This is a genomic window from Rhodococcus sp. IEGM 1305, assembly GCF_030058635.1.
GTDB classification, from domain to species: Bacteria; Actinomycetota; Actinomycetes; order Mycobacteriales; family Mycobacteriaceae; genus Rhodococcus_F; species Rhodococcus_F opacus_D.
The window spans coordinates 1-57,671 of record NZ_JASHKX010000025.1 but is presented as its reverse complement, the minus strand read 5'-3'; the positions used below and the strand labels follow the sequence as shown (position 1 = coordinate 57,671).

21 protein-coding genes (1 of these 21 running past the window's edge) are annotated in these 57,671 nt (G+C 68.6%); 5 read left to right on the top strand and 16 right to left on the bottom strand.

Annotated features, from left to right (window positions below; translation table 11 throughout):
- The 3 genes in view from pabB to QM693_RS26610 are tightly spaced (each overlapping or abutting the next) and all read left to right on the top strand, a layout consistent with a single transcriptional unit that may run on beyond the window.
- Positions 1-1,958 carry the 3' portion of an aminodeoxychorismate synthase component I gene (gene pabB, locus QM693_RS26620; protein WP_283332963.1) on the top strand. It extends 115 nt beyond the left edge of the window, so only the last 1,958 of its 2,073 coding nucleotides appear in the window; the start codon falls outside the window, past its left edge; it ends in the stop codon at positions 1,956-1,958.
- Positions 1,955-2,887, top strand: a complete 933-nt coding sequence (locus QM693_RS26615) for a prephenate dehydrogenase/arogenate dehydrogenase family protein (protein WP_283353819.1) — start codon at positions 1,955-1,957, stop codon at positions 2,885-2,887. Before pabB ends, QM693_RS26615 begins: the two co-directional genes overlap by 4 nt.
- The gene (locus tag QM693_RS26610) at positions 2,884-3,843 is read left to right on the top strand and encodes an AurF N-oxygenase family protein (protein ID WP_283332961.1); all 960 of its coding nucleotides are present in this window, start codon (positions 2,884-2,886) and stop codon (positions 3,841-3,843) included. Before QM693_RS26615 ends, QM693_RS26610 begins: the two co-directional genes overlap by 4 nt.
- Positions 3,844-3,916: 73 nt before the next feature.
- Here QM693_RS26610 and QM693_RS26605 read toward each other — a convergent pair whose 3' ends face one another.
- The 7 genes from QM693_RS26605 to QM693_RS26575 form a co-directional block, all read right to left on the bottom strand.
- Positions 3,917-37,645, bottom strand: coding sequence for a non-ribosomal peptide synthase/polyketide synthase (locus QM693_RS26605; protein WP_502942677.1), 33,729 nt, complete (start codon positions 37,643-37,645; stop codon positions 3,917-3,919).
- A gap of 1,324 nt (positions 37,646-38,969) precedes the next feature.
- Positions 38,970-40,913: an acetoacetate--CoA ligase gene (locus tag QM693_RS26600; protein WP_283332959.1), complete on the bottom strand. Its 1,944-nt coding sequence runs from the start codon at positions 40,911-40,913 to the stop codon at positions 38,970-38,972.
- 48 nt (positions 40,914-40,961) lie between these two features.
- Positions 40,962-41,807 (bottom strand): HpcH/HpaI aldolase/citrate lyase family protein, encoded by an 846-nt coding sequence (locus tag QM693_RS26595; RefSeq protein WP_283332958.1) that lies wholly within the window; start codon positions 41,805-41,807, stop codon positions 40,962-40,964.
- Positions 41,804-42,289 (bottom strand): MaoC family dehydratase, encoded by a 486-nt coding sequence (locus QM693_RS26590; protein WP_105412677.1) that lies wholly within the window; start codon positions 42,287-42,289, stop codon positions 41,804-41,806. The genes QM693_RS26595 and QM693_RS26590 overlap by 4 nt, the downstream gene beginning before the upstream one ends.
- Positions 42,286-43,446, bottom strand: coding sequence for an acyl-CoA dehydrogenase family protein (locus tag QM693_RS26585; protein WP_105412678.1), 1,161 nt, complete (start codon positions 43,444-43,446; stop codon positions 42,286-42,288). Before QM693_RS26585 ends, QM693_RS26590 begins: the two co-directional genes overlap by 4 nt.
- Positions 43,443-45,452, bottom strand: coding sequence for an acetyl/propionyl/methylcrotonyl-CoA carboxylase subunit alpha (locus QM693_RS26580; RefSeq protein ID WP_283353831.1), 2,010 nt, complete (start codon positions 45,450-45,452; stop codon positions 43,443-43,445). Before QM693_RS26580 ends, QM693_RS26585 begins: the two co-directional genes overlap by 4 nt.
- A gap of 14 nt (positions 45,453-45,466) precedes the next feature.
- Positions 45,467-47,056 carry a carboxyl transferase domain-containing protein gene (locus tag QM693_RS26575; RefSeq protein ID WP_283332957.1) on the bottom strand — a complete coding sequence of 530 codons (1,590 nt, stop codon included), beginning with the start codon at positions 47,054-47,056 and terminating at the stop codon, positions 45,467-45,469.
- A gap of 116 nt (positions 47,057-47,172) precedes the next feature.
- On the opposite strand from QM693_RS26575, the gene QM693_RS26570 reads away from it, so the two are divergent.
- Positions 47,173-47,778, top strand: a complete 606-nt coding sequence (locus QM693_RS26570; RefSeq protein ID WP_029539478.1) for an SACE_7040 family transcriptional regulator — start codon at positions 47,173-47,175, stop codon at positions 47,776-47,778.
- A gap of 109 nt (positions 47,779-47,887) precedes the next feature.
- Here the strand turns inward: QM693_RS26570 and QM693_RS26565 are convergent, their stop codons facing one another.
- From QM693_RS26565 to QM693_RS26555, 3 genes are all read right to left on the bottom strand, one after another.
- Entirely contained in the window at positions 47,888-48,157 is a 270-nt protein-coding gene (locus QM693_RS26565; protein ID WP_105412681.1) for a GlsB/YeaQ/YmgE family stress response membrane protein, read from the bottom strand.
- A 148-nt stretch (positions 48,158-48,305) separates the two neighbouring features.
- Positions 48,306-48,932 (bottom strand): response regulator, encoded by a 627-nt coding sequence (locus QM693_RS26560; RefSeq protein ID WP_280783601.1) that lies wholly within the window; start codon positions 48,930-48,932, stop codon positions 48,306-48,308.
- Positions 48,929-50,131: a sensor histidine kinase gene (locus tag QM693_RS26555; protein ID WP_280783600.1), complete on the bottom strand. Its 1,203-nt coding sequence runs from the start codon at positions 50,129-50,131 to the stop codon at positions 48,929-48,931. Before QM693_RS26555 ends, QM693_RS26560 begins: the two co-directional genes overlap by 4 nt.
- 163 nt (positions 50,132-50,294) lie before the next feature.
- Here QM693_RS26555 and QM693_RS26550 point away from each other — a divergent pair, with 163 nt between their 5' ends.
- Complete coding sequence (locus QM693_RS26550; RefSeq protein WP_283332954.1) at positions 50,295-50,879, top strand: GlcG/HbpS family heme-binding protein; 585 nt, start codon at positions 50,295-50,297, stop codon at positions 50,877-50,879.
- Between the two features lie 85 nt (positions 50,880-50,964).
- Here QM693_RS26550 and QM693_RS26545 read toward each other — a convergent pair whose 3' ends face one another.
- From QM693_RS26545 to QM693_RS26520, 6 genes are all read right to left on the bottom strand, one after another.
- Positions 50,965-52,602 carry an AMP-binding protein gene (locus tag QM693_RS26545; RefSeq protein WP_283332953.1) on the bottom strand — a complete coding sequence of 546 codons (1,638 nt, stop codon included), beginning with the start codon at positions 52,600-52,602 and terminating at the stop codon, positions 50,965-50,967.
- A 161-nt stretch (positions 52,603-52,763) separates the two neighbouring features.
- Complete coding sequence (locus QM693_RS26540) at positions 52,764-54,104, bottom strand: MFS transporter (RefSeq protein ID WP_411194600.1); 1,341 nt, start codon at positions 54,102-54,104, stop codon at positions 52,764-52,766.
- A 122-nt stretch (positions 54,105-54,226) separates the two neighbouring features.
- Positions 54,227-54,772, bottom strand: a complete 546-nt coding sequence (locus QM693_RS26535) for a hypothetical protein (protein ID WP_105412686.1) — start codon at positions 54,770-54,772, stop codon at positions 54,227-54,229.
- A gap of 78 nt (positions 54,773-54,850) precedes the next feature.
- Positions 54,851-55,618, bottom strand: a complete 768-nt coding sequence (eutC, locus tag QM693_RS26530) for an ethanolamine ammonia-lyase subunit EutC (protein ID WP_283332952.1) — start codon at positions 55,616-55,618, stop codon at positions 54,851-54,853.
- The gene (locus tag QM693_RS26525; RefSeq protein WP_265147272.1) at positions 55,615-57,027 is read right to left on the bottom strand and encodes an ethanolamine ammonia-lyase subunit EutB; all 1,413 of its coding nucleotides are present in this window, start codon (positions 57,025-57,027) and stop codon (positions 55,615-55,617) included. Before QM693_RS26525 ends, eutC begins: the two co-directional genes overlap by 4 nt.
- A partial coding sequence (locus QM693_RS26520; protein ID WP_283353817.1) for an amino acid permease occupies positions 57,024-57,671 on the bottom strand: 648 nt, incomplete at its 5' end. The genes QM693_RS26520 and QM693_RS26525, both read right to left, overlap by 4 nt.

Genomic DNA, 57,671 nt, shown 5'->3' with positions numbered 1-57,671 from the left:
GGGATTCGATCCCCTGGTCCGACTTCGACAACATCGTCATCTCCCCCGGCCCCGGACGCCCGGAGCGGCAACGGGACTTCGGCATCAGTGCGCGCGTCATCACGGAGACCGCACTCCCCGTCCTCGGCGTGTGCCTCGGCCATCAGGGGCTGTGCCAGCTGTTCGGGGGCAGTGTGGTTCTCGCACCCGAACCGATGCACGGCCGGGTGTCCCTCGTCGAACACAACGGTTCCGAACTCTTCGCGGGCATTCCGTCACCGTTTCCGACGGTCCGCTACCACTCGCTGATCGTCGAGGATCTCCCCGACGACCTCGAGGTCACCGCCTGGACCGCCGACGGCCTGCTGATGGGTGTCCGTCACCGCACTCGTCCGCTGTGGGGCGTCCAGTTCCACCCCGAGTCGATCAGCACCGCCTTCGGTCACGAACTGCTCGCGAACTTCCGCGATCTCACGCAGACGCATTCCGGGACACCCACGCACGGTTCCATGCTCAGAATCCCGATTCCCCACGCGCCGTACGTGGTCCAGCAGGTGCGCGTCGACCACGAAGTCGATCCCCGCACCACATTCGAGGATCTCTTCGCGTCCGGGCCCAACGCGTTCTGGCTGGACGGGACGTCGGCATCGGAACCGAATTCGCGGTTCACCATCATGGGCAATTGCTCCGGCCCACGCGCCGAATACATCACGTACGACGTCAGCGAAGCGATCGTCCGGATCACTCGCGAGGGGTTGCCGGTCGAACAGGTACATGCACCGTTCTTCGACTACCTCGAGCGGCAACTGCAGGCCCGGTCGGTGCCCGGCCTCCCGGGTGTGCCGTTCGGCCTCGGCTACGTGGGGTACCTCGGCTACGAACTGAAGGCCGAGACCGGCGGCACGGCGGCCCACAAGTCGCCCACCCCGGACGCCGCGCTGGTGTTCGCGGACCGCGCCGTCGTCATCGACCATTCCGGCGAGCGCACCTACGCGCTGTGCCTGAGCGATCACCAGGACGATCCGGAGTTGCGCCGCTGGCTCGACGAGATGGAGGTGGCGCTGCATCGGCTGGCCGAGCCGGACAACCCGCCGACCGCAGTGTCGCCGATCCGGAAGCCGGAGTCCGCCGAGCTCGCCCTGCGCCACGAGCACGACAAGTACCTCGAACACATCGCGACCTCGCTCGGCGAGATCCGGACCGGCGAGTCCTACGAGGTGTGCCTGACCAACATGGCGACGGTGGACCAGTCGATCGATCCCCTGCACACGTTCGAGTTGCTGCGCTCCATCAGCCCCACCCCGTACAGCGCGTACCTCCAGTTCGCCGGACTGTCCGTTCTCAGCGCCTCCCCCGAACGGTTCCTCAGGATCGGCGCGGACCGGGTGGTGGAGTCCAAACCCATCAAGGGGACGCGGCCGCGCGGCGCGACCCCCGCCAAGGACGCGGCGCTGCGGCAGGACCTGCTCGACAGCGAGAAGGACCGCGCCGAGAACCTGATGATCGTCGATCTGACCCGCAACGATCTGGCCCGGGTGTGCGTTCCCGGATCGGTGCACGTTCCCAAGCTCTTCGACGTCGAGACGTACGCGGCCGTGCATCAACTCGTGTCGACCGTGCGCGGGACCCTCAGCGCGGATGCCTCCGTCGTCGAGTGCGTTCGCGCCGCCTTCCCGGGCGGATCGATGACGGGCGCCCCGAAGATCCGGACCATGGAGATCATCGACCGGCTCGAGTCCGGGCCGCGCGGTGTGTATTCCGGGTCGATCGGCTACTTCTCACTGACGGGGACGGCCGACCTGTCGATCGTCATCCGCACGATCGTCGCCACGGACACCGAGGTGACGTTCGGCATCGGCGGCGCGATCACCGCCCTCTCCGACCCGGAGGAGGAATTCGACGAGGCGATGGTCAAGGCCGCCACCATGTTGCGAGCACTGACCGTGACGGCAGACCGGCCGAACGAGATCGGGCCGTGAACGTCCCGGCCGCATCCACCCGGACCGTCGCGCTGATCGGCGGCTCCGGCGATGTCGGCCGGATGATGGCGGCTCGGCTGCGTGCCGACGGAAACACGGTGCGCACCATCGACATCCGCTTCACCGACCGGTCCGACCCGGATCAGGCGAAGGGGGACGTCACCGACCCGTCGCCGGAGCTGCGGGCGGTGGTGCACGCCGCCGATGCGGTGATCCTCGCGATCCCCGAAAGCGTCGCGCTGGAGGCGATTCCGTTCGTCGTCGCGGAGCTACCCGAACACGCCCTGCTGGTCGACACACTGTCCGTGAAGTCCCGATTCGACGCCGCCCTGCGTGACAGCGCGTTGCGCAACGGCGCGGTGGGCATCAACCCGATGTTCGCGCCTTCCCTCGGACCGGAGGGCCGCCCCGTCGCGGCGGTGACCTACCGGGACAGCGATGAGGTCGAATGGTTCCTGTCGGTGCTGTCCGGCTGGGGGTCGTCGGTGGTCCGCCTGGACGCCGAACACCACGACCGGCTCACGGCAGCGACCCAGGCACTGACCCACGCCGGCGTCCTCGCGTTCGGCCTCGCGCTCGCGGACCTCGGTGTCGACGGCGCCGAACTCACCGCGGTGGGGACCCCTCCCCATCTCGTGTCGCTCGCACTCCTCGCGCGGGTCGGCGGAGGTGTCCCGGAGGTCTACCGGGACATCCAGGCGGGCAATCCGTTTGCGGGCGAGGCCCGCCGCGCGCTCGCCGCGGCGCTGACCACTCTCACGGAAACCGTCGAGCGGGGCTCGGAGGACGATTTCGCTTCACTCATGTCCCGCTCGACGTCGGCGCTCGGCGACCGGAGCGAACCCCTCGCCCGGCTGTGCGCCGACCTCTTCACCGATCTCGTTCGCAGGCAGCCGCAGTCGTGGGACAGGAACGGAGATTCGCCATGACGCCCCAGAAGACTCCCTCGCTCCCGGAGTACGACCCGGCGGATCCGGTGGAGAGCGCCGTCGTGTCCCGGCTCGCCCGGAACTGGGGACAGCGGGCGACCGTGAAGAAGCCGGAACCGGACCTCGACGCGCTGTTCGATCTCGACAAGCAGGACTACCCGAACGAGTTGCTGCCCTTCGCCGATCACGATCGGTTCCTCGGCATGCGCGAGGAGCAACGGAACCAGCTTCGGGCCTGGGCCTGGATCGCTTTCAACAAGAACGTCATGGACATCGAGCAGTACGTGGTCAATCCTGGGTTCGACCTCGTCGCGCACGATGCCCTGGACACCGGGCTCGGGGACACGTTCGCCGTGGCCGTCCACCAGGCGATGGTCGACGAGCAGTACCACACCCTCATGCACCTGAACGCGAGCGCGGTCACGCGCAGGCAACGCGGTTGGGCGATGCCGAACAACGCCCTTCCCGACGTCCTGACGTTGCGCCGTCAACGCGCGGCGACTGCCGATGCCGCCGACCCGAGGAAGCGGGCGATCACCACGTTCGCCTTCATGACGGTGGCGGAGATCTCGATCAGCTCCTACCTCGACCTGATCTCCGAGAACGACGTCATCCAGCCGGTCAACCGGGCGACGGTCCGCCTCCACAACCGCGACGAGTACTGTCACGCCTCGATCGCCGACGACATCGCGGTCGTCGTCTACGACACGCTGAGCCCCGACGACCGCCACCACTTCCTGGACGGGCTCGTCGACGCGATGACGGCATTCAGCAGCAACGACTACTCGACGTGGCACACCATCGTCGACATCCTGGAGCTGGGCGGCGGACAGGCGATGATCGACGACGCCGAACACGACACCCGCCGATCCGCACTGGTCCAGGATTTCGGTGGCATCCACAAGCTGTGCAAGCACCTCGGCGTCGCGGGCGAGATGTCCTTCGAGTGGGCCTGACTCCGCGGCGACGGGAACCGACGGGGCCACGTGGTGGGAAGGCTCGGGGCCTTCCCACCACGGGCCGCGGAGATCAGCGCCCGGATCGCTCCTCGGCCTGAGCCACGAGCGCGGCGAGCGCGGCCACCCAGAACTCCCCGAAACGGTCCACCTCCGGCGTCGAGAGGACGCCGGGCGGGAAGGACATGAACGCCGACAACTGCAGGCCCTCTGCGGTTTCCGAGATCACCGACTGGATGTCGAGAACGGCCTGGGCGGGCATCGCGCTCTTCTCGAATCCACCCGTGACGGGCGATTCGAAATCGGGCAGCCAGTCGAGTCCGCGTACCGCCTCGGGAACCTCGGCCGCGCTGACGCGTCCGATGTAGTTGAACACGATCTGCGGTTCCGACCAGTTCCTCATGACCGCCGACGTGTCGGGGTTCAGGTACCGGAGCAGCCCGTACCCGATTCCCCGGTCCGGGATCGCGCTCAGCTGATCCCGCACCGCGTGTACGGCGTCCGCCGCGCTCGCGCCACCCTGGAGGGCATCGGCGATGTCGACCCCGGCGAGGTCGAGACGTGCCGGGTACATCGTGGTGAACCAGCCGACCGTCCGCGACAGATCCGCGCCCGGCACCGTGGACTCTTCACGTCCGTGGCCCTCGAGGGTGACGACCGTCGACGAAGCCTCGACTCCGCGGTCGCGCCGCCATGCGGCCACCGCCAACGCGAGCGCTGCCGCGAGGACGTCGCCGATCTCACCATCGAGCGCACCCGGCGTGCCACCCAGCAATGCCTCGGTGACCGGTGCCGGAACATCCACCCGGGTTCGTTCCAGCGTGCTGACCAGATCGGTTCCCAGGTCCAGCTCACGCGATCCGAGCAGCGGATCCGGGCCGGTCAGCATGTGTTCCCACACCTCGAGTTCGGCCACCCGCTCCGGCTTGACCGCCGCCTCGAGCAGACCGTCGGTCCAGCGCCGCAGCGACGTTCCGACCGGCTCGAGTGACGGCGACGTGCCGGCGGCGATCTGCGCGCCCGCGGTCGCGAAGTCCGGCACCAGGATCCGCCACGACACGGAGTCGATGACGAGGTGGTGCGGCACCACGAGGAGCCGTCCGCGCCGATCCGACTCGGCGGGGTCGAGCCAGACGAACTGGAGCATCGACCCGGTGCGCGGATCGAGGCGATCCAGCGCCGCGTCGAAGGCCGCACTCGCCACCGCGTCGAACTCCGGCGAACCGGGCTCGTCGCCGGCCGCGATTTCCACCCGCTGCACGGTGGCGTCGATGTCGACGCTGCCCGCGGGTGCGATCTCGAGCGCGTCCTCTACACCGGACGTGACCAGAGTCGATCGCAGCACGTCGTGCTTGTCGACCACGGCGGCGATCGTCGCGGTCACCTGCTCGCGTTCGATCCCGGCGGGCAACGTCAGCATCAAGGGCATGACGAACCGGTCGAAGTCGCCGCCGCGCTCCACCATCTTGCGGGCGACCGGGGTGAGCGGCACAGTTCCGACGCCACCACCCTCGTACTCCTGCAGTGCGGCCGCCGCGGACTCGCCCGAATCGGCCACCGCGGCCAGCTCGGCAACGGTGCGCCGCTCGAACACATCTCGCGCGGTGAAGTGGATACCGGCCGAACGTGCCCGCGCCACCAGCTGGATGGACACGATGCTGTCGCCGCCGAGCTCGAAGAAGGAATCGTCGATTCCGACGCCCTCCCGGCCGAGCAATTCGCCGAACACGGTCGCGAGTGCACGCTCGGTGTCGGTGCGCGGCGCCCGGAAGTCGGCCGCCGACGCGAAGTCCGGCACCGGCAGCGCGCGCCGGTCGAGCTTGCCGCTGGTTCCCAGCGGAAGTTCGGCGAGAATCATCACGGAATCCGGAATCATGTACTCGGGCAGCGATTCCGCGACGAACCCGTTCAGTGCCGCCGGGTCGAGAACCGCGTCCGGCTTCGGCACGACGTAGGCGACGAGCCGCGCACCCACCTCGCTGTTGTGGACGATCACGGCGGCCTGCGCCACGTCGCGATACCGGACGAACGCCTCCTCGACCTCGCCGAGCTCGATACGCAGCCCGCGCACCTTCACCTGGAAGTCGGTGCGGCCCACGAACTCGAGGACGCCGTTCTCGTTCCACCGGACGAGGTCGCCGGTGCGGTACATTCGCGCACCCGAATCGCCGAACGGGTTCGCGACGAACCGTTCCGCGCTCAACGCGGAACTGTTGACGTATCCGCGAGCGAGTTGCGCGCCGTCGAGGTACAGCTCAGCGGGAACACCGATCGGCGCCGGGTTCAGATGAGCGTCGAGCACGTAGGCCCGCGTGTTCCAGGCCGGCGAACCGATCGGTGCGATCGTCGTCGTTCCCGACGGCTCCACCACGTGGGCCGTCGAGTTGATGGTCACCTCGGTCGGGCCGTACAGGTTCACCAATTTCGCGGAACCGAGACCGGCGACCCGCTCGGCCGCCGACTGCGGCAGCGGCTCACCGCCCGCGAAGACCAGGCGCAGCGAACCGCACCGGTCGGCCGTCGCGGCATCGAGGAACATGCTCAGCACCGACGGGACGAACTGGATCACCGTCACCGCTTCCGTGCCCACGGTCGCTGCCATGTAGTCGGGGTCGCGGTGACCGTCCGGCGACGCGATCACGAGAGTGCCACCGACCACCAACGGCAGGAACAGCTCCCACACAGAGGCGTCGAACGTGAACGGTGTCTTCTGCAGCACCACGTCCTGCGCGCCGATGCCGTAGACGTCCCGCATCCACGCCAGCTGGTTGGCCAGCGCCGAATGCGGAATCGCCACGCCCTTCGGACGTCCCGTCGAACCCGACGTGTACAGCGCGTAGGCCAGGTTGTCCGGGCGCAACTCGGCGAGCCGCTCGGAATCGTCGACCGGGCCGTCCGCGTACTCGGACAGGTCGAAGTCCTCGACCAGGTACACCGGCACGTCCACGTCGAGATTCGCGATGTCGTCGGCCAGGCTCAGCACACACGTCGGCATGGCACTGTCCACCACGTACGAGGTGCGGTCCGCCGGGTGCTCCGGGTCGATCGGCACGTACGCGCCGCCCGCCGCGTGGACGGCGTAGAGGCTGATCACCATGTCGAGCGAGCGTCGCATCGCGATGCCCACCACCGAGTCCGGCCCCACCCCGATCGACATCAGGTGCCGCGCCAGACGATTCACCCGCGCGTCGAACTCCGCGTAGGTGAGGCGCACATGGTCCGCCACCACCGCCGTTCGATTCGGTGTGCGGGCGACCTGGGCGCCGAACATCGACACCACGGATTCGTCGGTGACGTCGTGCCCCGAGTCGTTCCACCCGGACAGGACGAGTTCGCGTTCGTCGCCGGTCAGCAGATCGAGATCGCCCACCAGCGTGGAACTGCCTGCCGCGATGGTCTGCAGGATCCGGTTCAGCCGGGACCCGAGCCGCTCGACGGTGTCGGCGCCGAACACGTCCGGGAGGTACTTCAGGACCAGTTGCACCTCGCTGTCCGACTGGGCCAGCAGGCTCAGCGGGTAGTGCGAGGCGTCGCTGATCTGCACTCCGGCGACCCGGAGCCCGTCGATGTCGCTGTCCTCGGTGAGACCTGCGCGGTCCACCGGGTACGACTCGAACACCGTCAACGTGTCGAACAGCCCACCGATTCCGGCGATCTGCTGGATCTCGGGAAGACCGATGTGATGGTGGTCGAACAGCGTCGACTGTTCCGCCTGCAGTCGCTCGAGCAGTCCGAGGAGCGACTCACGGGGATCGATGCGCACGCGAATCGGGATGGTGTTGATGAACAGGCCCACCATCGACTCGATGCCGGCGACCTCCGGCGGGCGACCCGAGACGGTGGCGCCGAAGACGACGTCGTCCGAGGCCGTCATGCGGGCCAGCAGCAGACCCCATGCCGCCTGGACGATCGTGTTCATCGTCAGGCCGCGGTCCCGGGCGATGCGCGCCAGGTTCTCGCTGACCACCTCACCGAGGTGCAGCGCGAACTCGGCCGGCTCGGGTCGGTCCTCGCTGCTCGGCGCCGGGGCCAGCACGGTCGGACCGTCCAGTCCCGCCAGTGCGTGCGCCCACGCGCTGCGCGATGCGTCGGTGTCGCGTTCGGACAGCCAGCCGAGGAAGTCGCGGTAGCTGCGCACACGCGGCAGCACCGAACCGTCTCCGCGGGTCGCGTACAGCACCAGCAGGTCCTTCATCAGCAACGGCATCGACCATCCGTCGAGCAGGATGTGGTGGTTGCTGATGGAGAACCGGTAGCTGTTCTCACCCGTGCGGATCAGCAGGAACCGCATCAGGGGCGGACGACTCATGTCGAACCGTGCCGAACGATGTTCGCTCAGAACGGAACTCATCTGCTCCTCGCGTTCGGTCCCGGACAGACCGGAGAGGTCGAGCTCTTCCCAGGGCAGTGCGACGCGGTCGACGACCACCTGGACCGCGGTCCCCGAATCGTCGGGGACGAACGCCGTGCGCAGGTTCGCGTGACGTGCGATCAACGCCTCCGCCGCGCCGCGGAGCCGGCCGGTGTCGACGATGCCCTGGAAGTCCAGCACCACCTGAGCGGTGTAGACGTCGAACGCGTCCTCGGCGAGAACGGAATGGAAGAACATTCCGGACTGCAGCGGGGCGAGCGGCCACACGTCGGTGGCGTCGGGGTAGCGCCGCTCGAGCGCCTCGAGGTCGTCCTGCGTCACGGACACCAGCGGAACGTCGGATGGTGTCAGACCGCCGCCGTTCGGCCCGGAGGCGTGCTCGGCCAGCGCGGTCGCCGCGGCGTGCCACAGTTCGGCGAGCTCCCACACGTCCGCCTCGTCGAGAATCTCGGTGGCGAACGAGATCTTGGCTTCGATCTGGGGACCGGACGCCGTCTCCGACGTCACCGCGTTGATGCTGAGCACCGCGGGCGCCACCATGTCGTCGTCCATGGCACCGCCGAACTCACCCGAATCGCTGTCGGGGATCCAGCCGAGATCCCGGATCTCGGCGGGCAGATCCACCGAGCCCGCGCGACCGAGGTAGTTGAACCCGATCTGCGGAGTCGGCAACGATGCCAGCGCCGCAGCGGTCTCCTCGTTCAGGTAGCGAAGCAGGCCGTAGCCGATGCCCTTGTCGGGCACGGCAAGCAACTGTTCCTTGACCGCCTTCAGTGCCGCGCCTGTCGACGTCCCGCCGTCGAACGCGTCGTCGAGATCGGCCCGGGAGACGTCCAGCCGCACCGGGTACAGGCTCGTGAACCAGCCCACCGTGCGGGAGAGGTCGGCACCGGGCACGGTCGCCTCTTCCCTGCCGTGTCCCTCGAGGTTGATCAGCACCGAGCGATCCTCGGTCCCGTTGCGGAGTCCACGCCAGCGCGCGACCGCGAGAGCGAGAGCCGCGAGGAGGCCGTCGTTGACACCGCCGTTCACGGACTGCGGGATCGTGGTGAGCAGCGCCTGCGTCACCTGCGTCGAGAACGTCATGCTCAGGCGGTCGGTCCGGGCGATCACGTCGCGTGCGGGATCGAATGCACGCTTTCCGATCAGCGGATCCGTGCCCGCGAGCATCCCGCGCCAGAAGTCGAGTTCCGCCACGCGGTGCGGCGACTTCGCCTCCTCGACCAGGCCGTGCGCCCACGCACGGACCGAGGAGCCGACCGGTTCGAGCTGCGCCGGCTGTCCCGCCGTGATCTGCGAACCCGCGGTCGCGAAGTCCGGCAACAGCACTCGCCAGGACACACCGTCGACGACGAGGTGATGCGCGAGCACCAGCAGGCGGCCGCTCTGCCCCGGCAACGACGCCGCGGGAGCGAACCACACGAACTGCGTCATCCGGCCCGACGCCGGATCCAGCCGCTCCGCCGCACGGTCGAGAGCCGCGCGTGCCAGTCTCTCGAATCCGTCCGTTCCCGGCTTGTCGGTGAACTCGATCTGCTCGATCAGGTCGTCTGCACCGAACGCCTCTTCGGCGGGGAGAGCCTCGAACGCCCAGTCGTCCCCGGTCCGGGTGAGCCGGGATCGGAGAATGTCGTGGCGTTCCAGGACAGCATCCACCGTGGCCACCAGCTGATCCCGCGTGACCGCGGGCGGGGTGGTCAGCAGAACCGCCTGCGAGAACTTCTCGAAGGTCCCTGCCGTCTCCACCAACCAGTGCGCGATGGGCGTGAGCGGAATCGATCCGACGCCGCCGCCCGGCAGCTCCTCGAGCTTCACCGACTCGACGTCGGTGGCCCACGCGGCCACGTCGGCCAGCGCCGAGACGGTCTTGCGCTCGAAGACGTCCCGAGCCGTGAACAGCACCCCGGCGTTCTTCGCGCGGGTCGTCAGCTGAATGGACACGATGCTGTCGCCGCCGAGGGCGAAGAACGAGTCGTCGACGCTGACGCGGTCCACACCGAGCACCTGCGCGAAGACGTCGGCGATGGCCTTCTCCATCGGCGTCGACGGCGCGCAGTACTCACTGGCAGCCGACACGAACTGCGGCTCGGGAAGCGCCTTGCGGTCGAGCTTTCCGGCGGGCGTCAGCGGCACAGAGTCGATCGCCATGATCGACGACGGCACCATGTACCCGGGCAGGGTCTCGGACACGAACGCCGACAGTTCCGCGACGTCGATCGACGCGCCGACAGCGGGCATCACGTACGACACCAGCACGGTCTGACCGGTCTGCTCGCGGTGATGGCCCAGCGTGACCGCGAAGTCCACGCTCGGGTGGCTGCCGAGTTCGGCGTCGATCTCACCGAGTTCGATGCGGAACCCACGGACCTTCACCTGGAAGTCGGACCTGCCGACGTAGTCGAGGACGAGGTCGCCGGTCTCCCCGTCGTGCACCCAGCGGACGACGTCGCCGGTGCGGTAGAGCCGCTCACCGGGACCGCCGAACGGGTTCGCGACGAAACGCTCCGCCGTCAGGGCGAACCGGTTGTGATAGCCGCGTGCCACGCTCGGACCCGCCACGTACAGCTCACCCGCGACCCCCACCGGGACGGGCGTGAGCCGGGAGTCGAGCACGACCACGTCGACGCCCCGGGTGGGACCACCGATGGTGACGGGCAGATCCGCCTTCATCGGGTTGCTCGACGTGCTCCAGATCGTCGCCTCGGACGGCCCGTACAGGTTGAACATGCGCCGGCCCGGCGCCCACTTCTGCATGAGTTCCGGCGGGCAGGCCTCGCCGGCAACCGACAGCACCTCGATGCCGTCCAACCCGGCCGGGTCGACCGTGGTCAGAGCCGCGGGCGTGATGAATGCGTGCGTGACCTTCTGCTTCTTCAGCAACCGGGCGAGTTCGTCGCCGCCGTAGACGACGCCGGACGCGATGACCATCGTCGACGCGGCGGCCACGGCGTGCAGCAGTTCGAACACGGACGCGTCGAAGCTCGGCGAGGCGAAGTGCAGCACCCGCGACTGCGGAGTGAGGCGGAGTCGCTCGACCTGCTCGGTCGTGACGTTCGCCAGCCCGGTGTGGGTGACGACGACGCCCTTGGGCAGACCCGTCGACCCCGACGTGTAGATGACGTACGCCGCGTCGTCGACCCGGGTCGGACGGATGCGGTCGGCGTCGGTGACGGCCTCGGACGACACGGACGCACAGTCGCCGTCCATCTCGTCCTCACCGAGCACCAGCCAGCGCACGGTGTCGGGCAGCTCGCCGACGTGGGCGCCGGTGGTGAGACCGACCTCCACGCGGGAGTCCGTGACCATGTGCAGGATCCGGTCGAACGGGTAGCTCGGATCGACGGGCACGAATGCGGCGCCGGTCTTCGCGACCGCCCAGATGGAGAGGATCGATTCGACGGAACGCGTCAGCGCCAGTGCGACGAAGTCGTCGGCCCCGATGCCCCTGCCGATCAGGACGCGGGCGAGACGGTTCGAGCGCTGGTCCAGATCACGGTAGGTGACCTGTTCGTCGCCGCACACGACGGCGACGGCATCGGGGTCGACCGCTGCGGCGGTGGCCAGGATGCTCGACAGGAGCTCGGGTGCGGCGCTGTCGGCGCCGCGCACGGGTGCCAGCACCGCGTGCTCGTTCTCGCTCAGGACGTCGATGTCCCCGATCAGCACGGAGGCGTCGGCAGTAATCGCCTCGAGGATGCGCTGGAAACGGAACGCGAACGACGCGATCGTGCGTTCGTCGAACAGATCCGTCGCGTAGGTGAAGACGCCCCGCATCGGCGCGGCCCCGTCCGCGCCGGCTGCGTCCGCGAGCGTGAGCTGCAGATCGAACTTCGCGGCGCTGATCCCACCGTCGAGTCCCTCGACCGTCAGACCGGGCAGCTCCAGGTGCGCCTGCTCGATGTTCTGGAAAGCGAGTGCTACCTGGAAGAGCGGCGAGAACGCCGTGGAGCGTTCCGGCTGGAGGATCTCGACCAGCCGCTCGAACGGCACATCGGTGTGCGTGAACGCACCGAGGTCGTGCTGACGCACCTGCGCGAGGAGGTCGGCGAACGTCGCGTCGACGTCGACCTGGGCCCGCAACACCAGCGTGTTGACGAACATGCCCACGAGGTCGTCGAGCGCGGCCTCGCCACGACCCTCGATCGCCGTACCCACCGCGATGTCGTCCGTGGCGCTCAACCGAGCGAGCAGCACCGACAGTGCCGCGTGCGCGACCATGAACAGCGACGCGTTGTGCTCACGCGCCAGCGCCCCGAGCCGGTCGCGTAGTTCCGCGTCGATCTCGAAGTCGAAGTTCGCGCCGCGCATCGACTGCGCGGGCGGCCGCGGCCGGTCCGTCGGCAACGGCAGCACGTCCGGCAGACCGCTGAGCGTGGTCCGCCAGTAGTCGATCTGCTTGGTGGCCAGTGAATCCGACGCGTTCTCGTCGCCGAGCAACTCGTGCTGCCAGAGCGAGAAGTCCGCGTACTGGACGTCGAGAGGAGCCCAGGCAGGTTCGGACCCGGCGGCGCGCGCGCTGTAGGCGATCACCACGTCGCGCGCCAGCGGTGCCGTCGAGGCACCGTCGGAGGAGATGTGGTGGACCACGATGACCAGCACATGCTGCTCGGCGTCGATCCGCAGGAGACGCGCGCGGACCGGGACGGCCTTCGCGACGTCGAAACCAGCGGTGACGAGGGAGATCACGCGCTCACGCAGGGTGTTCTCGTCGGCGACATTCTCCACGTCCAGCGAGGTGAAGCTCCGGGTCCGCGACAACACGACCTGGCCCGGACCGTCTCCGGTGTCGGGATACGTCGTGCGCAGCGTCTCGTGCCGTTCGACGACGTCGCCGAGTGCCTGCTCGAGCGCCGAGACGTCGAGGTGGCCGGTCAGCCTGATCGCCAGCGGAATGTTGTAAGCCGCCGACGCCGTGTCGAACTGGTTGATGAACCACATGCGGGACTGCGCCGGGGACAGCGGAATCCGGGCCGGACGCGGTTGCGGCACCAGGGCCGGGCGGCTCGCGCCCGCCGAATCGGACTGCTCGGCGCGAGCCGACAGCGCGATCACCGTCGGAGCCTCGAACAGTTCGCGCACACCGATCGACGTGTCGAGCGCGGCGTTGACGCGGGCGACCACGCGTGTCGCGACCAGCGAGTTGCCGCCGAGGTCGAAGAAGCTCGTGTCCACGCTGACCCGCTCGTGACCGAGCACGTCCGCGAAGACTCCCGCGACGATCTCCTCGACGGGCGTACGCGGAGCCTTGTAGTGGTCCACGGCGCCACCGAACTCGGGTTCGGGGAGCGCCTTGCGATCGAGCTTGCCGTTGATGTTCAGCGGCAGCGCGTCGAGGGCGATCAGCGCGGACGGCACCATGTATCCCGGCACCGACCGGCCGGCGAACGTGAGAACGTCCGCGTCGTCGACGGAGACGCCCTGCTCCGGCACCACGTAGCCGACGAGCCGGTCCCCGGTGTGACGGTCGTGGTGGACCACGACGACGGCCTGCGCCACCGACGGGTGCGCCACGAGCGCCCGCTCGATCTCGCCGAGTTCGATCCGGAAACCGCGGACCTTGACCTGGAAGTCGCTCCGGCCGACGTAGTCGAGATTACCGTCGCGGTTCCACCGCACCAGGTCACCGGTGCGGTACATGCGCTGTCCGGCGTCGCCGAACGGATTGGCGACGAACCGTTCCGCAGTGAGGTCGTGGCGGCCGAAGTAGCCGCGCGCCAACTGCTCGCCCGCGAGATAGAGCTCACCCGTGACGCCGGCGGGAACGGGGTGCAGACGCGAATCGAGAACGTACGTCTGCGTGTTCCATTCAGGCCTGCCGATCGGCACCGAACCGTCGCGCTCGTCGCCGCACCGGTAGTGGGTGACGCTGACGGCGGCCTCGGTGGGGCCGTACAGGTTGAAGATCTCCGCGTCGGAGACGTCGCGGAAGCGGAGCATCGTGTCGGCAGGCAGTGCCTCACCGATGCAGAGCACACGTGTCAACGACACCAGCTGGGCCGGTTCTGCCACCGCGACGAACGCCGACAGCAGCGAAGGCACGAAGTGGACGGTCGAGACCTGCTGCTCCGCAACGAGTGCGGCCAGGTACGACGGGTCGCGGTGGCCGTCCGGTGTGGCGACGACCAGACGTGCGCCCGCGGTCAGCGCCCACCAGAACTCCCACACCGACAGGTCGAACGTCGCCGCCGTCTTGAGCAGCACCGAATCCTCGGCGGTGAGCGGGTATTCCGACTGCTTCCACCGCAACTGGTTGGCGATCGCTCGGTGCGCGATCGCCACACCCTTCGGGCGGCCGGTCGAGCCGGACGTGTAGATCACGTACGCGGCGTTCTCCGGCCGCAGCGGCGCGATCCGCTCCGAGTCGGTGAGCGGGGACGGGTCGATTCCGCCCAGATCCAGTTCGTCGAGAAGGAGGTAGTCGACCTCGCCCGGCAGTCCCCCGACGACGGCGCGGGTCGCCAGGACGCAGACGGGTTGCGCACTCTCGAGCACGTACGCGGTGCGCTCGGCCGGATGGTCCGGGTCGATCGGCAGGTACGCACCGCCGGCCGCGGCGATCGCGTACATGCCGACCAGCAGTTCCACCGAACGCGGAATCGCCAGGCCGACCACGGTTTCCGGGCCGACCCCGCGGCCGACGAGATGCCGGGCCAACCGGTTGACCCTCGCCGAGAAGTCGGCGTACGTCAGCGACTCGCCCTCGAACACGAGAGCAGTGACGTCCGGGTTCTCCGCGGCGACGCTCGCGAACATGTCCGCGAGCGTCGTCTCCGGCAGGGCCCGCTCGGTGTCGTTCCATCCGGACACCACGAGCGCGCGCTCGTCGCTGCTCGCGAGCGCCAGGTCGCCGACCGCGGTCCGCGGCGAATCCACCGCGGCGGCCAGGACGCGGCGGAACATGTCCGCGAAACGCTTGACGGTGGCGGCGTCGAACAGGTCGGTGGCGAACGTGAACACGCCCGACATCTGCTCACCCTCGGGGCTGTCGCCCAGGATCAGATGGAGGTCGAACTGGGCGGTGTCGCCCTCGACCTCGAGCGGTGTGACGGTGAGGTCGGGCAGTTCCAGCTCGGCCTTCGTCGTGTTCTGGAACGAGTAGCCCACCTGGAAGATCGGATGGTGGGCCATCGAGCGTGCCGGGTTCAGGACCTCGACCAGGCGCTCGAACGGGACGTCGGCGTGCGAGAACGCCTCGAGGTCGGCCTCCCGGGCACGATCGAGGATCTCGTCGAACGTCTGCTGCCCGTCGACCTGCACCCGCAGTGCGAGGGTGTTGACGAACATGCCGACGACGTCGTCGAGTTCGCGCTCGCCGCGGCCTGCGATCGGGGTGCCCACCGAGATGTCCTCGGCGCCGGACAACCGGCTGAGCAGCACCGCGAACGCGGCGTGCACGGCCATGAACACGCTGGCGTTGTGCCTGCGGGCCAGCGCTGCCAGACCGCGGTGCACCTCGGCGTCGATGGTGAAGTCGATCCGCGACCCGCGCAGGGACTGCACGGGCGGTCGCGGCCGGTCCACCGGCAGCTCGAGGAGGTCGGGCACGCCGGCCAGCGTCTTCTTCCAGAAGGCCAGCTGGGCGGCGATCAGGCTGTCGGGGTCGTCCTCACTGCCGAGGAGTTCACGCTGCCAGATCGCGTAATCCGCGTACTGCACCGGGAGCGGCGCGAAGCCGGGTTCCCGGCCTGCCGCCCGCGACGCGTACGCCACCATGACGTCGCGCACGAACGGCGCAGTGGATTCGCCGTCGGTGGACACGTGGTGCACGACGAGTGCCAGCACGTAGTCCTGCGGGCCGACCTCGAACAGTCGCGTCCGGATCGGCGGAACGTCGGCGGTGACGTCGAATCCGGCGGTGACCATCTCCACCAACTGCTCGCGCAGTTCGTCGTCCGACACCGCAGCGGGCGTCAGGTCCAGCCGGACCTGGTCGGCGGGGAGGATCACCTGACGCGGGCCCTCCGGCGAGTCCGGGTAGATCGTGCGCAGCGACTCGTGCCGGTCGAGCACGTCGAGCACCGCGGACTGCAGCGCGTCCACGTCCAGCGCACCGGTCAATCGGACCGCGAGCGGAATGTTGTAGGCGGGCGAGTCCGGGTCGAAGCGGTTGATGAACCACATCCGGGACTGCGCCAGCGACAACGGGACGAAGGCAGACCTCTCCCGCGGCGCGAGGACGGGCCGCGGTCGGACGTTCTCGTCGGGGGTGCCGATGCGGGCGGCGAGGCCCGCGACCGTCGGCGCCTCGAACAGTTCCCGCACTCCGATGCGACGACCGAAGACCTGCCCGGCCCGGGACACGACACGGGTGGCGCTCAGCGAGTTTCCGCCGAGGTCGAAGAAGCTGTCGTCGACGCTGACCTGCGCGAGTCCGAGCACATCGGCGAAGATGCCTGCGATCGTCTCTTCCGCCGGCGTCGTCGGGGCACGGAACTCCGCGCCCGCGGTGACGAACTCCGGCTCGGGCAGCCGCGCGCGATCCAGCTTGCCGATGCCGGTCAGCGGGATCTCGTCGAGGAGGATCACGACGGACGGCACCATGTACGGCGGAAGCGTCTCGCCGACAACCGACTTCAGCAATTCCGGATCGACCGTCGCGCCGTCGGCGGGCAGGACGTACGACACGAGGGTCGTCAGCCCGGCCGGGTTCTCGCGACCCACGGTCACCGCGAACTCGACGTTCGGCTGCGCGGCCAGTGCGGCGTCGATCTCACCGAGTTCGACGCGGAATCCGCGGACCTTCACCTGGAAGTCGGACCGGCCGACGTACTCCACCCGGTGTCCGTCCGCCCAGCGCACGACATCGCCGGTGCGGTACATGCGCGCGCCGGGTTCACCGAACGGGTTGGCCACGAACCGCTCCGCCGTGACCGACGGACGATTGTGGTAGCCGCGGGTCACCGACGGACCGCAGATGTAGAGCTCGCCGGGAACGCCCTCCGGCACCGGACGCAACCGCGAGTCGAGGATGAGGGATTCGACGCCACGCAGCGGCGAACCGATCGTCACGCGCTCGCCCGCCACCATCGGTTCGGTGATGGTGACGATGACCGTGGTCTCGGTGGGTCCGTACGCGTTGCGCATCTCGCGGCCGGGAGCCCACCGCGCCACGAGTTCCGGTGTGCAGGTGTCGCCGCCGACCACGACGGACGTGACGGAGTCGAGGCCGTCGGGGTCGACGGTCATCAGCGCCGTCGGTGTCATGACCACGTTGTTGACCCGTTCGCGGCGGATCAGGTCGGCGAGTTCGTCGCCGCCGTAGACGTCCGCGGGCGAGATCACCAGGGTGGCGCCCGCGCTGAACGCGGCGAGCATCTCCCCGACCGACGTGTCGAAGCTCGGTGACGCCACGTGCAGGAAACGGGAGTCCGGTGACACGACGTAGTGCTCGCGCACCTCGCGGGTGAGGTTCGCCAGACCGCGGTGGGTGACCACGACGCCCTTCGGCTTACCCGTCGAACCCGAGGTGTAGATGAGATACGCCGGGTGGTCGACCGTCAGCGCGCAGCGCAGATCCGCGTCCTCCACCGCGTCCGCACTGCGGGCACCGATCTCCTCGGCAGCCGCGGTCTCGTCGAGGACGATCCACGGCACCGTGCCGGGAAGGTCGTCGTGATGGCGGGCGACCGTCAGTCCGAGGACCGCCTCCGAATCGGACAGCATCTCGCCGATCCGCTCGAACGGCAGCTTCGGGTCGACGGGCAGGTATGCGCCGCCGGCCTTGGCGATCGACCAGATCCCGAGGATGGATTCGACGGAACGCGTGATCGCCAGTGCGACATAGGTCTCCGGCCCCACGCCCCGATCGATCAGGACGCGCGCCAGCTGATTCGACCGCTCGTCGAGTTCCCGGTACGTGACCTCGCGTCCCTCGAAGGTCACCGCGACCGACTCCGGGCCGATCTCGACACCCGAACGCAGCAGTTCGGGCAGTGTGCGCGGCTCGATCGACTGCGGTCCGCGGACCGGGGCGATCGCGGCCTTCTCCGCGGCGTCGAGGATCTCGATGTCGCCGAGGACCACGTCACGGTCGGCCGACACGGCATGGAGAATCCGGCCGAACCGGTCCGCGAAGCTCAGAACGGTCTGCTCGTCGAAGATGTCGGTCGAGTAGTTGAACGTCGCGGCGATACCCGCGGCGGCCCCGTCGACGTAGCGCTCGCCGACGCTGAGCTGGAGGTCGAATTTGGCGACCTCGAGCGGGGCGTCGAGCGCCGAGATCTCGAGACCCGGGAACTCCATCCGAACCGATTCGTTGTTGTCGAACGACAACGCCACCTGGAACAGCGGCTGGTGCGCCGTCGACCGTGGGACGTCGAGTACCTCGACGAGACGCTCGAACGGAACGTCGCTGTGGCTGAACGCATTCAGATCGGTGGCGCGCACCTGTGCCAGCAGGTCGGCGAAGGTGTCGTCGGGACGCACCGACGCGCGGAGCACGAGGGTGTTGACGAACATGCCCACGAGCCTGTCCAGTTCCTGCTCGCCGCGGCCGGCGACCGGCGTGCCGATCGCGACGTCCGTCTGCGAAGACAGCCGCTCGAGCAGGACCGCGAGCGCGGCGTGCACGACCATGAAGAGGGTCGAGTTCGTTTCCTGGGCGATCGCGAGCAGCCCACGGTGGGTCTGCGCGTCGATCGTGAACCGTGCCGACGCGCCGCGCAGCGACTGCACCGGCGGCCGGGGCCGGTCGGTCGGCAACTCGAGCACCTCGGGGAGCCCGCCGAGCGCCTGCTGCCAGTAGCCGAGCTGGCGGGAGACCAGCGATTCGGGGTCGGACTCGTCACCGAGCGACTCACGCTGCCACAACGCGTAATCGGCGTACTGGACGGGCAGCGGTTCCCACCCGGGAGCGCTGCCGGCGGAACGCGCCGCATAGGCGGTCATGATGTCGGTGAAGAGGGGCGCCAGCGACGCACCGTCGGCCGAGATGTGGTGCACGACCATCATCAGGATGTGGTCGGTGGGGTTCACCTCGAAGCAGGCGACCCGCACCGGCACCGTCTCGGTGACGTCGAATCCGGTGGCGCCGAGTTCACGCAACCGCGCGTACAGGTCCTGCTCGTCGGCGACCGGGGTCGGGGTCAGATCGGACACCACGTCGGCTGCGGGCAGCACGAGCTGGTGCGCGTCCTCGTCGCCGACCGGGAAGACCGTCCGCAGCGACTCGTGCCGCTCGACGACGTCCGCCCACGCCGCATTCAGCGCCGCCGGGTCGATCGAGCCGGTCAACCGCACCGCCAGCGGCAGGTTGTACGCCGGGGAGGACGGATCGAACTGGTTGACGAACCACATCCGCTGCTGAGCCAGCGACAGCGGGATGCGGTCGGGCCGCGGACGGGCGACGAGCGCGGGACGCTGTTCGCCGGTACTCGCGGTCGCCTCGAGCAGCTCCGCGAGTTCCGCGACCGTCGGATTTTCGAAACACTCCCGTACCGACAGGTGCGCACCGAGCGCGACCCTGAGCCGGGCCGTGAGCCTCGTCGCGCTGATGGAGTTGCCACCGAGGTCGAAGAACGAGTCGGTGGACCCGACTCGATCGGCGCCGAGCACCTCTTCGAAGACCCTCGCCACGATCGTCTCGACCGGCGTACGAGGGGGTACGTACTCCACCGCGACGGTGGTGAACTCGGGCTCGGGCAATGCCTTTCGATCCAGCTTCCCGCTGGCACCGAGAGGGAAGCTGTCCAGGACGACGATGCGGGCGGGCACCATGTACGCGGGCAGGAGCTGCGCCGCTGCGTCCTGCACCGACTTCGTGTCGATCTGGGCGCCGGACCGCGGAACCACGTAACCCACGAGATTTTCGCCGGTCGCGTCGCTTCGATGGATCGTGACCGCGGCCTGCGCCAACGACGGATGCGACAACAACGCAGCCTCGACCTCGCCGAGCTCGATCCGCAGGCCACGCAACTTGACCTGGAAGTCGCTGCGTCCGAGGTACTCGAGGTTCCCGTCGGCGCGACGTCGAACGACGTCGCCCGTTCGGTACATTCTCTGCCCGGCGCCGCCGAACGGGTTGGCGACGAACCGGTCGGAGGTCAGATCGCTACGTCCGACGTAGCCGCGCGCCAACTGGGTGCCCGCGAGATACAGCTCGCCGGGGACCCCGACCGGCACCGGACGAAGACGCGAATCCAAGACGTGGAGATCGGTGTTCCACACCGCACTTCCGATGGGCACGGTGCCGCGAACGTCCGGGTCGACGTGCCCGGCGGTCGCGTGCACGGTGAATTCCGTCGGACCGTAGAGGTTGTGCAATTCGGCATCCGACAATCCGCGGAACGCCTCGGCGGTCGCCGGCGGAAATGCCTCGCCCGCGACGAGCACCACTCGAAGGCTGAGCAGGTCGTGTCGATCGGCTTCGCCGACGAACACCGACAGCATCGACGGCACGAACGACGTTGCGGTGACGCCCTCACGCGCAATCAACGCCGCGAGATACTCGGGATCACCGTGACCGTCGGGTGACGCAATCACCAGACGAGCACCCGAGACGAGCGTCGCGAACAACTCCCAGATCGACACATCGAATGTCGCCGGAGTCTTCTGCAGCACGACATCGTGTGCGCCGAGCCCGTACTCGTCGACGATCCACGAGATCTGGTTCAGGACCGCCGCGTGGCTGACCGCGACGCCCTTCGGCCGTCCCGTCGAACCGGACGTGTAGATGACGTAGGCAGGGTTCGACGGCCGAAGGGCCCCCCGGCGCTCCTCGTCGCGCACCGGCGCGGCCGAAGCGTCGACAGGAAGCTGGTCGATCTCCACCACGCGGTATCCGTCGGGCAGGGTGAGAGCATCTCGCGCAACCGTCAGGACACAGAGCGGCGAGGCGCTGTCCAGAACGTAGGACGTGCGGTCGGCCGGATGGTCGGGGTCGAGCGGAACATAGGCGCCACCCGCCTTCACGATGGCGTACATCGCGACCATCGAGTCGATCGATCGCCGAATCGCGAGAGCGACCCTCACCTCCGGCACGACACCCATCTCGATCAGGCTTCGCGCGAGTCGATTGACGCGATCGTCGAACTCGGCATAGGTCAGCGTCTCGTCGCCGGACACCAGGGCCACCGCGTCCGGCGTCCGCGCCACCTGCTCGTCGAACAGGTCGACGAGGGTGCGGCTTTCGTCCGTGCCTGCCGCGGTACCGGCTGCGGTGGCGTCCGCGATCACGCCGGCGAGGACACCGGCGAACGTGTCCGCGAATCCTTCGCCCGACGAGCCGTCGAGCAGTCCGGGCAGCAGGGTGGACAGGGCCACCGTCACCGCGGCCTCCGGGCCCACGCCCACACCGGCGAGCGTGCGCGCGAGTTCCGCGGACTTGTCCCGCAACTGCGCGTACGTGACATCGGTGCCGTTGTGCGACAGCGCGATTCCGTCCGGGTTGATCGACGCCGCGCCGTCGAGGAGTTCGGGCAGCGACTTGGTGGCCGTCAACTCCTCCGAGATCGAGTGCGACATCAGGGACTGCGCCCCCTCGTCCGGCACGGCCAGACCGGCCTTCTCGTCCTCGGTTAGGATGTCGATGTCACCGACGACGGCGTCCGCGTCGGCCGTGACGGCCTCGAGCACGCGAACGAAGCGATCGGCGAAACCGCGGACCGTCGACTCGTCGAACAGATCGGTGGCATAGGAGAACCAGCCTCGCATGCCGTTCGCGACGGATCCCGCGTCGAACCGCTCCTCGACGGCGACGCCGAGATCGGTCTTGCTCGTGGTGAGTCCGCTCTCGAGGACCTCGACGGTCAGCCCGGCGAGCTCGAGCTTCGGCCGTTCCAGGTTCTGGAAGCTCAGCATCACCTGCGCGAGAGGCGCGTACGCGGCGGTGCGCGACGGACGGAGCACCTCGACGATCTGCTCGAACGGCACGTCGGCGTTGCCGAATGCATTCAGATCGACCTCGCGTGCCTGCGTGAGCAGCGTGCTGAAACGGGCGTTCTGGTCCACATCGGTGCGCAGCACGAGCGTGTTGACGAACATACCGACGAGATCGTCGAGCGCGCGGTCACCGCGGCCCGCGACAGGGGTGCTGACGGAGATGTCGCTGGTGTTGCTCAGTCGCCCCAACAGCACGGCGAGTGCGGTGTGCACCACCATGAACAGCGACGCCTGGTGGGTCTGTGCGAGTTCGTTCAGCGACCGGTGCACGTCCTGCCCGATCTCGAACTCGATCAGACCGCCCTGCGGGTTGCGGACGGCCGGGCGCGGCCGGTCGGCGGGGAGGTCGAGAACCTCCGGTGCATCGCCAAGCGCGTGCGTCCAGTACGCGATCTGCTTGCCCGCGAGCGACTCCGGGTCGTCCTCGGAGCCGAGGAGATTCCGCTGCCACAGGGCGAAGTCCGGGTACTGCACGGGCAGCGGCGAGAAGCTGGGCTCCTCCCCCTGCACGCGAGCGCCGTAGGCGCCGAACAGGTCCCGTGCGAGCGGGGCCATCGACGAGCCGTCCGCCGAGATGTGGTGGACGACGACGACGAGGACGTGGTCGCGTTCCCCGAGTTCGAACAGGGCGGCGCGCACCGGGACGTCGGCGGTGACGTCGAAGCCGGCCGATGCCAGCGCGACGACCCGCTCCCGCAGTTCCTGCTCGTCGGCCACGCGGACGACGTCGAGCCCGGACTTCGTGTCGGATGCGGACAGGACGACCTGGTAGGGGCCGTCGACGGAATCCGGGTACACCGTGCGCAGCGATTCGTGCCGGGCGACGACGTCGGCGATCGCCGAACGCAGCGCGTCGGCGTCCAGTGCGCCGGTGAGCCGCAACGCCAACGGGATGTTGTACTCGGCCGATTCGGGATCGAACCGGTTGGCGTACCACATCCGCTGCTGGGCCAGCGACAGCGGCAGCCGGTCCGGACGCGGTCCGGCGGTGACGGGCGGTCGGGCGCCGCCGTCCACACCGAGCTCTTCCAGCCTGCGCGCCAGCTGCGCCACCGTGGGAGCCTCGAAGATCTCGCGCACCGGAGCGTCGATGCCGACGGCCTCGTTGATCCGCGCCATCACGCGGGTAGCGGCGAGCGAGTTTCCGCCGAGCGTGAAGAAGGAGTCGTCGGCACCGACCACGTCGACACCGAGCACCTCCGCGAACACTGCGGCCACCCGCTGCTCGAGAGCGGTTCCCGCGGCACGGAACTCACGGTCCTCCGCCAGGAACTCGGGCTCGGGCAGGGCGCGGCGGTCGAGCTTGCCCACCGGGGTGAGCGGGATGGCGTCGAGGGTCACGATCGTCGACGGCACCATGTACGTGGGCACGAACTCGCCCACGAAGTCCAGCATCCGGGTGACGTCCACCTCGGCGCCCGGCACCGGAAGCACGTACGACACGAGGACCGAATCCCCGGACGGTCCCGGCAGCACGGACGTCGTGGCGAAGTCGACGGCGGGGTGCTTGGCGAGCACCGCGTCGATCTCGCCGAGTTCGATGCGGAACCCGCGGACCTTCACCTGCTGGTCCGAGCGGCCGACGTAGTCGACGGTCAGCGCACCGTCCGCGTCCTTCGTCCAGCGCACGACGTCGCCGGTGCGGTACATCCGGTCGCCCGGCTCACCGTACGGGTTCGCGACGAAGCGTCCCGCGGTCAGCGGCGTGCGCCGGTGGTAGCCACGGGCGAGTCCGAGACCCGACAGATAGAGGTCACCTGCGATACCGACCGGAACAGGGCGGAGCCGATCGTCGAGGACCAGCGCGCTGGTGCCGCGGATCGGACCACCGATCGTGACCGGGCCGCCAGCGGCCATCGGGTCGCTGATGTTGGTCATGATCGTGGTCTCGGTGGGACCGTATCCGTTGAACAGCGAACGTCCGGGTGCCCAGCGCGCCGCGAGTTCCGCCGGGACGGCCTCGCCGCCGGCGACGACGAACTGGAAGTCGTCGAGCCCGGACGGATCCACGGACGCCAGCGCCGAAGGCGTGACGAAGCCGTGCGTGACGCGGTGCTCGCGCAGGAACTTCGCGAACTCGGGTCCGCCGTACACATCGGTGGGAGCGATCACCATGGTGGCACCGGCGCCGACCGCGAGCAGCAGTTCGAGAACGGACGCGTCGAAGCTCGGCGACGCGAAGTGCAGCGTCCGCGAGTCCGTCGTCACCTGGTAACGCTCACGCTGTTCGGCCGCGAAGTTGGCGAGACCCCGGTGCGTCACGACGACGCCCTTGGGTTGCCCGGTGGTGCCGGACGTGTAGATCACGTAGGCGCTGTTGGCCGGTGTCACCGCCGTGCGACGCTCCGCCTCCGCGACGGGAGCGGTGGAGTACCGCGCGGCGGCATTCTCGAAGTCTTCGCTGTCGAGGACCAGCCAGTCCACGCCCGCCGGAAGCCGGCCGACCTCGGAGCTCACGGAAAGCCCGAGCGCCACACCGGAATCGGTGACCATGTGCGCGATGCGCTCGTCCGGGTACCCGGGGTCGATCGGCACGTACGCGCCGCCGCTCTTGGCGACCGCCCAGATGCCGGCGATCGACGCGATCGAGCGGGTGATGCCGAGTCCGACGAACGTCTCCGCGCCGACTCCGCGCTCGATCAGGATGCGCGCCACACGGTTCGAGCGCTCGTCCAGCTCGCGGTAGGTGATGCTGTCGCCGCCCGAGACGATCGCGACCCCGTCGGGGTTCGCGGCGACCGCCGCGGACAGCAGTTCGACGAGAGTCGTGGGCGGTGTGCCCTCGATACCGCGGACCGGTGTCAGTTCCGCTGTCTCCTCGGCGTCGAGGATGGTGATGTCCCCTACCGCGATGTCGGTTCCGCCGCCTGCGACGGCGGCGAGGATCCGCACGAAACGGTCCGCGAAGCCCTGCACGGTCTCCGCGTCGAAGATCTCGGTGGCGAACCCGAGAACGCCGGTGATCCCGGTGGGCGCACCCTCGTCCGACCACAGTTCGCGCAGGTCGACGGTGAGGTCGAACTTGCTGAACTCGACGTCCACGGCGCCGGGTGTCGCCTCCAGTCCGGCGAATTCGAGCGACGGAATGCCGTTCACCTGATGGGTCAGCACGACCTGGAACAGCGGCGAGTACGCCGTGGACCGGGTCGGCTTCAGGGCGTCCACCAACTGCTCGAACGGGACATCCTGATGGCTGAACGCGGCGAGGTCCTGGGTGCGGACCTGCTCGAGCAGTTCGGCGAAGGACGTTCCGGGCTCGACCTCGGTCCGCAGCACCAGTGTGTTGACGAACATGCCGACGAGGTTCTCGAGCGCCTCGTCACCGCGACCGGCCACGGCGGTGCCGATAGCGATGTCGGTGCTCGAACTGAGCCGTGCCAGCAGCACGGACAGCGACGCGTGCAGCACCATGAACAGCGACACGTTGTGTGCGCGCGCGACCTCACCGAGACGACGGTGGATGTCCTCGTCGACGGAGAAGCCCACGGAGGCGCCTGCCATAGACCGCACCGTCGGGCGGGGCCGGTCGGTGGGGAGTGCCAGGACGTCGGGCACACCCGCGAGGGTCTTCGACCAGAAGTCGATCTGCGCCGCGGCCAGGGAGTCGGGGTCGTCCTCGGAACCGAGCACGTCCCGCTGCCACAGCGCGTAGTCCGCGTACTGGACGGGCAGCGCCGGCCAGGCGGGCTGCGTCCCGTCCTGACGGGCCGCGTAGGCCGTCATGACGTCGCGGGCCAGCGGCAACGTGGACGCGCCGTCGGACGCGATGTGGTGCATGACCAGCACCAGGACGTGGTCGGTCGCGCCGAGCCGGAACAGGCGGGCCCGGACCGGGATCGTGTCGGTGACGTCGAAGCCGGTGGAACCGAACTCGAACATCCGGTCCCGCAGGTCCTCCTCGCGGACGTCGACCGGCTCGAGAGCGAGGTCGATGCCGGCGGCGGGCAGGATCACCTGGTGCGCGCCGGAATCGGAGTCCGGGAACACGGTCCGCAGCACCTCGTGCCGCGCGACGACGTCGGACAGCGCCGCAGCCAGGGCGGCGACGTCCAGCTCGCCGCGCAGTCGCACGGTGAGCGGAACGTTGTACGCCGGGGACGACGGGTCGAAACGGTTGAGGAACCACATCCGCTGCTGCGCGAGCGACAGCGGCAACTCCCGGGGGCGCTCGCCCGCGACGAGTGCCGGCCGGGTGGAGCCGTGGTGAGCCCGGTCCTCGACGAGCTTCGCGAGGGTCGCGATCGTGGGGGCCTCGAACAGATCACGGATCCCGACCTCGGTGCCGGTCGCGGACGTGACGCGGGCAGCGACGCGGGTGGCGCTGAGCGAGTTGCCGCCCAGGTCGAAGAACGACTCGTCGACACTCACTCGCGTCGCGGAGAGGATGTCACCGAAGATGCCGGCGACGACCTCCTCGAGCGGGGTGCGCGGCGCGACGAATTCGACCGTGCTCGTGGCGAAGACCGGCTCGGGGAGGGCCTTGCGGTCGACTTTGAGATTCGCGTTGAGCGGCATCTCGTCGAGCACCATCACCGTGTCCGGGATCATGTGCGACGGCAGCACGTGCCGCAGTGCGTCGAGCGTCGCATCGACGTCGAGTTCGGCGCCTGCGGTCGCGGTGACGTATGCGACGAGCCGGGGACCCTGCTCGCTGTCGTGGACGACCACCACCGACTTCTGCACCGCGTCGGTCGCGTTGAGTGCGGATTCGATTTCGCCGAGTTCGATTCGGAGACCGCGGATCTTCACCTGGAAGTCGCTGCGGCCCACGAACACGAGCCCGCCGTCGGCACGCTCACGGACGAGGTCACCGGTCCGGTACATGCGGGCGCCGGGCCCCTCGAACGGATTCGCCACGAATCGTGACGCGGTGGTGCCGAACATGTTGCCGTACCCGCGGGCCAGGACCTGGCCGCCGATGTAGAGGTCACCGGTCACTCCCGGCGGCACGGGGCGCATCCGGCCGTCGAGCACGTGGTACCGGACACCGCGGAACGCGGCGCCGAACGGGACCGGCCACGACTCGGCATCCTCGGTGGACAGGTCCAGTTCGTACGAGGAGCAGGTGACCGATGCCTCGGTCGGGCCGTAGTTGTTGAGCAGGCGCGAGTCCGTGCCGATCAACGCCGTGCAGGCTGCAGGCCGCAGCATCTCACCGCCGAGGAGGACGACCTTCAGATTGGGCAGGACGCCCTCGGTGTCCAGTTCGGTGAGGACTTCGAACGCACTGGGTGCGAGGTTCGTGATCTGGACCTCGCCCGTGCCGATCATGCGGAGAATCGGTCCCGGATCGAAGCCGTCGTCGGCGAGGTGGAGCACACCGCCGTACGCGAGACCCACCCAGATGTTCTTCTGAGTCTGGTCGAACAGCGGGGAGTTCGCGATCAGCAGTCCGGTCCCGTCCTTCACCCGGAGGTCGCACTGGTACGACTGATAGTTGTTGGACAGGCCCAGCATCGGCACCATCGTGGGCTTGGGCCGCCCGGTCGAGCCCGACGTCGAGATGACGTGCCCGAGGCGCGTGCCTGCGTGCTCGTCCGACCACGGGTCGTGCGGGAAGTCGGTGTCGTCGAGCGATTCGAGGTGGCGCGCCGTCTCGGGGTCGTCGAGCACGATCGGGTCGTCGAGCGCCGCGTTCCCCGTGGGTGCCTCGGTGAGCCCGCTCCAGGACCGGGTGGCCACCACGGTCCGCGTGCCGCTGTCCTCGACGAGGCCCGTGATCCGCTCCATTCCCCACTTCTGGTCGAACGGGGAGTACGCCGCGCCGACCTTCCAGGTGGCGAGCATCCCGATCACCCATTCGACCGAACGGGGGGTGAGCAGTGCGACGACGTCGTCGGGGCGGACACCACGGGACAGCAGTTCGCGTGCGAGCTGGTTGGCCCGGCGGTTCAATTCGCCGCGGCTGGTCTCGACGCCGCCCGCCACGACGGCGCGAGCCTCCGGGTCGCGCTCGACCCACTCCTGCCAGCGCGTGACGAAGAGTTCGAGGGGCCATCCCGACCTTTCGGTGACCTCCGCCTCCGGCGTCGCAACGATCTCCGGTGCGGGCGCGGCGATCTCGATGTCACCGACGAGGGCGTGCGCGTCCGCGATGACCTGGTCGAGGATCGTGCCGAAGCCGTCCTTCCCGTCCTCGGACGGCGGAGCCATCATGATCGTGGGAACCAGACCGGACAGCACCACGGAGACGATCGCGTCCGGACCCATCCCCCGCTCCGACAGCGGCGCGGACATCAAGCGGAGCCGCTCGTCGAACTCGCGGTACGTCACCTGCATGCCGTCGTGAGCGACGGCGACGGCGTCGGGAGCGACCTCGACCGCAGCGGCCAGAAGCTGCGGCAGCTCGCGAACGGTCATCGTGCGTGCGGGCCTGACAGGGCTCAACTTTGCTCTCTCGTGTTCGGTGAGAATGTCGATGTCGCCTACAGCGACACCGGGATCGGTGACGACGGCCTCGAGGATCCGGACGAACCGCTCGGAGATCCGTTCCGCGGTGCTCCGCTCGAACAGGTCGGTGGCGAACGTGAACCTGCCGCCGAGGCCTGCCGGTTCACCCGACTCGTCGGCCTTCTCGGTGATCGTCAACGTGAGGTCGTACTTGGCGCCCTGCGCCATGTCCTCGATCACGCGCACGGTCAGCCCGGGCAGTTCGAGCGCGTCCATCCGGTTGTTCTGGAACGACAACATCACCTGGAACAGCGGCGAGTACGCCGCCGAGCGCCGGATCCGCAGTGCCTCCACGATCTTCTCGAACGGCACGTCGGAATTGCCGAACGCCGCCAGGTCGCCTTCGCGGACCCGTTCGACGAGATCGGCGAACGAATCCCCCGGCCGCACGCGGGTGCGCAGGACCAGGGTGTTGACGAACATGCCCACCAGGTCGTCGAGCGCCTGATCGCTGCGTGCGGCGAGCGGGGTGCCGACGGTGATGTCGTCGCTCGTGCTCAGCCGCGACAGCAGCGTCGTCAACGCCGCGTGCGTCACCATGAAGAGCGAGGCGCCGCGTTCCCTGCCGACCGCTTCGAGGCCGCGCCGCAGTTCGGGGGTGATCGCGAAGTCGATCGAATCGCCTCGCATCGACTGCCTGGCCGGGCGTGCGTGGTCCAGCGGGAGGTCGATCAGCTCGGGTGCCCCGGAGAGGGTGTCGGCCCAGTGCGCGATCTGCTTGCCCGCGAGCGACCGGGTGTCGGCGGGGTCGCCGAGGACCTCGCGCTGCCACAGCGCGAAGTCGGGGTACTGCACCGGCAGCGGCTGCCACAGCGGAGCCGCACCGGCGGTGCGCGCGCTGTACGCGACCATGACGTCGCGCGCGAGCGGCGACATCGACGCGCCGTCGGCGCAGATGTGGTGTACGACGAGGACGAGCAGGAACTCGCTCTCACTGGTGGCGAACAGCCGGATACGCAGCGGGGGCGCGACCGTGACGTCGAATCCTTCGGTGGCGAATTCGGTGAGCGCCGTGTGGAGTTCGGCCTCGGTCACCGGGACGGGCGTCAGGTCGAACGGAACCTGCGCGGTGTCGACGACCTGCTGGTACGGGCCGTCACCGGAGTCGGGGAACACGGTCCGCAGCGACTCGTGCCGCGCGAGTACATCCGACACGGCCGACGACATCGCGTCGATGTCGAGCGAACCGGACAGACGCACGGCGAGCGGAATGTTGTACGCCGAGGACGCCGTGTCGAACCGGTTCATCAGCCACATGCTCTGCTGCGCCATCGACAGCGGAACCCGCTCGGGGCGCGGCCGCGCGACGAGAACCGGCCGGTCGGAGCCGGTGCCGGCCTGCTCGGCCACCTTCACGGCGAGCCGTTCCACGGTCGGTGCCTCGAACAACTCGCGCACACCCAGACGGGTACCCGCGGCAGCGTTGAGCCGGGCGACAGCCTTCGTCGCCACGAGCGAGTTGCCGCCGAGGTCGAAGAACGACTCGGCGACACTGATCTTCGCGAGGCCGAGCACGTCGGCGAGCACACCGGCGACCAGTTCCTCGGTGGGCGTGCGCGGCTCGATCATCTCGCCCTGCAGGGCGTCGAAGTCGGGCTCGGGCAGAGCCCTCCGGTCGAGTTTGCCTGCGGTGGTGAGCGGGATCTCGTCGAGGACGACGACCGCGCTCGGCACCATGTGCGCCGGAAGCATGTCGCCGACGAAATGCGTCACCTCGGCCACGTCCACCGCGGCGCCCGCGGTGGGCAGCACGTACGACACGAGGGCGGTCGAACCCGACGGCATCGACGTGCCGAGGGTGGCCGCGAATTCGAGGTCCGGGTGCTTGACCAGAGCGGCGTCGATCTCGCCGAGCTCGATCCGGAAACCACGGACCTTCACCTGGAAGTCACTGCGGCCGACGTACTCCACGCCGTAGCCGGCGCGGTGCCCGTGGTCGACGACGAACCGGACGATGTCGCCCGTGCGGTACATCCGGCTCCCGCTGTCGCCGAACGGGTTCGCGACGAATCGTTCGGCGGTGAGGCCGAGACGGTCGTGGTAGCCGCGGGCGAGGCCTGGGCCTGCGATGTACAACTCCCCCGCCACGCCGACGGGTACCGGGCGCAGCAATTCGTCGAGAACGTAGACGGTGACACCGCAGACGGGACCGCCGATCTCGATCCGGCTCCCGGGCACCAGCAGGTTGCTGACGTTGCTCATGACGGTGGCCTCGGTGGGTCCGTAACCGTTGTACATCCGGCGCCCCGGCGCCCAGCGGTCCACCAGTTCCGGCGGGCACGCCTCGCCGCCGACCACGACGACCTCGAGCCGGTCGAGTCCGGCCGGCTCCACCGATGCGAGCGCGGCCGGCGTGACGAAGGCGTGGGTGATTTCGTTGTCCGCGAGGAAGTTTCGGAGTTCCTCACCGCCGTACAGGTCGGCGGGCGCGACGATCATCGTCGCGCCGCAACCGAAGGCGAGCAGCAGTTCGAGGACGGACGCGTCGAAGCTCGGGGACGCGAAGTGCAGAGTCCGCGCCGACGGGCTCACCCCGTAGTGGGTGCGCTGCTCGGCGGAGAAGTTGGCCAGACCGGTGTGGGTGACGACGACGCCCTTGGGTAGACCGGTGGTACCGGACGTGTAGATCATGTACGCCGGGTGCTCGAGCCGAACCGACGCGGTCCGCTCGGAATCCGTGACCGGCTCCGCCGACTTCGCGGCGCACAGCGCGTCGCACTCGGACGAGTCGAGGGCGAGCCATTCGACGTCCGAGGGAAGGGTGTCGCGCTGAGCGGCCACGGTCAGGCCGAGAATCGCACCGGAGTCGACGACCATGTGTGCGATGCGCTCGGACGGGTAGCGGGGGTCGACGGGCACGAAGGTGCCGCCGGCCTTGGCAACGGCCCACGTTCCGATCACCGAGTGCAGCGAGCGCGTCATCCCGAGCGCCACAGACGTTTCCGGTCCCACACCGCGATCGACGAGAACCCGGGCGAGCCGGTTCGAGCGCGCGTCGAGTTCCGCGTAGGTCAGCGATTCGCCATCCGCGACCAGCGCGATGCGCTCACCGTTCTCGGCTGCGGTCGCGGCGAGGATCTGCGGCAGCGACAACGGTGCGGCGGCGTCGGTGCCGTGCGCCGCCAGCAGGGACGCGCGCTCGCCGGGAGCGAGGATGTCGATGTCCGCGACGAGCGTGTCGACGTCCCCGGACAGCGCACCGAGCACGCGGACGACCCGCTCCATGATCTCCTCGACCTCGGCGGCCTCGAAGATCTCGGGAAGGAACTTGGCCGTCAGGTGCAGCCGCGGGTCGGTCATCGCGACGATCGCCAGCGGGTAGTGGGTGGCGTCGTTGGACGTCACGTCGAGAACGCGGAGACCCTCGATGTCGCTGCTCTTCGTGAGCGCCTCACGGTCGAGCGGGTAGGACTCGTAGACCATCAGCGTGTCGAACAGCGCGCCGAGGCCGAGTCCCTGCTGGATGTCGGTGAGCCCGACGTGATGGTGATCGAGCAACTCGGTCTGCTCGTGCTGGATGCGGTCGAGCAGCGTGCGGACGGCGTCGCCGGCCCGGACGCGCACCCGCACCGGCAGGGTGTTGATGAAGAGCCCGAGCATGGACTCGATGCCGGGCACCTGCGGCGGACGACCCGAGACGGTGGTGCCGAACACCACGTCGTCCCGTCCGGTCAGTCTGCCCAGCACGATTCCCCACGCGGCCTGGACGAGGGTGTTCATGGTGACGCCGAGTTCGCGCGAGCGCGCGGTCATGTCGGCGAGCAGGTCGTCCGGCAGGTCGATCACCAGCTCACCGGGGGTGAGCGTCGGGGCGGTCTCCGCGTGCGCGGGTGCGAGGAGGGTGGGCTCCTCGATGCCGCTCAGGGCCTTCGCCCATGCGGCCACGGGCACCTGCGGGTCCTGCGCGGACAGCCACTCGAGGTAGCTGCGGTACGGACGCGGCTGCGGCAGTGCCAGCGCGTCGCCGTCCACCGCGTACAGGGTCAGCAGATCCTGGATGAGGATCGGCAGCGACCAGCCGTCGAGGAGGATGTGGTGGTTGGTGACGGCGAACCGGTAGCGGTCCTCGCCCGTCTCGACCAGCAGGAATCGCACGAGAGGCGGCGCGGTCATGTCGAACCGGTCGGTCCGGTTCGCGAGCATCAGCGCCTCGAGTTCCGCAGCACGGTCGGACTCGGACGCGGCCGAGAGGTCGACGTGCGTCCACGGCACGTCCACCCGGTCGACGACCACCTGCATGCCGGTGCCGTCGTCGCCCGCGACGAACGCGGTGCGCAGGTTGGGGTGCCTCGCGACGAGTGATTCCGCGGCGCGGCGGAGGCGGTCGGTGTCGACGGATCCGCCCAGGTCCATCACCAGCTGGGTGGTGTACACGTCGGTGGCGGTACCGGCCAGCGACGCGTGGAACAGCAAGCCCACCTGCAGCGGGGCCAGCGACCAGACGTCGGCGAGTGCGGGGTAGTCGCTCTCGAGGGTGTCGATCCGGCTCTGACTCAGGGAGACGAGGTCGAGGTCCGACGGCGTCCGGCCACCGGCTCCGGGCCGCTTCGTGTGTTCGACGAGCCCTTCGAGCGCGCGCGTCCACAGGCCGGTGAGCTCGCCCACCTCGGCGTCGGTGAGGACGCCCTGGGGGAAGTCGACGGTGGCCGAAAGTCGCTGTTCTCCTTCGACATCCACGATCATCGCGTTGATGTCGAGGGCGAAGTGCACCGGCATCTCGCTGTTGCGGGTACCGGTCAGCTCCATCGTGTCGGTGTCGGGCACCCAGCCCGCCGCCCGGAACGCGTCGGGGATCTCGCCCACCGATACGCGGCCGAGGTAGTTGAAACTGATCTGCGGGCTCGGCAACGCCGCGAGAACCGCGCGGGTCTCGGCGTTGAGGAATCGCAGCATTCCGTAGCCGATGCCGTGCTCGGGTACCCGGGCGAGTTGTTCCTTCACCGACTTGACGGCCCGACCTGCGGCCGCGCCGCCGGCGAGGGCGTCGCGCACGTCGACGCCGGGCGCCGACAACCGGACCGGGAACATGCTGGTGAACCAGCCGACCGTGCGGGAGAGATCGGCGCCGGGCAGCACCGTCTCCTCGCGGCCGTGGCCTTCGAGGTGCACGAGGGTCGAGGACTCGGTGACGCCGCGTTCCGCGCGCCACGCCGCGACGGCGAGGGCGAGGGCGGTGAGGAGGCCGTCGTTGACGCCGCCGTGGAACGCGCGCGGCACGTCGGTCAGCAGACCGTCGGTGACGTCGGCCGGGACCTCCAGGCGGACCCGGCCGGTGGTCGAGACCGTGTCGCGGCCGTCGAGGGCGCGCGAACCGATCAGCGGGTCCGCACCGTCGAGAGTGGTGCGCCAGTGGTCGAGTTCGGCCACGCGGCGGGCGCTCCGGGCGTTGTCGGCGAGGCCGTGCGCCCAGCGGCGCACCGACGTGCCGACCGCCGGGAGCAGCGGGTCGGCACCGGCGGCAATCTGCGCCCACGCGGATGCGAAGTCGGGCACCAGCACTCGCCAGGACACCCCGTCCACGGCGAGGTGATGGATCACGACGAGCAGTCGTCCCGTCTGCGGGGTGCTCTCGTCCTCCCCGCTGACGCCGTCCTCGCCGTCCAGCGGTGCAAGATCGCCGGAGTCCTCTGCGGGCGCGAACCAGACGAAACGCACCACGCTGCCGGTCGCCGGGTCCAGCTTGTCCACCGTGCGGTCGAGGGCGTGCGCGGCGAGCGCCTCGAACGAGTCGGTGCCGGGTCCCTCGCTGAACTCGACGCGATCGACGAGCCGGTCGACGTCGACGGAGCCGATCGGTGCGACCTCCAGCGACCATCCGGCCGGAGAGTCGGTGCGGCGCAACGACGAACGCAGAGCGTCGTGGCGATCGACGACGGCCGCCAGCGTGCGCACCAGGCGGTCCCGCTCCACCTTCGGCGGCAGGGCCAGGAGAATGGACTGGGAGAAGCGGTGGAAGTCGCCGCCCAGCTCCGTCATCCAGTGCACGACCGGTGTCAGCGGCATCGTGCCGATACCGGCGCCGGGAAGTTCCTCGAGGACGTGCACCGTCGCCGACTCGGATGCCGACTTCGCGACCTCGGCGAGCGAGGCCACGGTCTTGCGCTCGAAGACGTCGCGGGCCGTGAACAGGACACCGGCTTCCTTCGCGCGGGACACCAGCTGGATCGAGACGATGCTGTCGCCACCGAGCGCGAAGAACGAGTCGCCGACACTGACCCGCGGCAGACCGAGAACTTCGGCGAACAGTCCGGCGATCGACTCCTCCATGGTGCTGCGAGGGGCCACGTACTCACTGGACTCCGCCGCGAACGTGGGTTCGGGCAAGGCCTTCCGGTCGAGTTTGCCGCTCGCGCCGACCGGCATCTCGGCGATCACCACGACGGCGTCGGGAACCATGTACGAGGGCACCGCGCGGCCGACGTGGACCGTCAGATCCTCGACGTCCACCGCCGAACCGGGTTCGGGGACGACGTACCCGACGAGCCGCTGTCCCAGGGAGCTGTCGTGCACGACCGCAACCGATTGCGCCACATGCGGATACGAGGACATCGCGGCCTCGATCTCGCCCAGTTCGATGCGCAGGCCGCGCACCTTCACCTGGAAGTCGGTGCGGCCGAGGTACTCGATGCTGCCGTCGACACGCCACTTGACGAGGTCGCCGGTGCGGTACAGACGGGTTCCCGCGGCGCCGAAAGGATTGGCCACGAAGCGTTCTGCCGTGAGCTCCGGCCTGCCCTCGTAGCCGCGCGCGACCTGGGCGCCCGCGAGATAGAGCTCTCCCGCGGATCCGATGGGAGCGGGCCGGAGGTGGCCGTCGAGCACGTACGCCTCGGTGTTCCACACCGGGGTGCCGATGGGAATCGTGTGGAGGGTCTCCCGATCCACCTCGCCTGCGGTGGCGTGCACGGTGAACTCGGTGGGGCCGTACAGGTTGTGCAACCCGGCGTCGGACTTCGCGCGGAACGCCGCGGCGACGGCAGGCGGAAACGCCTCTCCCGCAACGAGAACGACGCGCAGGCTGACGAGTTGTTCGCGGTCCGCTTCGGCGACGAACACCGACAGCATCGACGGGACGAACGATGTCGCCGTGACCTTCTCGCGCGCGATCACGTCGGCGAGGTAGGCGGGATCGCGATGCCCCTCGGGTGCGGCGATCACCAGGCGCGACCCGGAGGCGAGTGCGGCGAACAGTTCCCACACCGACACGTCGAACGTCGTCGGGGTCTTCTGCAGCACGACATCGTTCGCATCGAGCTCGTAGCGCGACGCGATCCACGTGACCTGGTTCAGGACCGAAGCGTGGCTCACCGCCACGCCCTTCGGACGTCCGGTGGACCCGGACGTGTAGATGACGTAGGCCGGGTTCGCCGGCCGCAGATCGGCTGCCCGTTCGTCGTCGCGGATCGGGCCGGCCGGGACGCCGCTCAGATCCAGGGCGTCGATCTCCAGGACGTCCTGATCGGCGGGAAAGACGAGGCCGTCGCGCGCGACCGTGAGGATGCACAGCGGGCGGGCACTCTCGAGTACGTACGCCGTGCGCTCGGCGGGGTGGTCGGGGTCGAGTGGCACGTACGCGCCGCCCGCCTTGACGACGGCGTACATCGCGACCATGGAGTCGAGCGAGCGGCGGATCGCGAGGGCGACCTTCGTCTCCGGACCCACTCCCCTGCCGATCAGCGTCCGGGCGAGACGGTTCACCCGCGCGTCGAACTCGGCGTACGTGAGCTCCTCGCCGTCGAAGACGAGTGCCGTCGCGTCGGGGGTGCGCCCGACCTGGGCGTCGAACAGGTCGACGACGGTCCCCGCCGGCGGCGACACGACGTCGCCGTTCCACCCGGTCACGACCTGTGCGCGTTCCTCGTCGCTCATCGCGGCCAGGTCCGACACCGAGGCGTCGTCGCCGGCGCCGAGGAAGCGCTCGAAGAAGTCGAAGAAGCGGCTGTGGTGACGGTCCAGCTCGTCCGCGGAGTACAGGTTGGGGTTGGCCTCGAAGTCGATGTGGATCTTGCTGCCTGCCACACCCTGGTAGATGTTCAGGGAGAGATCTTCGACCGGTCCGGTGGTGAGGACGTTCTGGTGTCCGGTGACCGTCCCCAGCTTGATCTCGCTGTGGAACATCATGATGTTGATCGAGGGACCGAAGAAGCCACGCTGCCCCTGGGGCGCTCCCGCGTCCCGGCGGATGTCCTCGTGGCGGTACCGCTGGCGGCGCAGGGCGCCGGTCAGCTCGATCTGAACGCTCTTGACCAGCTCGGGGACGGTCATCTCCGGGGTGATCTGGAGCCGGAGCGGAACGATGTTCGACACCATTCCGCCGGAACGGCGCAGCGTGGCGGTGGTGCGCGCCGAGACCGGGAGGCTGAGGACGACGTCCGTCCGGTCGGTCATGTGGGCCAGGTACGCGGCGAATGCGGCCACCACGATGGGCGCGGAGCTGGCGTTGCTGCCGCCGAGGGCCTCGTCGAGCAGGGTGGCGGTGGACTCGGGCAGTGCCTCGGAGGAGAGCCGCGCGAACTTGCCCACCATGGCCGCACGACCGGCGAGGCTCGGGGCCTCGGGCAGGTGCGCGGTGCGTTCGGCCCAGTATTCGCGATCCTTCGCGAACCGCTCGGAGTTGCGGTACCGCTGCTCGTCCTCGACGATCCGGACCAGGTCCTCGGCGCGGCAGGCCGGCGGCTCGGTGCCCTCGACCAGCGCCGTGTAGATCTCGGCGATGCGTGCGATCAGCGCCATCGCGCCGAATCCGTCGAGCGCGATGTGATGGATGCGGCAGAACCAGAAGTAGTGATTCTCCCCGACGTGGAGCAGGTAGACCACGACGAGGCGGTCTTCGAGGAGGTCGACGGGGGCGCTGTAGTTGGCCCGCATCCACTTCTCGGCGGCGTCGACGGAATCGCCCTCGCCGCGGAGGTCGACGTAGGTGATGGCGTCGTCGAGGGACTTGTCGACGTACTGGTAGGGCATCCCCTCGATCTCGACGAGGCGGAGGAAACCGGAGCCGAACTCCCGGCCGGTACGGACCGTGGCCTCGGTCAGCAGGTCGAGGTCGATGTCACCGCGAAGCTCGATGTACTGGGCGATGGTGAGAGGAACCTCGCCCATCGCGTGTTGCGCGAACCAGATGCCTCGCTGCGCAGCCGACAGCGGAAACGCCCCTTCCGGAGCACCGCTACTACCCGCTGCTTGTCCCGACCCCAAGGGTTACTCCGTTCTCGAACGCGTGGCGACTGCCGCCTGTGTCTTTGGTGATTCGTAGCTCTCGGTCCCACGGACTGCGTCGTGAGCCGGTCTTCCGATGAACGCCATCACACGAACAGGCCCTGCCGGTTCGAAGCATCTCGCGGAGCGGGGACGTGCCGGGCATGGGACGCCCTGCGCTGATCGAAGAGTTCCACCACACTCGGAGTCGATGTCAGACGATCGTCCGAAACCCGATTGCCTGCGACGCTGAACACTCCAAGGCCCTTACATCCCGAACTACTTGCGGTGAGCGGGTTCATACGTGGCTCCGTTCTCTCATCGATCCAACAAGCGGCCACCCAATCGGTGCTCGTCATCCTCCGAGTCGAGAGCCGAGTCTACGGCGCTGGTGGAGGAGCGAAACATCGTCGCGATCATTGCTTCGGCCTCCTCTCGCTCGGTGGTGACAATCTCGGTTCGTACGGTTCTGCGGTAGCGCCGGGAATTACATCGGTGTCGGATCCACTGCCGTTACCGGCGCCGGTGTGACGTACCCAACCCTCGATACTTCCAGAACCAGGCCTAGATTCGATCTTCGACGCGCACATATTCAACAGGCCGGACCGCATTCCGGGCACTGTGTACAACCAGAACACGGATACCGTACCGAGAGTCGGAATTTCACTAGGTGTACAACTGTCGTATCCAGTTTCATGTTCCGCCTCCCGACTGTTATCCGTGCACGGTGCAGCCGATCTGATGACCGGCCGCGGCGTTGAACACTCACTGCCCCCCGTGACCGCAGTTTTGCCAACCACCGTGTCTACCAAAGCCCCGCGCAGGTCTCAAAACGCAGAGCACCCGAAGTTGCATACCGGGAATAACCGAGCAGGTTCGTCGCGTAGTCGCATCGAACGAAAACTTGGACGTTCACGTGAGCGCTCGGGTGCCGGCAGATCGCCCGCTGACCTGCCACGAGGACGCAGACACGCGTCCCCGGCGAAGGGATGTGAACCGGCGACACCCCGGTTGTATCCCAGCATCTGGAACACCCTCCCGACGCTCGGCACTGTCGATGTCCGATTAGTCGCGATCGCCGCCGCGCGACCGATCGCGGGCAGACGGGAGATTTCTCACATTCAGGGACGCGCCGACATCAGGAAGAACGCTTCTACCAACGAGTAACTAAAGTAAGTCTAACCTAACCGTTGTCGCCCAACGATACTGACATCGACCGACTCGCCGCTCACCGTCCGTGGCTCGCGAACCAGTCGAGCAGATCGGGGTCGTCCACGGCGCTGCGGTCCACCGTGCGCCCAGCATCCGCACCCTGAAAAATGCGCTTGAGGGGCACCTCGAGTTTCTTGCCGGTCCGGGTGTGCGGGATGCCGGGCGCCTCGATGATGTCGTCGGGCACATGCCGCGGAGAGGCCTGCTCACGAATCGCTGCGCGGATACGCTGCCTCAGCGCGTCGTCGAGTTCCGCCCCCTCCGACAGGACCACGAACAGCGGCATCCAGTATCCGCCGTCCGCCAGATCGACACCGACGACAAGCGCCTCGGCGACCTCGGGGAGCTTCTCCACCACCTGGTAGATGTCGGCGCTACCCATCCGAATCCCGTTGCGATTCAAGGTGGAATCGGACCTTCCGTGCATCAAGACGGTCCCGCGATCGGTGATCGTGATCCAGTCGCCGTGCCGCCACACTCCCGGAAACACATCGAAATATGCTTCGCGGTACCGCTTTCCGTCCGGATCGTTCCAGAACGACACCGGCATGGACGGCATCGGCGCCGTCACGACCAGTTCACCGACCTCACCTCGCACCGGTTGCCCAGACTCGTCGAACGCGTCGACGGCGACACCCAGGCACGGGGCGGACAGCTCCCCCGGCCAGACCGGGACGTTCCGCGCTCCCCCGACGAACGCCGACACCACGTCGGTCCCACCGGTGATCGACACGACGGGAACGCGGCGACCGACGTTCTCGGACAACCACAGTGACGACGCCGCCGGCAGCGTGGACCCGGTCACCCCCACCGCCCGGAGTGCGCTCAGATCGTGCTCGCGCACGGGGACCACACCCGCCTTGTCGCACGCGAGAACATAGCCGGGACTGGTGCCGACCACGGTCACACCCAGCCGTGACACCAAGGACCACAACGCATCCGGCGTCGGATAGGACGGACTTCCGTCGTAGCAGACGATGGTGGCCCCCACCAGCAGGCCCGCCGTCTGGAAGTTCCACATCATCCAACTGGGACTGGTGTACCAGAAGAGGGTGTCGTCGCGGCCGATGTCGAGTTGGAGCGCGAGCGACTTCACGTGCTCGAGGAGAACGCCGCCGTGACCGTGCACGATGCCCTTCGGCAGGCCCGTGGTCCCCGAGGAGAACACCACCCACAGCGGGTGGTCGAACGGGACGGCGACGGACTCGAGTGCGGCGTCCCGGCCGGTGGCCTCCGCCCAGGTGAGGGTGCCGTCGACGGCGGCGTCCGGATCGAGACGCGGCACGACCACTGTGAGGGCCAGCGACGGCAATCCGCCGCGCAGGTCGGCCGACGCGGCGAGTCGATCGTGTTCCTTGCCCCCGAACCGGTAGCCGTCCGCGGTGATCAGCGCTTTCGGTTCCAGTTGACCCAGTCGATCGAGCGCGGCCGGCGCGGAGTAGTCCTGTCCGCACGCGGCCCACACGGCACCGAGCGACGCCGTGGCGAGGAACGCGACGACGGCCTCGGGAATGTTCGGGAGGTAACCGACGACCCGGTCACCGACCCCGACTCCGTGCTCGCGGAGAGTCGCGGCGAGGCCCGCCACCGCGGACCGCAACTCGTCCCACCCGACGGAGATGTCGGTGGCGCCCTCACCCGCGTACAGGATCGCCGGTGTGCCGGGGCGGGCGTTCCGGAAGACGTGGTCGACGTAGTTGAGGGTCGCCCCGGGGAACCAGACGGCCCCCGGCATCGCGTCGTCCGCGAGGGCCGGTCCGGGGTCGGTGGCGGACCGGATATCGAAGTAGTCCCACACGTCCTGCCAGAACGCCGCCGGGTCGGCGACCGACCAGCGCCACAGCGCCCGGTAGTCGTCGACTCGGACGCTGTGACGCCGTGCGACGAAACGGGCGAAATCGGTGACGACCGCGTCGCACACGTCGGATTCGGTGGGCACCCATTGCGGATCGGCAGTCATGGGCACCATCTTCCCCGAGAGCGCGACCGTTCCGCGCTCTTTCGCCGCCTACTGCGGGGACTCGGACGTGCTCTTCCCCTTCGAACCGACCTGGGAGCGGCGCAGGATCGCCTCGGCGTGACGCAGGACCGGCGCGTCCACCATCTTTCCCTCGAACGCGAAGACTCCCCGTTCGTCGGCGACGGCGGCGAGAACCCGCGTCGCCCAGTCGACGTCCTTGTCGGACGGCGCGTACGCCTCCCGGATCACCGCGATCTGGCTGGGATGGATGCCGACCTTGATGTCGAATCCGACGGCGACGGCGTCGACCGCCTCCGCGCGCAACCCGTCGAGGTCTTTGATGTCGAGATATACGGAATCCAGGGCGAGCCGGTGATACGCCTTGGCCGCCAGCAGTGTCGACGACCGCACGTGATTGGCGACGTCACGATAGCTGCCGCCCTCGCGGCGACTGGAGTTGCCGCCCATCGCCGCCACGAGATCTTCGGCGCCCCACATCACGCCGATCGTGCTCGCCGCCAGCGCGATCTCGCTCACCGCGAGCGCACCGAGAGGCGACTCGACGAGGGCGATCACCTCACGCGGCGCCAACGACAGCACCTGGTCGGCGGACTCGCACTTCGCCAGCATCAGCCTCGTGTAGCGGGTGCCGTCGAGTGCCAGAAGGTCTCGCTCGTGATCCTCGGTTCCGACCGGATTGACTCGCACCACCGTGCGATCCGGATCCAACGGGGTGTCGATCAGGGCGACCCGCGCCGCTTCCTTGTCCGCGGGCGCCACCCCGTCCTCGAGGTCGAGGATCACGACGTCGGCTGCCGCAGCCGCTTTCGCATACCGTTCGGGCCGGTCGGCCGGGCAGAACAACCAGGCGGGCCCGGGCAGTTCCCAGCTCATGACGGCTTCTTCTGGACGAGGGTCTTGCGGACCGCGATCGCCACCACGTCGCCGTTCTGGTTGCGGCCGGTGTGCTCGAGCGTGACGATGCCCTCGCCGGGCCTGCTCTTCGACTCGCGCTTGTCCACGATCTTCGTCTCCGCGTAGAGCGTGTCGCCGTGGAACAGCGGTTTCGGGAAACTGATCTCCGAGAACCCCAGATTCGCGACGATCGTCCCCTGCGTCAGTTGTGCCACCGACAATCCGACCACGGTCGAGAGGGTGAACATCGAGTTGACGAGGCGCTCACCGAACTGGGTGTTCTCGCTGTACGCGGCGTCCAGGTGCAGTGCCTGGGTGTTCATCGTCTGCGTCGTGAAGAGGACGTTGTCGGCCTCCGTGACGGTCCGGCCGGGACGGTGCTCGTACACCGCTCCCAGCTCGAACTCCTCGAACCACAGGCCCCGCTGAACGATTCGCTTCGGTTCGGTCGTCGCGGTCACAGGCCGGCCTCCCGCGCGATCAGCATCAGCTGCACCTCGGTGGTGCCCTCGCCGATCTCCAGGATCTTGCTGTCACGGTAGTGCCGGGCCACGGTGTACTCGTTCATGAATCCGTAGCCGCCGTGGATCTGGGTGGCGTCCCGGGCGTTGTCCATCGCGGCCTCGGAGGCGACGAGCTTGGCGATGGCGGCCTGCTTCTTGAACGGCTTGCCGGACAACATCCGGGCAGCGGCGTCGTAGTACGCGGTGCGCGCGGTGTGGGCGCGCGCCTCCATGCGGGCGATCTTGAAGGCGATGGCCTGGTTGTGGCCGATGGGCCGTCCGAACGCCTCGCGTTCCTTGGCGTACTTGACCGACTCGTCGACGCATCCCTGGGCGGCGCCGACGCTCAGCGCGGCGATGGCGATGCGGCCCTCGTCGAGGATCCGCAGGAAGTTCGCGTACCCGCGGCCACGCTCGCCGAGCAGATTCTCCTCGGGAACGCGCACGTCCGAGAACGTGAGCGGGTGGGTGTCGGAGGCGTTCCAGCCGACCTTGTTGTACGCCGGCTCGGCGGTGAAGCCCGGCGTCGACGTCGGCACGAGGATGGTGGAGATCTCCTTCTTGCCTTCCTTCGTTCCGGTCACCGCGGTGACGGTGACGAGCTTGGTGATGTCGGTGCCGGAGTTGGTGATGAACTGCTTGTTGCCGTTGATGATCCACTCACCGCTGTCGAACTTCGCGGTGGTCTTCGTCCCGCCGGCGTCGCTTCCGGCACCCGGCTCGGTGAGCCCGAACGCGGCCAGGCTCTTGCCGCTCGTCAGCTGCGGCAGCCACTCCTGCTTCTGCTCCTCGTTGCCGAACCGGTAAATCGGCATCGCGCCCAGCGACACGCCGGCTTCCAGGGTGATCGCGACACTCTGGTCGACCTTGCCCAGTTCTTCGAGTGCCAGGCAGAGTGCGAAGTAGTCGCCGCCCATTCCGCCGTACTCCTCGGGGAACGGCAGGCCGAACAGGCCCATGTCGGCCATTCCCGCCACCACCTCGTAGGGGAACGTGTGGTTGGCGTCGTGTTCCGCCGCGACCGGTGCCACCACGTTCTTGGCGAAATCGGCGACGGTCTTCGCCAACTGCTGGTACTCGTCGGGAAGCTGGCCGGTGGCAAGGAATTCGGTCATGACGCGTCTTCTTTCGTGTCGGTGGTGTCGGTGTGCGGGGTGACTCGCGCGAGCAGCTGGTCGACCATCACCTGGTCACCGGGTGCGACGAGGATGTCGACGACGCCGTCGACGGGGGCGGTGAGCGAGTGCTCCATCTTCATCGCCTCGACCACGACGAGTGTCTGGCCTGCGGTGACGTGGGCGCCCGCTTCGGCACCGACGGCGATGACGGATCCGGGCATGGGGCTGGTGATCTCGGCCTCGCCGGCGTGGACGTCGCCGGTGCGGACACTGAGTTCGCGAACCTCACGCAGCATCGTCGTGCCGTCGGAACCGGCGAGCCAGATGTGCCCGTCGGTCTGGGCGACCCGGTAGGTTTCGCGCCTGCCGTCGATCACCACGGAGAGCGTGGCCCCGTCGAGCGCCGCCGTCAGGGAGAGGGTGTCGCCGTCCTCGACCTGCGCGGTGGCCTCGGACGGACTGCCCGTGATGCGCACGTGGTCGGTGCGGGTGGCAGACGACAACCGGATGCTGGTGGGCGCGGGAACGCCGACCCGCCAGCCGCTGGGAACGTCCCACGGATCGGCCTGTGCCCGCTCGGGCCAGCGCTGCAACCAGCGGAAAGCCGCAGCGGCGATCAGGGCGGCGTCGGTGGCCTCCGCGGCGACGAAGTCCTCGAGCCGTCGGTCGAGCAGACCGGTGTCGAGGTTGCCGGCCACCACGTCGGGATCGGCGAGCAGGAAGCGCGCGAACTCGATGTTGGTGACCACTCCCAGCACACCGGTGCCGGCCAGCGCCCGGTCCAGCTTGCGCAGCGCACCGGCGCGGTCGTCGGCGTGGGCGATGACCTTCGCCAGCATCGGGTCGTAATCGCTGCCGACCACCGTGCCGGGCTGCAGCCCGGAGTCGACCCGGACACCGGGACCGGCGGGTTCGACGACGTCGGCCACGAGTCCGCCGGTGGGGAGGAATCCGCGACTCGGATCCTCGGCGTAGACGCGGGCTTCGATGGCATGACCGGTGAGGGTGATGTCGTCCTGGGTGAAGCCGAGCGGCTCACCGGCGGCCACTCGCACCTGCCACTCGACGAGGTCCAGGCCCGTGACGAGTTCGGTGACCGGGTGCTCGACCTGCAGCCGGGTGTTCATCTCCATGAAGAAGAACTCGTCGGGCTTGTCGGCGGAGACGATGAACTCGACCGTTCCCGCTCCGGAGTAGTCGACGCTGCGCGCCGTATTGCAGGCGGCCTCGCCGATCCGGGCGCGCGTCGCCTCGTCCAGCAGCGGCGACGGCGCCTCCTCGATGACCTTCTGGTGGCGACGCTGCAGACTGCATTCGCGCTCACCGAGATGGACGACGTTCCCGTGCCCGTCCGCGAGGATCTGCACCTCGATGTGCCGGGGCCGCAGCACGAATCGTTCGAGGAAGAGGGTGTCGTCGCCGAACGCCGACGCCGCCTCCCGCCGCGCGCTGCGTAGTGCCTCGGCGAGTGCGCCCGGCTCCTCCACCAGTCGCATGCCCTTGCCGCCGCCACCTGCCGACGGCTTGACGAGGACGGGGTATCCGATGTCGCCTGCGGCCGCGATCAGTTCGTCGTCGGACAGGCCGGGACGGGCGATGCCGGGGACGACGGGCACGTCGAACTTCGCCACCGCGTTCTTGGCGGTGATCTTGTCGCCCATCACCTCGATGGCGTGCGCGGACGGGCCGAGGAACGCGATTCCCGCGTCCGCGCAGGCCCCGGCGAACTTGGAGTTCTCCGACAGGAACCCGTAACCGGGATGGATGGCCTGCGCGCCGGTGGCGCGGGCCGCCGCGATCACCTTCTCGATGACGAGGTAACTCTCCCGGGCCGCGGCCGGACCGAGCAGCACCGCCGTGTCGGCCTCACGGACGTGCCGCGCGTCCCGGTCCGCCTCGCTGAACACGGCGACGGAACGGATTCCCATGGCCCGCAACGTGCGGATCACGCGCACCGCGATCTCGCCGCGGTTGGCTACCAGGACGGTATCTATCCGAGTCATTTCAGTCATTCCACTCACATCCGGAAAACGCCGTAGGAGACCGGTTCGATCGGTGCGTTCGCACACACCGAGAGCGCCAGTCCGAGAACAGTTCTGGTGTCGGCGGGGTCGATGATGCCGTCGTCCCACAGCCTGGCCGTCGAGTAGTACGGATTGCCCTGCGCCTCGTACTGATCACGGATCGGCGCCTTGAACGCCTCTTCGTCCTCGGCCGACCACGGGTTGCCCGCGCTGTCGAGTTGCTCGCTGCGCACCGTCGAGAGCACCGACGCCGCCTGCTCGCCGCCCATCACGGAGATCCGGGCGTTCGGCCACATCCACAGGAACCGCGGCGAGTAGGCCCGCCCGCACATCGAGTAGTTGCCCGCCCCGTAGGAGCCGCCGATCACGACGGTCAGCTTGGGAACCCGGGCGCACGCCACCGCGGTCACCATCTTGGCGCCGTGCTTGGCGATGCCGCCCGCTTCGTAGTCGCGACCGACCATGAAGCCTGCGATGTTCTGCAGGAACAGAAGTGGAATCTTGCGCTTGTCGCACAGCTCGATGAAATGAGCGCCCTTCATCGCGGACTCGGCGAACAGCACGCCGTTGTTGGCGACGATGCCGACCGGGTGGCCCTCGATGTGCGCGAAACCGGTGACCAGGGTCTTGCCGTACTCCGCCTTGAACTCCTGGAATTCGCTGCCGTCCACGATGCGGTCGATGACCTCGTGGACGTCGTACGGGGTGCGCGGGTCGGTGGGGACCACGTCGTAGAGGTCGGTCTGCGATGCCGACGCGGGGACGGCGCTGATCACGTCCCACGGCCGCTCGGCGCGCGGGCCGAGGGTCGCGACGATGTTCCGCACGATCCGCAGCGCGTCCTGGTCGTCTTCCGCGAGGTGGTCGGTGACGCCGGAGACCTTCGAGTGCAGGTCGCCGCCGCCGAGCTCCTCCGCTGTCACGACCTCACCGGTGGCGGCCTTCACCAGCGGCGGACCGCCGAGGAAGATGGTGCCCTGGTTGCGGACGATGACGGCCTCGTCGCTCATCGCGGGCACGTAGGCGCCGCCCGCGGTGCACGAGCCGAGGACCGCCGCGATCTGCGGGATGCCCTGCGCGCTCATCGTGGCCTGGTTGTAGAAGATGCGGCCGAAATGCTCGCGGTCCGGAAACACCTCGTCCTGCCTGGGCAGGAACGCGCCGCCGGAGTCGACGAGGTAGATGCACGGCAGCTGGTTCTGCAGCGCGATCTCCTGCGCCCGCAGGTGCTTCTTCACCGTCATCGGGTAGTAGGTGCCGCCCTTGACGGTCGCGTCGTTGGCGACGATCACGCATTCCCGCCCGGACACCCGGCCGATGCCGGCGATGACGCCCGCTCCGGGGCATTCGTCGTCGTACAGGCCGTTCGCGGCGAGCGGGGAGATCTCGAGGAACGGGCTTCCGGGGTCGAGCAGGGTGTCCACTCGCTCGCGGGGCAGGAGCTTGCCTCGGCTGACGTGCCGCTCGCGCGACTTCTCGCTGCCGCCGAGCGCGGCCACGGCCAGCCTCGACTTCAGCTCGTCCACCAATTTCGTGTGCCCTGCCCGGTAGCCCTCCCGTGCAGTGGTTCCGCTCAGTGCCATCCTGCCGCCTTCTCGTCTTGACGCCCGTGCCGAGTGAGTTAATACTCGATAACTGAATCTAAGATAACTGTGATTAACTGAGTTGTCCAGACCACATCCGAGAAAGAGCTAAGGCGATGACCACAGACGTCGACGGCACCGAAGCGCCGATCACGCGCCGGGAACAGATGAAGGCGGATCGTCGCCGCCAACTGCTCGACGCCGCCGCCCGCCTCATCGCCGAACGGGGCTTCCTCGGTGTCCGCCTCGAGGACCTCGGTTCCGCGGCGGGAATCAGCGGCCCCGCCGTGTACCGGCACTTCCCCAACAAGGACGCCGTCCTCGTCGAACTGCTCGTCGGGATCAGCACGCGCCTGCTCGAGGGCGGGTCGCTCGTCGTGGCGGAGGCCGCCTCCCCGGAAGCGGCCCTGGAGGGTCTGATCGACTTCCATCTGGACTTCGCGCTCGGCGAACCCGACCTCATTCGCATCCAGGACCGGGACCTGGAGAGCCTGCCCGCCGAGGCCCGCCGGGAGGTCCGGCAGACGCAGCGGCGCTACGTGGAGATCTGGGTGAAGGTGCTGCTGCAGGTGGACACGTCACTGGACGAGACGGATGCCCGCACCAAGGCACACGCCACGTTCGGGCTCATCAACTCGACCCCGCACAGCGCCGATCCCACGACCCCCTCGCGCACCCGGAAAGTACTGCGCGACATGACGCTTCTCTGCCTGCGCCCGTGAGTACTCGTTAACGTCCGGCGGTTGACAAGTACGCACGGGCGGCGAAGCCGCAGAAAGGCCCCGCCCTGACCGGACGGGGCCCTTCTCGTGACGGTGCGATGTGGCGCGCCTACACCCTGTTCTTGCTCGTCATCGAGGTGTATCCGAGGGTCAGCACGGCCGCTACGGCGATGCTGATGATCCACCGGATCCAGTCGATTCCGCCGGTGTCCCCCTTGTCGAGGAGCCCCTCCCACACCCAGTACCCGATCAGCGCACCGATGATGCCGAGCACGACGGTGATGACCCACCCCATCGCCTGCTTCCCCGGAATCACGAGACGCGCCAGAACGCCGATGACCGCACCGAAGATGATGGTGCCGATGATGTCCATGACCATGGCCCTTGTCCTCTCAACACGCAATTCATGGTGCGAGCGGAAGGTCACCGCTCATTTCGAACATAGCCACCTGGACACCCGTTCGACAGGGCTTCGGCAAATCGTTGCCAAAAGGTTCACGCGGCGTACCGCTGTGAACCCCCTCGGTTCAGCGAATGCCCTGCCGTCGCAGGGCAACGGACACCGCCGCGGCGCGGGTGTCGACACCGAGTTTCGCGTAGATGTGGGCGAGATGGGTCTTGACCGTCGCCTCGCTGATGAAGAGGGCTTTTCCGAGTTCCTTGTTGGTCATGCCCTTGGCCAGCAGGGTCAGCAGTTCGGCCTCCCGCGGCGTGAGAGCTTCCTCGGGGCGCTGCATCTGCTGCAGGAGTCGCGATGCGACGGGCGGCGACAGCACACTCTGACCTGCGGCCGCGCCGCGCACGGCGGCGAAGATCTCCTGGGGTGTCGAATCCTTCAGGAGGTATCCGATGGCACCGGCGTCGATGGCGCGCACCACGTCGGCATCCGTGTCGTAGGTCGTGAACACCAGCACCGGCAGGGCCCGATCGACCTGCCGGATGCGGCGAATGGCCTCGACCCCGTCGATACCGGCGCCCAGGGCGAGGTCCATCGTCACGAGTTGCGGCCGGCAGGTGCTCACGGCGTCGACCGCCTCCTCCCCCGTGCCCGCCTCGGCGATCACCTCGATGTCCGGCTGCGAGTCGAGAAGCGCTCGCAGCCCGGCACGAACGACCACGTGATCGTCGACCAACAGCACGGTCACTGGCGTCATGCCGCGGTTCCTCTCGCACACGGTATCTGGGCGGCCACCACGGTGCCCTCGCCCGGCGCGCTCTCGACGGTGAACGTGCCGCCCAGTTGCTCGACGCGGCTGCGCATCGCGCGCAAACCGTATCCGCCGCGCGCCGAGGGAGATCCGGTGGGCGCGGGGTCGAAACCGGTGCCGTCGTCGAAGATGTCCAGGGCGACGGCCTCCGGAAGGTATGTCAACGTGACGCCCACGGTCTCGGCGTGGGCGTGCCGGGCGATGTTGGACACCGCGCTCTGGGTGATCCGCAGCAGCGCGTGCGTCACCTCCGCCGGAATCGCGATCGGAGTGCCCACGATCCGGAGCTCCGCCCGCGGGTGGTGCGTGCGCGCGGCGGCGAGCAGTGCCGCGTCGAGTGGCTGGGATTCCAGTTTGGGCGCCGCGAGATGGTGCACGAGACTGCGGGTTTCCGCCAGGTTCTCGCGCAACGTTCCGGTCGCCACGCGGACGTCCTCACGTGCCCGTTCCTCCGTCCGCGGATCTGCCTGCGCCCAGATCTGCTCGGCCGCCTCGAGGCGGAGCAGGCTGCTGGTCAGCCCCTGCGTCACGGTGTCGTGGATCTCGCGGGCCAGTCGTTCACGTTCGGCGAGCACCCCCGCCTCCCGCTCGGTCTCCGCGAGCCGGGACCGGGTCTCCGCCACCTGGCGGAGCAGTCGCACCCGTTCCCGGCCGTCCCGCTCGATCTGGCTGTACGCCATGACGATCAGCGCCCCGGTGCACAGCGGTCCCACCAGCACGGCCCACTCGGTGCGGCCGGAGAAGGTGAAGAACGCCACCGAGGTGAGGACGGCGAGAACCCCGACGACCGGGTACGCGATCCGGCTCGGGTACGCCCGCGTGCACAGGAAGAACATGGGAAATGCACACCAGGCGAAACTCGGCGCGAGCCAGACGAGCACCGCCCACGTCGTCAGGACCGGCCATACCCACGGTTCCCACACGCCTTCCCGCCGCGCGACCACGGCGGTGACCGTGTACAACGCGGCAAGCACGGCGATCAACGCGACCACCACGACGAACCGTCCGCTCACGCCGTGGTACGTAAGGTACCGCGCCGTCGACGTCGCGAGTAGGACGTAGAACGACACATGGATAGCGGTAGCGAGCGGGCCGCGCAGACCCGCGCCGTCCGGCCTGTCCACTCCGTCCACCGGTGTCGTCACGTCGACTGATCCTACGGATGTGCCGTGGGTCGCGGATCCACCGTTCGGATGATCTGCCGGGGCCGGACGGATGAGTTCGGGAGCGCCGTCGGCCCGATGCGGTCACCGGCACCGCCGGGCCAGGCTGGTCACGTCAGCTCGTCACTTCCCGAAAGGCCCTCCGATGCGCACCGTCCACCGCCTGCCCCGCATTCTGGCGATCACCGTCCCGCTCGCCGCGATCGTCGCCACCTCGGCGTGCGGCACGTCCGCGTCCGACGAGACCAGTCCGACGTCCACTCCGGTCGCGACCGCCGCCGCGCCGGCCCCGATCGACGGTGCGGACGGCGTGGTGAGCCAGAACCGTCTCGGTATCGGCACTGCGCAGGCCGCAGCGCAGGCGGCGCTCGCGAAGTGCCAGGCCGACGGGCTCGGGTTCGTCACCGTCTCGGTGGTCGATCGCGCCGGCAACGTGCAGGCGATGTTGCGCGGGGACAATGCCGCTCAGCACACCGTGGAGGCGGCGCGTCAGAAGGCGTACACCGCTGCCGCGTTCGGCGCGAACACCAGTGATCTGAGCGAACGGGCCAAGGGCGACGGCGCGACGGTCGCCGACCTTCCCGGCACGTTGTTCCTCGCCGGCGGGGTGAGCGTGAAGTCGGCCGGCGGGTCGATCGCGGGAATCGGCGTCGGCGGCGCTCCCGACGGAATGCGGGATCAGGCGTGTGCGGCCGCCGGGCTCGACGCGATCGCCGGGACGCTGGGGTGAAGAGCTGCCCCCGTGTCGACGCCCGAACTGGAACACGCTGTTCGACGCCGTCGCGACGTTGCTGCGGACCAGGTGACGAGGCGGGTCAGGTGCGCCCGATCAGGTCGAGGGACTGCTCGCGCATCTCGACCTTGCGCACCTTGCCCGTCACCGTCATCGGGAACTCGTCGACGACGTGCACGTATTTCGGGATCTTGTAGTGGGCGAGCTTGCCGGTGCAGAATTCGCGCACCTTCGCCGCGTCCAGGGGTTCGGTACCGTCCTTCATCCGCACCCACACCATCAGTTCCTCGCCGTACTTCGCGTCCGGCACCCCGATGACCTGGGCGTCGAGGATGTCCGGATGCGTGTACAGGAACTCCTCGATCTCGCGGGGATAGACGTTCTCGCCGCCGCGGATGACCATGTCCTTGATCCGCCCGGTGATCGCGACGTAGCCGTCGGAATCCATCACACCGATGTCGCCGGTGTGCATCCATCGTCCGGCGTCGATCGCTTCGGCGGTCTTCTCCGGGTTGTTCCAGTACCCGAGCATGACCGAGTAACCCCGGGTGCAGAGCTCGCCCGGCGTGCCCCGCGGAACGGTCAACCCCGTTGCCGGATCAACGATCTTGACCTCGAGATGCGGGCCGACCCGGCCGACCGTCGACACGCGCTGATCGATCGTGTCGTCCGACCGGGTCTGCAACGACACCGGCGACGTCTCGGTCATGCCGTAACAGATGGAGACCTCGGCCATCCCCATCTGTTCGATGACCTGCTTCATCACCTCCACCGGGCAGGGTGATCCGGCCATGATTCCGGTCCGCAGGCTCGACAGGTCGAACGATGCGAAGTCCGGTTCGGCGAGTTCGGCGATGAACATCGTCGGCACCCCGTACAGCGACGTGCACTTCTCCGCTTCGACGGCCTGCAGCGTGGCTTTCGGGTCGAAGGACGGCCCGGGGATGACCATGGTCGCGCCGTGACTCGTGCAGGCCAGGTTGCCCATCACCATGCCGAAGCAGTGGTAGAACGGCACCGGGATGCAGACGCGGTCGTTCTCCGTGTAGTGGCACAGCTCGCCGACGAAGTACCCGTTGTTCAGGATGTTGTGGTGGCTGAGCGTCGCGCCCTTGGGGAATCCGGTTGTCCCCGAGGTGTATTGGATATTGATCGGGTCGTCCGAGGATAGGGCCGCCTGCGCGGCAGGCAGCAGGGACGGGTCGGCGGCGTGCGCAGCCATGCCGTCCGACGCCAGCCGGCTCCACTCGGCACTGCCGAGGAGCACCACCATCTCGAGGTCGGGGCACTGGGGCCGGACCTCCTCGATCATGGCCGCGTAGTCGGAGGACTTGAACTCGGGCGCCGACACCAGCAGACGGATACCGGCCTGATCGAGCACATACTTCAACTCGTGCGCCCGGTAGGCGGGGTTGATGTTGACGAGCACGGCACCGATCTTGGCCGTCGCGAACTGGATCAGCGTCCACTCCGGGCAGTTCGGCGCCCAGATCCCCACCCGGTCGCCCTTCCCGATACCCCGCTTCAGCAACCCCGCCGCCACGGCGTCGACGTCCCGCCTCAGCTCCGCGTACGTCCACCGCCGCCCCGAGGGCCGGTCGACCAGGGCGTCACGATCACCGTGGGCCGCCACGGTCCGGTCGAAGTTGTCTCCGATGGTGTCGCCGAGCATCGGGGCGTCCCACACGCCGTTGGTGTAGCTGGGAAGCGGGGTTGTCATCACTCTTCCTCTCCAGGAGCCCGTTCGGGCGCCTACGGGACGGGCAGACCCGAAGGCCCTTCCGCGGTCGAACTTACTCTTGGTTGATGTGATCCAGGGCATACTGCACGGCGAGGGGCGACGGTATCTGTGCGAAGTCCGGACACCCCTCGCCGGCCCTGTCAGAGCGCGTCGTCTTTCGTTTCCACCAGGGCCTTCGTGCACAGCAGGCTCACCACGCCGAGGACGGCGAGCATCACGCCGATCGCGGCGCTGCCGTACGCGGACGCCAGCGGTGCGGCGATCAGCGGCGGCACGGCGCCGCCGAGCACGCCGGCGAGGTTGTAGCCGAGTCCGGCGCCGGTGTAGCGGTAGCGCGTCTGGAACATTTCCGGAAGCAGGGCGCCGCAGGGGCCGTACGCGATTCCGAAGATGGCGAGCGTGACCATCACGCCGATCGTGAACGCGAGGGGTGAACCGGTGTCGAGCAGCGGGAACAGTGCGAGCGCCCACACGACGGCCAGTCCGCAGGAGATCATGATGACCCGTCGACGCCCGATCCGGTCCGAGTACAGAGCGGAGACGACGATCGTGAATCCGAAGACCACGGCCGAGGCGATCCCGACCGTCAGTACGAACGGGCGGCTGAACCCGAGGGTCTTGGTGCCGTAGCTGGTGAGAAACGCTGTGCCCATGTAGAAGAACGCGAACAGTGTGGCGAGCGCGCCGGCCGAGAGGAGGATCTCCTTGGTCTGGTACCGCCAGGCGTCCATCAGCGGGAGGCTCCGCGGGGTCGCGTCGGCACGGTCGGCCAGCTGGGCCGCGCGGAACACCGGTGTCTCCTCGATCGCCAGCCGCATGTAGAGGCCGATGCCGACCAGGACGGCGCTGAACAGGAAGGGAATCCGCCACCCGTACTCGAGGAAGACCTCGTTGGTGTCGCCGAGCAGGGTGCCGGTGACGAGGAACGTGGCGCTGGAGAGGATGAAGGCCACCGCGGGGCCGAGTTGCGGGAACATCGCGTAGAGGCCGCGCTTGCCCGGGGGTGCGTACTCCGCCGTCAGCAGTGTGGCGCCCGCCCACTCGCCGCCGACGGCGAATCCCTGACCGAAACGCAGCAGCACCAGCAGGATCGGTGCCGCGACCCCGATCGTCGCGGCACCGGGCAGCAGGCCGATCAGGAACGTCGAGACACCCATCAGGATGAGCGTGGAGATCAGCGTCTTCTTACGTCCGATCCGGTCACCGTAGTGGCCGAACAGCATCGCACCCACGGGCCTGGCGACGAACGCGACGGCGAAGGTCGCGAAGGAGGCGACGGTGCCAGCGGTGGAGCCGAGGGCGGGAAAGAACACCGTGGGGAACACCAGGGCTGCGGCGGTGCCGTAGATGAAGAAGTCGTAGAACTCGATGGTCGTGCCGATGCCGCTGGCGATGGCCACCTTGCGGACGCTGGTACCGCCCTGGCGCACCGGTGTGGGGGCGTGGGGGGCGCCCGCACCCGAGTTGGAGACTGTGGTCACTCGATTCCTCCGTGGTCCGTGGGGAACACCCTGGTGGGCGTATCCCGGATGAGAGGAAAAGTAGTGATCCGGCTCACTGCGTCACCACCCCCGAATAGGGGGGGGTGGTGACGCGTGTCACGTCACTCGGCGGTGCCGGACGCGCCGAGCAGTTCCTTGCGGAGTTCGGTCCACACGGTGGCGTACGAGTCGATCACGGGTTCCGAGATCCACTTCGTCTCCCCCGCAGCGACTTTCGCGAGGGCGTCGGCGAACAGGTCCTGGTAGCGGGACAACCGGGGCACGAACGCCGACAGGTCGTCGAACACGACCGACGCCCGGCGGTCCAGGTCGGCCAGCTGATCGGCGTCGGCCGAATCGATCAGTCCGACGAACTCCTCATGGAACGGCACGAAGCTCTCGTACACCTCCGCGATGGAGTCCTCGTCGATGGACACCCGCTCGGCGTCGAGCTGATCCTCGAGCTCCGACAGCCCGGCCTCGGTGAGCCCGATCCGGCCGTCCGAGACTTCCTGCGCCTTGCCCTGGGTCAGCAGCGCGTCGTAGGCGGCCTGCGCGGACGCGGCGCTCACGCCGAGATGCTCGGCCAGAACAGCCGCGCTGACCTGCTCTTTCAACCGGACCGCCTGCAGCAGGGCCAACTCGTCCACATTGCCAGCGAAGGCCATAGATCTCTCCTCGTCACACCCCGTCCAGGGCGGTTCTCCGCAGGTCCGGCCGGACCTGCCGCCCTTTAGATAACACGACTACAGTTCGAGGATCTCCGAGGGGGCTGCGAGCGCATCGGCACGGGACGTGTCCTTCAACTCCACTCCGGACCGGCCCAGTTTCCTGGCGCCGGACACGAGACCCGCCACGACGCGGGCCGCGAGTTCGTAGCCGAGCCCTTCGGGTGGGTGGATGTTGGACACGCAGTTCCGGTCCGCGTCGGTGCGTCCGGGACGCGCGAGGTGCGTGAGGTAGACACCGACACTGTCGGCCACCGACAATCCGGGCCGCTCCCCGATCAGCAGGACGAGCGTCTGCACGCCCAGCGCCTGCGCGATGTGGTCTCCGAGCGCCACCCGGGCCTGGGTCGCGATCACCGGCGGCGCCAGCGAGTACGTCCCGCCGAACTCGTCGACCAGAGCGGACAGCAGGGACACCCCGTGATCGGTGAGCGCCCGGGGCGACAACCCGTCGGCGAGGACGAATCCCACCTCGGCCGTTCCCACGGGAACCGCGGACAGGTCGGCCGGCGTGCGGCCCAGGTCGGGCCGCCGCAGGTACTCGCTGCGGTCCGACGCCTGACTCGTGACGACCACCGGCCTGCCCAGGCCCACGGCCTCGACCTGCTCGGCCAGCGCCTCCGCGTCGAGCGGCTGGTGGACGGCGTCACGTGCGGCGGCGTGCGCCGACCGGAACTCGAGGACGCGCTGCGTGGGCAGGGCGTCACCGGTGCGGCCGAGACCGATACGCGCCTGCGTCGTGGCCCGCAGTTCCGCCCAGAAGTCTTGCACCACAGGATCGCTCATCGTGCCACCGTCAGCGCCCGCAGCGGCGACGCCGCAGCGTCGACCGGCAGGACCCGTCCCGCGTCGTCGACCATGCCGAGACGGCGCATCCAATCCTCGAATTCCGGTGCCGGTCTGAGTCCGAGCACCTGACGTGCGTACAGCGCGTCGTGGAACGACAGACTCTGGTACCCGAGCATGACGTCGTCCGCGCCGGGTACCGCGATGACGAAGGCCGCGCCTGCCACCCCGAGCAGGGTGAGCAGCGTGTCCATGTCGTCCTGGTCGGCCTCGGCGTGATTGGTGTAGCAGACGTCGACACCCATCGGCAGGCCCAGGAGCTTTCCGCAGAAGTGATCCTCGAGCCCGGCCCTGATGATCTGCTTGCCGTCGTACAGGTACTCCGGACCGATGAACCCGACCACCGTGTTGATCAGCAGTGGTTCGAGATCACGGGCCACCGCGTACGCCCTGGTCTCGAGGGTCTGCTGGTCGACGGGCCTGCCACCCGTGCCGAGGTGGGCGCCCGCACTGAGCGCCGAGCCCTGACCGGTTTCGAGATACATGACGTTGTCGCCGACGGTGCCGCGTTTCAGGGACCGGCCGGCCGCGTTGGCCTCACGGAGCAGCGAAATGTCCACACCGAAACTGGAATTGGCGCCCTGTGTTCCGGCGATGGACTGGAACACGAGGTCGACGGGAACGCCTTCCTCGATCAGGCCCATCGTGGTGGTCACGTGCGACAGCACGCACGACTGCGCCGGAATGTCGAAGCGCTGACGGATGTCGTCGAGCAGGTGGAGCAGTTCCGCGGTGGCGTGCGGCGAATCGGTGGCCGGGTTGATTCCGATCACGGCGTCACCGCAGCCGAGCAGCAGGCCGTCGAGCGTGGCGGCCGCGATTCCGCGCGGGTCGTCGGTGGGATGGTTGGGCTGCAGCCGGGTTGCCAGGTGTCCCGGTACGCCGAGCGTCGTCCGGAACCCCGCGGTGACGGTGACGGCCCGCGCGACCGCGATGAGGTCCTGGTTGCGCATGATCTTGCTGACCGCCGCGACCATCTCCGGTGTCAGCCCCGGGGCGACGCGACGGAACGTCTCGGCCGCACCGTCTCGCGCCGCGACGTCCAGCAGCCAGTCGCGCAGGCCGCCGACGGTGAGATGGGAGATCTCGCCGAACGCGACCCGGTCGTGCGAGTCGATGATGAGCCTCGTGACCTCGTCGTCCTCGTAGGGAACGACGAGTTCGTTCAGGAACGTGCCGAGCGGGACGTCGGCCAGCGCCCACTGCGCGGCGGCGCGTTCGGCGTCGGAGGACGCCGCGCACCCGGCCAGTTCGTCTCCGCTGCGGAGCGGAGTCGCCTTGGCCATGAGGTCGACGAGACCGTCGAACGTGTACCCGGTTCCCGCGACTCCGTGACTGTAGGTGGTCATTCCAATTCTTCCTCTGCCTTCGCAAGAACAGCAAACTCCTCGTCGGGCGAATTGGCAACGAGGTGATGGCGGCTGTACAGGCCGAAGTACGCCATGAAGGCCGCGAATGCGATCAGCGTCCAGAGTGCGGCGACCGGATCGACGAGGAAGGTGGCGATCACCGCGGCGGCGGCGATGACGAGCGCGAACGACGTGGTGACGATGCCGCCCGGGGTGCGGTACGGCCGCTTCATCTCCGGCTCACGCCTGCGGAGGACGATGTGGCTGACCATCATCAGCACGTAGCTGACGGCCGCGCCGAACACCGCCATGTTCAGCAGCATCGCGCCTTCACCGGTGAGCGACAGCACGAACCCGATGACACCCGGCACGATGAGGGCGAGAGTGGGCGCCTTCCGTGAGTTGGTGATCGACAGACTCGTCGGCAGGTAGCCGGCGCGGGACAGCGCGAACGTCTGCCGCGAGTAGGCGTACATGATCGAGAAGAAGCTGGCGACGAGGCCGGCCAGTCCGATGTAGTTGACGACCTTGGCCGCGGTTCCGTCACCGAGCGCCTCGACCAGCGGATTGCCGGACGTGGACAGGCTCTCGGCACCCAGCGCTCCGGTAGCGAGGAACAGGACAGTTGCCCCCGTGACGATGAG

Excerpts from the sequence above, each read along its gene's own strand:
- QM693_RS26610 (WP_283332961.1), top strand. The coding sequence starts at position 2,884 with ATGACGCCCCAGAAGACTCCCTCGCTCCCGGAGTACGACCCGGCGGAT.
- QM693_RS26605 (WP_502942677.1), bottom strand. The coding sequence starts at position 37,645 with ATGGGCGAGGTTCCTCTCACCATCGCCCAGTACATCGAGCTTCGCGGT.
- QM693_RS26600 (WP_283332959.1), bottom strand. The coding sequence starts at position 40,913 with ATGACTGCCGATCCGCAATGGGTGCCCACCGAATCCGACGTGTGCGAC.
- QM693_RS26595 (WP_283332958.1), bottom strand. The coding sequence starts at position 41,807 with ATGAGCTGGGAACTGCCCGGGCCCGCCTGGTTGTTCTGCCCGGCCGAC.
- QM693_RS26585 (WP_105412678.1), bottom strand. The coding sequence starts at position 43,446 with ATGACCGAATTCCTTGCCACCGGCCAGCTTCCCGACGAGTACCAGCAG.
- QM693_RS26580 (WP_283353831.1), bottom strand. The coding sequence starts at position 45,452 with ATGACTCGGATAGATACCGTCCTGGTAGCCAACCGCGGCGAGATCGCG.
- QM693_RS26575 (WP_283332957.1), bottom strand. The coding sequence starts at position 47,056 with ATGGCACTGAGCGGAACCACTGCACGGGAGGGCTACCGGGCAGGGCAC.
- QM693_RS26570 (WP_029539478.1), top strand. The coding sequence starts at position 47,173 with ATGACCACAGACGTCGACGGCACCGAAGCGCCGATCACGCGCCGGGAA.
- QM693_RS26565 (WP_105412681.1), bottom strand. The coding sequence starts at position 48,157 with ATGGTCATGGACATCATCGGCACCATCATCTTCGGTGCGGTCATCGGC.
- QM693_RS26560 (WP_280783601.1), bottom strand. The coding sequence starts at position 48,932 with ATGACGCCAGTGACCGTGCTGTTGGTCGACGATCACGTGGTCGTTCGT.
- QM693_RS26550 (WP_283332954.1), top strand. The coding sequence starts at position 50,295 with ATGCGCACCGTCCACCGCCTGCCCCGCATTCTGGCGATCACCGTCCCG.
- QM693_RS26545 (WP_283332953.1), bottom strand. The coding sequence starts at position 52,602 with ATGACAACCCCGCTTCCCAGCTACACCAACGGCGTGTGGGACGCCCCG.
- QM693_RS26535 (WP_105412686.1), bottom strand. The coding sequence starts at position 54,772 with ATGGCCTTCGCTGGCAATGTGGACGAGTTGGCCCTGCTGCAGGCGGTC.
- eutC (WP_283332952.1), bottom strand. The coding sequence starts at position 55,618 with ATGAGCGATCCTGTGGTGCAAGACTTCTGGGCGGAACTGCGGGCCACG.
- QM693_RS26525 (WP_265147272.1), bottom strand. The coding sequence starts at position 57,027 with ATGACCACCTACAGTCACGGAGTCGCGGGAACCGGGTACACGTTCGAC.